A 57,671-nucleotide genomic window follows, 5' to 3' on the forward strand; every position below is an offset into this window, starting at 1 on the left:
GAATTAAGAGGTAAGTAGCTGGACAAAAATATTTACTGTCATTGCGAACAAAGTGAAGCAATCCCAAACCCTTGCGATTGCTTCGTTTCACTTCGTTGCACTCGCAATGACATTGTGTAATTAATTCTGTCCGATTACTTATACAGATTTGATCTTATGAGTTGATCTCAATCGTCATCATTTCTTCTTGATTTCTTCCAAGGGCCCCAGATTGCGAGAGTAATACCAGGACTTTGGATATTAACGAACAAAACTTTACCATCAGGTGAGAAGGTAGCGCCAGCAAATTCACCACTTTGGAGGGCATTACGTGCAAATTTATAGACTTCGCCACTGGGAGTAATACCGATCAAGAAATTGTCTCCATCTCCGTCCTCGCAGAGAATGAGATCGTCAAAAGGTGCCACAACTAAGTTATCGGGCATGTCGAGTTCATCTTTAGATTGAGACTCTACAAACAGTTCAATTGTCTCTTTACCGGGAGTGTAACGCCAAACTTGGCCGCCCCCCACAGGGCCGCCACTCGTAGCGCAAAAGTAAAATTCACTTTTGCCATTCTCCTTAGTGTAGTAAATGCCTTCCCCACGGATAAATTGAGCTGCACCTAATTTGTAACCTTCTACTCTGACAGTATCTCCAGTAGTTGGGTTTGGCTCAGTAATTGTCACCCAATCTACACGAAACTTCTGCCCCACATTAAATTTAATAGGATTATTCAAGGCATTTGAAGTGTTGACCCCAGGTCTATCTATAATCCTCAGAGCTTGAAGAATACCTCCTTCTGCTAACTTGCCAGGCACGTTCGGGATAAAACGGTAGAAGAGGCTATCTCCTCGATCTTCAGTTTGATAGACAATTCCAGTTTTGGGGTCTACAGCAACAGCTTCATGATTAAACCGTCCCATAGCAACTAGAGGCACTGGCTCTACAGGAGAGGTGTCGCTAGATGGAACCTCAAAGTTATAACCGTGTAACTTCGTGACTCCATTAGTTGCAGTTGGTATTGTTGTATCTTCTTCACAACTAATCCATGAATCCCAGGGAGTTGGGCCACCTGCACAGTTACGAATGGTTCCACTTAGAGAAGTGAAGTGTTTGATTAGCTGAGGCTCATCATCAAGATCGACAAGCAGAGTTGTAGTGCCACCTTTAGCAATGGGATCGTAAGGATTCGGCCCTTGTACTCGCGAACCAGTCAAACCAGTACCAAGTTCGTGATTGCGAACTAGGAGTACTGAATTCTTGCGATCGCGACCCTTAAGACCAGGATAATTTTTGGGAACAGGGAAAGCCGCCATGCCATCATGAGCGCCCGGTACTAGAGTGCCATCAGTCATAAGTTCGCCTGTGCGAGAGAAAGCGCGATACTTAAATCCCTCTGGTAAGTCTAGCAAGCCATTAGGATCTGGTAAAAGCGGGCCGTATCCTCTACCAAACACAGATTTACCATTAGCTTTCCTTGCATAAAGCGCTTCTAAAGGAGACACCATGAAAGTGCCAGCAGCACTTGCACCTGCTAATGCAAAGAATTTACGTCGCGATAAACTCATGAGGATGTTTTAGTTACTTGGAATGCTGAGGAAAAAATAGTTCGTTTTGATTAAGTTTTGGTAATGCTTTATTTAACTTAGAGTTAGTGAATTAAAGATAAATTTTTTAAAGTTTTTAAAAGAATGTAGATTTTATAGTGATAGTGCTTTGGTTCAGATAAGCCCATAGACTTTGCCTAGAGCTATATAAAAAAGCCTATAAACTTAGGTTTAGTAGTTTTGTCTTACTTTTTATAGCGATCGCTACTGTTATGCGATCGGTGTTTGAGGCTCCAATTTTATAGACACTTAAAAGGCAGCTTTTCGCAGACATCACTACATCATGAAAATATTTAAAATTCTTGTACGATAAGGATTAAAGTTAGTAGGAATTTTTTATTGCTTTGCCTATAAAGTACAAGCTCCTGCACAAGACTTCGGTTGACAGCTACTGCTGTTTCTGAACTTGGAGCAATTTTAGGACTTTTAATAGCTGGTTCTTTGAGTAGATTCCTAAAGAAAAAGCCAGCATCTACTTAAACAGTAAACCTGAAGAGTCGAAGCTAGCTTAACTTGTACTGTAATTGATCGCTATTTTAGCTCTAATGACCAAGCAATTTGAAGGGCTAGAACTCCCTAAAATTTGTAGGGGACGTATTTGCATTACGTTCCCTCTTATTTGATTAGATTAAATTTTTTCATTAAGTTTTAGTAAACTTGCTAAAAAGATACCGTGAATCTGCGTATGCCAGCAAAAATTTAAGTATGCGTAAGGATATCTTTTTACAAAGATGCAATAAAGAGAGTTTGATTGAAGACAATCAACTCCTAGATCCTAGTAGCAAAAAATAGTTAACAAATACGCAAAGGTATAAACAATCATGAAAACAATTTTGGCAACATTAGTTGCCTCCTCTACACTGACTGCTAGTGTAGCGATGATGGCAACACTTGACGCTATACCTGCTCAAGCATTTAAAATATTTATTGGCCCAGACTATGGCAGTACTGGGGATACAGGCGCTTCAGCGTTGTTAAATTTTGATTTTTCTCAATCTGGCGATCGCGTCCAGCTAGATCTAGGTATCGAGAATACAACTAACGGAACTAAAGGTCTAGGAGCAACAGCAGCTACTTTAATTGGAGTGGCATACGAGGGGCCAGAAATCGATCCTGATGATATAAGCCTAGCTAGTTACGACAAGTTATCCAGCAACTTTGGCAAACTGTGGAACATTGATGGCGAACCCCCTAATCTTGCTATTCCTGTTTTACAGGGTCTTGGTGTCTTTGATATTGCGTTTAGCCTAGAGCGCGAAAACTTTGATGTTGGCAGCGCCGATGGGGGTTTAAAAGCTGGCGAATCCACATCTGTTCGCTTTCTGTTAAACACTGACTACGCTGCTGATGATTTTTCAAATGTACTGGAAGCAGCAATTAGAAGCAATACTGTGGCGATCGCAGGTCGCTTCGAGCAAGTGAATGCTGGCGGGGGAAGTGATAATGTTCTGGGAGGCATTCCAGCAAACAACTCAGTACCTGAACCAACTACTATGGCAGCATCAATTTTAGCTCTCGGCGGACTTGGGTTCTTGAAGAAGAAATTTAAGCAGAAACAAGCTGTCTAGATTTTGATGACTGATGACTGTAGGGGTACAAGGCCTTGTGCCCCTACTTACAACTGATAGCTGTCAGTATTTCCTCTTCTGCCAAGCCGCTTGAAAGCAGTTGCTACAAAGGCGAGAGCCACTGCTTCACCTTCTGCCATCTTCACTTAACGTATAGCAACCCAACTGTAAATAGGTACACCTTGCCCACCTATAAAAATTGTTTTATGATAGGGCGGCTCTAAATATGGTGAACCTTATTGGGGCGGCTCTGGATGTGAAGTTGTGGTCTCCCAATAGCGTCTTTGCCAAAAAGCGGTTTACACAGTCATTACCACACAGTTTTGCAAAAATCGGCACGGATTGTAGGGGTCGTAACACATCATATTGAGAATTTCGTGTACTTTAGTTTTGATTTCACATCCTTTGTTTTAATTTTTATGTTAAATTTAAAATCTTTTTTATAATCAATACAGCAATCTTTGTATCTCCCAAAGGTTCTTATTTATCCTTAATAAGTGGTAATATTTTTTTAAGAATGCCGAGGATTCTTGTCATAGACGATGACCCAGCAATTTCAGAACTAGTTGCCGTCAACTTGGAAATGGCTGGCTACGATGTCAGCCAAGCTGAAGATGGTATCAAAGGTCAGGCTCTGGCACTCCAGCTACAACCAGACTTGATTATGCTTGACCTGATGTTACCGAGAGTTGATGGATTTACAGTTTGCCAACGCCTACGTCGGGATGAGCGCACAGCTGAGATTCCCGTGCTAATGTTGACGGCTTTAAGCCAAACTCAGGATAAGGTAGAAGGCTTCAATGCTGGTGCAGACGACTACCTCACCAAGCCCTTTGAAGTCGAAGAAATGCTAGCGCGGGTGCGCGCATTATTGCGGCGTACTGACCGCATTCCCCAAGCAGCGAAGCACAGTGAAATTCTTAACTATGGGCCGCTGACCCTCGTTCCCGAAAGGTTTGAGGCAATATGGTTCGGTGAGACTGTGAAACTGACTCACTTGGAATTTGAGCTACTTCACTGTTTGCTGCAACGCCACGGCCAGACCGTTTCCCCCAGCGAAATCCTCAGAGAAGTTTGGGGTTACGATCCAGATGATGACATTGAAACAATTCGAGTGCATATCCGCCACTTGAGAACCAAGCTAGAACCAGATCCCCGACACCCTCGCTATATCAAGACAGTGTATGGTGCAGGATACTGCCTAGAATTACCCAGCGTTCCTCCATCAGCTGAGGGGGTTTCAACATCAACAGTTGAGTGAAATCTCGCTAAATTCGTTGACTTGGTGCTAGAGTTCATAAGTCCGTATCGTCATGTGTCATGCTGAGCGAAATGTAGTGTAGCAAAAACATCAGGGTAGATTCTACCCTACTCTACGAAAAGCCGCCTCTGGATATTTATGAGAAGCTACACTCCGCTTGGCTGTTGAACCTGTAAGGATACCCTACTCTACGAGAAGATGCTGTTTGAGTGTCTACAGGAACGCCTAGAGAATGACGTGCATACCGCTACGAATGAATGCAAAACTGTACTAAGAGACGAATTGGCACTCTCGTTCAGAGAGTGCCAATAGAGGTTAATACTGAAGAAATTGTTTTCCAGTACCAACGGTATGTGAAACGATCGCCCCAACTGGTTGTTAACTTTTTTCTCTTGCATCAAAACTGAATGCAGTTCCTCTTGAAGGGTGCTACCAATATTTATTTCTAAAAATACTGGTTTTGAACCAAAAGGTAAGTCTTTTACAATGTATCGATGATTTTGATGTAATTTATCGCTTTTTGCGCCACACTGAGGACAAATTTGTGCAAATCTATAAATATTTAGGGCTTGCTGAAAAAGTCGTGAAAAAACAACAGAAGAATTAAGTAGGTAATCAGGCAGGAGTGAAGATAAGTTTTTGTTGTCTGCAATTAATCAAAACATTACTTTCGTTAATCAAAGAAGCGAAAAAAGATGTTATTTTGAAAAATTGACACAAAAATCGACAAAAAAGCCGTAATAACAGGGTAGAAAGATTCATAACTAAAAAAGTTAGGGCAATAGAAGTTAAAGACGTGTGAGGCAGTTTAGCCATGACTCTACCAAGGCTAAATCGTCTTTTACCTTGTCCGAATTTACCTTCAATAGAGTTACGAATCAGTTCATCATCAGCGGCTTGTTTCTTTTTTTCAGGACAGACATTTTTCGGTGGTCTACCCAGTGGTGAACCACTCATTCTAATTCCTCTTTTTTGACACCAAGTACGATTTTCCCTTGTCCGATAAATTTTATCAACATGAACAGACTCAGGATAATATCCGGTGTAATTTTTATAGGCTTCTACTTGTGATTTTAAGTCCCCTGATTCGTTAAAATTATCCCAACTAATATGCTCTAAAAATACATAGCCATCAAAGCAACTGACTGAAAACTTTGCCCCAAATTCTACCTCTGCTCTGGCTTTACCACGAACTATTGGACGAATATGTGGTTGACTTAAACTCACAATCCGGTCTTCTATACTGCGTTTTTTATTTTCATATAACCACAGTTGTTGACGATCAACTTCTGCCACTACTAGCAACATCTTATATTGCCTGTTACTCAGTTTTAATAGTGATGTGCCATCTAATATTAGTTGCTGAATGTGAGCTAGGTTTCTTTTGATATATTGCAGTTGCTTTTTGATAGCCTTTCTTCTTTCTTTAAAGTTTACTTTTCTTTTTTTGGCTACTGCTAAATAATCTTTTCTTGCTCTCTTTCGATAGGTTCTTGGTTTGTTGATATTTTTGACCAAGAGGGAGTTATAATAATGTATCTATAATTGTCTCTGTTTGCTTTCTGGCTTGATTTAATAATCCTAAATCTGGATAACTTATGTCTGCTGGCGCACAACTAGCATCTAATATTAATTGTCCTCTATTGGTCGATTCACTTTTTGAATCCTCGACCTCTGACTTTTTTGATTTTACTTCTACCTCCTCTTTACTCTCCAACACCTTCTTGACTATTTCTTGATTGATTTTGTTGACTAAGTTCATATCTATTCTTTCTCGAAAATGAACTAGCATTGAAGGGTCAAATGGCGGTTTATTACTGTAGGCTGACATTCCTATAAAGTATTGCAGATAAGGATTTTCCCTGATCTGCTCAACTGTTTCTCTATCACTTGTTCCTAGTTTCTCTTTGATTATTAATGCCCCCAACGCCATTCTAAATGTTTTCGCTGGTGCGCCTATTTCTTCTGTAAATCTGGCTGCGTATTCTGATTCAAATTCTGACCAAGGTATTATTTTCGCCAAGACCACCCAGCGGTTATCTGAGGCTAGTTTCCCCCCAAATGGTAGTTCAAAACTTTCTGGGGGTGTATCTTGTTTCTGCACTTTTCTATACATTTTAACGCATTTTAGTGCAAGGGTTTTTACTGATTTTACCTCTTATCCTTGACCTTTTTAACCTTTTCTCCCCCTCAATGCCTTGATTTATGTGGGTTTTTCGTTTATTCAGCAAGCCCTATTTATACTTTTAAAATCGCTAACTATACTAAATTTCTCTAATAGGTAAAGACTACAGAGGAGAAGAGGAGTAAATTAATCCCAAATTCATAATTTTGAATTTTGAATTATCTACTCACCGTCTCCTCCGGTACAATCACTTCGTCCGATTTTACTCCTGTTAGGGAGCTAAAGCATTACCACGAATTAGACTACCAAGAGTCTTGGCAGTAATCTTCAATTGAGTAATGGGGTTGGCGGGGACAACTGTCTTATACAGATAGCTATCAAATGTTAGCTTCTGGACATCAAGATCGGCGCACATCTCTACAAAGGCCTCGCGGGTAGCATCGGAACGATAGAACACACTCTGCAAAATGTCTAATACCTTGTAGGTGAGTCCGTATTTTTTATCCCAACGCTTCAGGTAAATCTTGAGGTCATCTTCTGTAGGAATGCGGCTACCACCGTTAGACATTTCCACAACAGTTTCGGCACACATTCGCCCAGACTTAGCAGCAAAGTAAATTCCTTCACCAGAAGATTTGGTAACATAGCCAGCAGCATCTCCTATCAAAGCTATGCGACCGACAACTCGGCGAGGACGGGGATGTTCGGGAATGGGGTGTGCTTCTACTTTAATGATTTTACCGCCTGCCAACTTTTGGGAAGCACGGGCGCGGATACCAGCTTGCAACTGTTTGATACTAGCTTTATGGACGTGCATTGTGCCAGTACCTACAGCCACGTGATCGTATTTGGGGAAAACCCAAGCGTAGAAGTCGGTGGAAACGTCATTGCCGACGTACATTTCGGCAAGGTCGTTGTAATACGCCATTTTGTCTTCGGGTAGACGAATTCGCTCTTGGAAAGCGATCGCATAATTATAATCCCCAGCATCCATTTCTTTGGCAATGCGGGAATTAGCCCCATCCGCCCCAATAATTAAATCCACTTTCAGGGTCTTAGTAATACCCTGTGCGCCACCTTCTGTGTGGTCAACGTAATGGATCGTATAAGGGTCGGTGTTGTTTGTCGGTATATCGAGTTTATGAACGGTGGCATTTATTAAAGTTGCGCCTAATTTTGCCGCGCGATCGCGCAAGAAGCCATCTAGCACTTCACGGCGGCACATTCCTATATATTCTTCTTTGTTTACCAGATTGATATCAACCTCACGATTGGAAGGCGAAATCATTTTCATCTTCCGTACCTGGCGGTCAATAATCTCTGGTGGCAAGTCAAACTCACTCACCATACACAGGGGAATCGCTCCCCCGCAGGGCTTAGCATTGTCTAGCTTGCGTTCAAACAGGTAGGTTTCAATCCCAGCTTTTGCCAGTGTTTCAGCGGCAGATGAACCAGCAGGGCCTGACCCAACAACAGCAACCCGTAGTGTCAAAGGTCTTCTCCCAATCTTGACATTTACCGAAAGCATCGTATCACGGTCTTTTGACTGATTTCGCGCTCTACCTTCAGGTTTTGAGTGAAATGCAATATTCCTTAATCTTTCGATACGATTGGGGGCTGGGTATTAGGGATTAGGTATTGAGTACTGGGTAATGGGTATTAGGTATTAAATAGTAGCTATTGGGAAGAATAAAGAATATTACTTAGTCCCCAGTCCCCAATCACCAGTCCCCATTCCCTAACCCCCTACATGGAAATTTCTTTACTCGACTCTATTACCAGACAAGTCAGCATCATTGCAATTAGGGGATATCAAAAACACATCTCTCCTCATAAAGGCTTTGCCTGCGCCCACCGAGTATTGTATGGTGGCGAATCTTGCTCACAGTACATCAAGCGCGCGATCGCACAGGAGGGGTTAATTGCTGCCGTGTCTAAGTCTCGCGTACGATTTCAAGCTTGTAAACAAGCTAACCAAGTCTTAATGTCAGAGGAGGATGATACAGAATCAACAGAGGAAGAGGCATCAAACCAGCAAAGACCCAAAAAAGTACCAGGGAAAGCTACTCAATCTTCATCTATCAGCAATAACAGTGGCGATAATACCTATTGTCCTGATTGTGCCGATTTTAGCTGCAATTGTATCGAGATAGTCAATGTAATTCCTGATTGTGGTTCTTTAGATTGTGGATCTACTGATTGTAATTTTCTAGATTGTGGTAGTGCTGATTGTAACTTCCTTGATTGCGGCAGTTGTGGTAATTAAATCTTTAAATTCAAAACTATTTCGTATATGGTATAAATAAAACACGGTAAACCTAGCAATAAGCCGTATTTAAAATTGCAGAGGTACAGCAGCAGTGGGTATTGTAGTCGATAATGTATCCAAGCAGTTCGGAAGTTTTAAAGCAGTAGATCGCGTGAGCCTGGAAATCAACAGCGGTTCACTGGTTGCATTGCTTGGCCCATCAGGCTCTGGTAAATCTACTCTGCTAAGATTAATAGCAGGTTTGGAGATGCCAGATAGCGGCAGAATCTTGCTCACAGGTAAGGATGCTACATATCAAAGCGTCCAAGAGCGGAATATTGGGTTTGTGTTTCAGCACTATGCCCTATTCAAGCATCTGACTGTGCGGCAGAATATTGCCTTTGGTCTAGAAATTCGCAAAGCACCAGCGAAGAAAATTAAGGGACGGGTTGAACAGTTGCTGGAATTGGTGCAATTAACTGGACTAGGCGATCGCTATCCATCACAACTTTCTGGCGGACAAAGACAACGGGTAGCCTTAGCAAGGTCACTAGCTGTAGAACCGGATGTCTTATTACTAGATGAACCGTTTGGGGCACTTGATGCGAAAGTTCGCAAAGACTTGCGAGCATGGTTACGCCGCCTCCATGATGAAGTTCATGTTACCACAGTTTTTGTCACCCACGACCAAGAAGAAGCAATGGAAGTCTCTGATGAAGTTGTGGTGATGAATAAAGGATGCGTAGAACAGGTGGGGACACCGGCAGAAATTTACGACAATCCGGCCACGGCATTTGTCATGAGCTTTATCGGCCCGGTGAATGTCTTGCCCAATACGGCAAAGATTTTTCAAGGCAGTAGGTTTGAAGCTGCACATCCGCAAGTATTTTTGCGTCCGCAAGATGTGATTGTGGAAAAAGATGCTAATGGCGCTACAGCACCAGCCAGAGTGAGTCGGCTAATACATTTAGGTTGGGAAATTCAACTGGAATTAACTTTAGATGACGGGCAAATAGTGACAGCAAATTTAACACGCGATCGCTTTAATGAGTTACAGTTAGAACCACAACAGCGCGTGTTTGTCAGACCAAAGGATGCGAAATCTTTCCCTCTGTATTATTCAATTTAAATAGCGAGTGAATTGAAGGGTGAAGTCTGAAGTCTAAATGATTAAATGATTTAATTTATAACTAGTGAGGAATTGTAGATACATGCCTCACTTCATCCTTCATTACTTTACACTTGGTAACTTCTTTTGGGAGTTATTTATATCCTGCATAAAGTACTAAAACTCGTCCGTTGGCAGAAACTCTGTTAGGAACATTGGCTCGTATTAGCTGTTTTGTCTGGTTGCCGCGTGTTTCTTCAACCCAGGTTTGAAAACCTTGCCCAGCGAAATTAGCCTCGGCGACACCAGCAAAAGAAGCAGAAGCATTAATGATACGAAAGAGCGGATTTCGTCTCTGTTTTCCGTTAGCATAAACATGTCCGCCAAGAAGTTCGGTGAAGCCGCCATTACTGGTTTCAATTTTTGTGCTGCCTACTTCTTCTGTCTTCAAGCCGAGAATCCAAAGCTTAGCACCCTTATTGACTATGCCGATGACTGAGGGATTTTCAGGATTAATCTGTCGCGCCCAAATACTTTGTTTGGGGTTGAGAAATTTTACTCCCGCCATCACAGCGTCCTCAATGAAAAGATCCCCAGTGCCGCTACTTTCCAGATTCAGGTGTTCGATGTCACGAAAGACCACAGTTCGATTAGCAATGCTCCTCCATTTCAAACTAGATTTAGGATATCTGATGGAGAAGTCTTGGATAATTAAAGTTGGTTGAGTGCCATTATCTGCAACTATTTCCCCAGTGCCATTAATCCATCCTTGAGTTCCCATAAATCTCCGCACTTTGCCTCGAAGTCGAAGAGAACCGTTGATGGTAAACTCTCCATTTCTGGGAACTACTACAGTCGTGGCGCCAGAATCAATTGCCGCTTGAAAAGCAGCAGTATCATCCTTGTTATCATTTGATTTTGCTCCAAACTGCTGGACATTCGCCCATGTTTTAGGGTCATCCCAAGCTAGCTTAGGAACTCGTTTAATCGGAAGTTGCAGCGATTCCGAGGGAGAAGGAAACTCAGAAATGGTTCGGTGAGAAGTATATTCAATAATGTTATTTCCTGAAAGTTTATTGACTGCACCTCGTGCATTACTTGTAAGAATATTTTTATAGCCTTTAGCTAAGACATTTCTGGCATAGATAAAGCCACAAGAAGAAATTGCCGAGACATTTTTGGCATCACCACTACCGCTGATATTGGCATTTACTAATGTCAACGTACTTCCCACGTCAATACCTTGGCAAGTATTGCCATTGATAATTGCTGGTACAGAGTTGACACTAAAGAAACTATCCAGACTGATTACTTGTCCGCGATTGAAGATACCAGCTTTATTTTGCTGGCGAACTGTAATGTTCTGCATCGTGACGCTGTTAATAGCACTGTTAGTACGTACTCCGTAATCAAATCCTACGACCTCAACATCCTCAATCAGCATTGGGCCGACTTCACCATGTGTCAACGCCAAGCCTGTTGTTCCTTTCCCATCAGCAGAGATAATCTTGACACTTCGCGTTGCTCCATAATTGTTAGCAACAAAATTCAGACCTTCCGCCCCCGGATTATTCTTTCCGGTATTAATAGTTAGGTTTCTGATTGAGTTGCCAAAGCGTTGAGCTACTAGACTCGCTTTAAATTCTTTAGAATTTGGATCTAAGTCGGGGTCAAATCCTGTAGAAATGACCGGACGAGGCTTACTTGAATTTTGGAACTTGGCAGATTTATCCTTGAGTTGAATAATCACGCCATTTCGGCTTTGGCCTTGCAGTATAGTCCGTTTGTAGTCACTGGCAGAAACATTACCTGGTGGCCAATGCAAGGAATCAGAGATGTTATAAACACCGTTGGGCAAATAGATAATCCGTCCTCCACTGGGATACCGGGTGAGTGCTTTTTGGATAGCTTGCGTATCATCCTTGCCATCGTTGGGTTTAGCCCCATATGCTGTTGCTGTGACATCAATTATTGCTGCACCTTTTGGGAAAACGATATTTTCAGTAGAAGTTCCAGACGGTGGTGATAGAGGTGTTGAGGAGCTAACACCTGCAATATACTGCTGGGGAACACTAGAAGTTTTTCCACCTGCTAAAGCTTGACATAAAAAAGCTGACACCTCTGCGCGACTGGCTGATTGATTGGGTTTGAGATATTTAACGTCAGGATAATTGACAACAAGACGTTTTTCAGTTGCTGCGGCGATTCCACTCTCAGCATAGGCAGGAATGCTACTAGCATCAGTAAAATTACCATTCAAGATAGCGGTGGCAGACTGAGTGGGAGAATAATTTAATCCCTGAGCCAAAGCTACCAAAACTTGAGCGCGAGGAATATTTTGACGGGGATTGAAAACTTGACCGGGATATCCAGACAAGAATTTTGTTTGAGAGGCTGTTTCAATTGCTGTGTAAGCCCAGTAACTCTTGGGGACATCTACAAACTTAATTGAATTGCGTTCCTTTTGTGCATTAGGGAAGGCCTTGCTAATAATAGCTGCAAACTCAGCTCGCGTCACAGAGGCGTTGGGACGGAAAGTCCCATCGGGGTAACCACTGATAATACCTTGACTAGCGAGTTCTGTAATACACGATCGCGACCAGTTGCCACCAATATCAGTAAATTTAGATTGAGCTACTACCGCACTCTTGGGAAATACAATATTTTCTTGCGAGCCTGAGGTTGTTTCCGCAAGTGCAACCCGGCCTTGATTATTGCTATGGTTAACGCTAGTAGTAGCTAAGGTAGCAACTAAGAGTGCGGGAGTGAGTTGTTTTAAAATTGACTTTTGAGAAGGCAACACCAACTTATCTGCTCACAGCTAAATTGACTACTTGACTAAGTATATACTTTCCTATTTTCCTCTAGCAGAGAAATTACGTATGCATCTCTATTCTTTTATAAGATGACAATATCAGTAAGCACCGAAAAGCTAGCTGGATGAAGACAACGATGGTAAACAGAAAGCAGGTTATACAATGGTTACAGACATTTGCAACTCAGATAGAGCAAAATAAAGAATACTTAACTGAATTAGATGCAGCGATCGGTGATGCTGACCATGGTATCAATATGGATCGTGGTTTTAAAAAGGTTATCAGTCAATTAACTGATGTTGCCGATCGCGATATTGGTAGTATTTTGAAAACAGTTAGTATGACCCTGATTTCTAGTGTTGGCGGTGCTAGCGGGCCTTTGTATGGCACATTTTTTCTGCGAGCTAGTACAGTAGCAATTGGTAAGCACGAGCTAACTGGGCAGGATTTGGGGGAACTACTCCAAGCTGGCTTAGATGGGGTGCTGCAACGTGGTAAAGCGCAACTGGGAGATAAGACAATGGTGGATGTACTATCTCCTGCTGTGGTGGCTTTTAGGCAAGCGTTAGAAGAGGGAAAAGATACCACAGCAGCAATGCAGCAGGCTGTAGCAGCAGCTGAGGAGGGTTTGCAGAACACCACGCCGATGTTAGCGAAGAAAGGACGAGCTTTTTACTTAGGGGAACGGAGTGTAGGACATCAAGATCCAGGTGCAACTTCATCTTATTTGATGTTGAAGTGTTTATTAGAAAGTTTAGAAAACAATAGGAAGTGAGCAGGGGGAGCAGGGGAAGCAGGGGGAGATATAAAAAATAACAGACGCGATTAATCGAATCGCGTCTCTAATCCTAACTCCTGTACAGACGCGATTAATCGCGTCTCTCAGCACTTAACTAAATACTCTGTGTTGTAGAGAAGGCATTTGACGACGAACTTGATCCAAACGCGAAGGGTTAATTTCTGCGATCGCAATTCCCGGCTGTTCACCGGCATCGGCTAAAATTACTCCCCAAGGGTCGATAATCACAGCATGTCCATGGGTTAAACGGCGACTGTAGTTGTTACCTGTTTGGGCAGGAGCAATGACGTAGGCGGTATTTTCAATAGCTCTTGCTTGTAATAATACTTGCCAATGGTCTTTGCCAGTAAAGGCCGTGAAGGCAGCAGGTACAAATATGACATCAACTCCTTTGTCTGATAAATGCCGATAAAGTTCGGGGAAGCGGACATCATAGCAAACAGAAAGCCCTATGTTCCCGAGGTTTTCTGAAAAATAGACGGGGGGTAGTTGTTTACCAGCTACAACAGTGCTGGACTCGCGATAGGTGTTGCCGTCGGGAACATTCACATCAAAAAGATGTACTTTATGGTAGCGGGCGAGTTCTTCACCGCTGGGGTTGATAAGTACTGTAGTGTTATGGACTTTGCCTGTATTATCTACTGGAACTGGAAAGCTACCGCCCAAGATCGTAACTTGGAAGCGTTGAGCCATTTTTTTGAGAAATTGTTCGGTTTCAGTTGCGATCGCTTCTGCTCGATCGAGTTTATCTTTTTCTTCTCCCATAAAAGAAAAGTTTTCTGGCAAACCTACCAATTCAGCACCTCGACGCACAGCAAGATCTATTAATTCTTCTGCCTGTGCCAAGTTTTGATGTAGGTCGGGCACACTGGTCATTTGAATAGCCGCTGCTAAATAAGACTTCATAGATTCAACAAAAAACAGTGGATTTTTGGGGGATAGATTCTCAAATATACCGAAAAGAGGGCTGAGTCAGGAGTCAGTTGTCAGTTGTCAGTTATTATTTCTCCCTGCTCCCCCTGCTCTCTTCTTTCCTCATCCTCCTACGGACTCTAGGAAACTAAGCAAAATTCAGGATAAGTTGTTATCAAACCTTAATAAATTCTGTAAACCCTTTGTCTTGTGGATACCTCCATTCTGGTTCAAACTTTTATTGCTGTATTTGTTCTAGCGGATGCTGTCGGTAATATACCAATAGTTTTGATTTTGACTAAAGGCATGACACCAGAGGAAAGAAACAAAGTTATAGATAAAGCCATTATCGTAGCGATCGCAGTTTTGTTGCTATTTGCTTTTGCTGGACAAGTAATTTTAACTTACTTGGAAATCAGCATGGCATCTTTGCGAGTAGCTGGGGGACTTTTATTGCTACTAATTTCTTTGCAAATGCTTCGAGGGGAATTAGATACGCCAATTCTTGAGGAAGGACGCGATGTGGCAATTACGCCACTAGCTTTGCCATTATTAGCGGGACCAGGTACGCTGACGACGGTGATGTTGTTAATGTCAAAATCGCAAAATCCCCATCTTGCAGTGGTGCTGGGTATTGTAGCGGCAATGTTGGTTACTTGGTTAATTTTGCGTTTGGCTAACCGGATAGAGAGTTGGATTGGTGCTGAAGGTGGCGTGATAATAACTCAGCTTTTGGGCTTTTTGTTGGCAGCGCTGGCGGTAGAAATTGGTAGTGCGGGGATTCGAGAGTTGTTTTTGAAGTAGAAAACGGCTTTAGATTAGCCCCAGCTGTTGCTTTAAGGCTGCTGGCATATTAATAGTTATGTATAACCCTTGTGTATTTTCCCAATTTGTATATTCATCCCAAAAAATATTTTCCAGGTTAGCGTGGCTGAGGTTAGCACCGTTGAGGTCTGCCATACTGAGGTTAGCGCCGCTGAGGTCTGCGCCGCTAAGGTCTAGATGGCTAAGGTATGCACGGCTGAGGTTAGCATCGCTGAGGTTAGCGCCACCGAAACCTGCACGGCTAAGGTTAGCGTCGCTGAGGTTAGCGTCGCTGAGGTTAGCGCGACTGAGATTAGCATCGCTAAGGTTAGTACGGCTCAAGTTAGCATCGCTGAGGTTAGCATCGCTGAGATTAGCATAGCTGAGGTTAGCGCGGCTAAAGTCTGCCTGACTGAGGTTAGCGTGGCTGAGGACTACTCCTCTAAGGTATGCGTCACTCAGGTTAGCGTGGCTGAGGAATTGCCCGACTATACTAGTAAAATTTCTCAGTTGAAGGCCATCACTATAATTAATACTTAGCAGGAGTTGGTCTGCTATAGAAAAAAGCCCCTTGGGCTGACCAGATGGATAGAAGGTAATTTGTTTTTTGAGATCGTCTCGGTTTTGGGCATAGCGGTGCAACTCCAAGAGCAAAATCATCACATTCAAGCCAGCATAAATATCTACCTGACGCTGACTGAGTTCTCGAATTCCGAACTTATGCAACTGTCGCAGCTTTTTCTGGGGCAAAGTCTCTTCAGCAGAGTCAATGAATTTCCCTTGACACCAATGATGGTAAAAATTTTCTAAACGTTTAAATGACTGTTCCCAAGGAAAATCTGGAATTTCAGTTAGCAACCCCATCAGATATTCTACTATTTCTGGCGTGAGTCCACCAAAACCAAGTAAATCATAAATTTGCCAATTCATCTGAGCTTCAGAAGTTATCAGTTGTTTTCTGCCTTCTTCTAAATACTCTTGTGTCCAGACTTTTAGGCGCGATTTTAGGCGTTCGGCAAACAGAAATTCACTAAAACTTTGATGAAAAAACTCAATGTTATCCTCTTTATCACCAGAAGTAATGTAAAAATTAGCCCAAGCTGTTTTTAGAGGTTCCTTACCCAATTTACCTTTAGCTTTTTTAATTAGAGCTTTTGCGGTTTCGTCTTCTTCTAAACGCGCCTCTAACATTGAAATTAAAGCATTATCTCTTGATTGCACAACACACACAGCAGCTTCTATAAGGAGACGCTTGAAATCTTCAGGTTTGTATTTCGTTAACTCAGACTTTAAATTATTACTATTGCTTTCATAGGGCTGTGCCAATAACCATTCCAAAGCTTCTTGGTAAATTATGGTTTTGGCTGTTTGATGAGTTGCTTGCTCTAACCGATCGATTACTAATTTACCATCTCGATACATAGCTGCTAACAAATAAAGTAAGAGCGGTTCTTGAGCTAATTTCTGCACTTGTGATGGACATTCTTCGCTTTGCAAAAATTGCCCTAAGGTTGCGTTCCTGGGATTAATTTGCACCGCTTCCCACTTACTAAACCATTTCTGTTGGAGTTGTCCATCCATTTCCACAATTTCCATACGCTCTAAATTGCTAGGCAATTGATGGATACCTTTTAAAGACATCGACTTACTAGTAATTAACACTCGATGTCCCATTTCGCCGTATTTACATTGTTGTTGAAATTTAGCTACTTGTTTGATAAATGATTCTAGATTGAGGTTAGCTCTAGCCTCGAAATGTAATTCATCAAGCCCATCTAAAATAAACAAAAAACGAATGTTCTTATTTGTTAACCAGTTATTATCAACTTGAATATAACCAAGTTTAATCTCTGTTTCTAAAGTTTTTTCTAAGCGTGATTCAATTGAGTCTATATCCCCTAAACGAATCAGTATTGGTATCCATGTGGGATACAAATGCTTTCGTACCCAATCAGCAAACATTCTACAAAAGACACTTTTACCACTTCCAGACTTCCCTTGGATAAACATCACCTGCTCTAACTGTTCTTGTTTTAAGAGAATTGTTTTAGCCCATGTTTCTAAATCTAGGGGTTCTGTTGTTTTATCTATAGGCTTGGCTTTAAGAGGTACGTAAATATCTTTAAACGAGAAGGGTTCATTAAAAATATGTTCTAAAGGTTTGGTAGCAATATGAGTTTTCAAATATTCATCAATACTTTTAATTTGTTGCTGTTCTTTTTGCCAGTCTAACAAAGAAGGTTTAATTACATTTTTGATAGCATCACCTAATTCTAGCCAAGCTTGAATCATGTAACGGTGAGTATTCCAAGCTACTCGTTTCGTTAAAAGATTGGCATTAGTTTTAGGAATTTTTGCTAACAACAAGCGAACTAACAATACTTGGTTGAAAGCCTTCGCTAATTCTGATTCATGAAAACAGGCGATCGCATTACTAGCAGTTTGATAATCTAATTCAATCTCATTGAGTTTTTGTAGTTGTTTTGTTACTGCCTTCTGAATATTGGCATTATCATCCCAGTTAACAGATGGGTATATAGATAAAATTTCTTTGGCACTTTCCAAATAAGCAGCTTGACTAACTATAAATACACAGTCTTCTAAAGTAGGGTCTTGCTTAGTTATTGCGCGAGAAAACTTTACCAAGGCAATTCCCATAGGCAAAAATGGCAAACCCGCACCTAATACCTGCGTCAACGGCGAACACAATACATCTAATAATGAAGACGAATTTCGTAATAGATACTTTAAGGCTTCGACACTAGCACCTTGTTTTTTAACGGTTTGAGCTGCTGCCAAAACTGCTTTGCCTGCATCAACTGCTATGTTCGGCGGACTCTCCTCTACTGAGAAGGATGTTCTCAACTGCTGCCAGACTTCCAATAAGCGCCTTTTCATTCGCCTAAACTCGTATAATTACTGTTTATTTAGAGCCTAGCGTAAAATTTATGATTCAGGGAGAGAGGGTGAGAGGCAAAGAGAAGTTGCGTGCAGAGAGAAGTTGTTAGGAGGGTTTCCTTCCAAGCAAACTTCGGGGAGGGTTTCGCTCCGCAGGCAACTAGCGTTAGCGATAAAGGAGCGTCATCCGAAGGGGGAGGCGAAGAAAAAACTTTCCATGCCCCCGTGTCCTTACCCCACTTCCCAGTCCCCATCTCAACTCAACCCTAACTGCTGCTTTAACGCTTCTGGCACATTAACTGCCGTCTCTAACCCCTTTACATTTTCCCACTGCTGCTTTTCACCCCAGGTCATCTCTTCTAAGTTGGCATCGCTGAGGTCTGCACCGCTGAGAATGGCGTAACTCAGGTTGGTGTGGCTGAGATCCGCACCATTGAGAATTGCGCCGGTGAGGTTGCTACCACTGAGGTTGGCACTGCTGAGGTTTGAGTAGCTAAGGTCGGTACCGAAGAGTATGGCATCGGTGAGGTCTGCACCGCTGAGAATGGCATCATTGAGAATTACCCCACTCAGGTCAGCATCATTAAGAATTACACCACTCAGGTCTACGCCACTCAAGTCAGCACCTAAGAACATTGCACCATTAAGTTTGGCGTAGTTTAGCTTGGCACCGTTGAGTTTGGCATAGCTGAGGTCTGCGGCCATCAGAATAGCGTCACTCAGGTTAGTACTAAAGAGAATAGTGTCGCTAAGGTTAGTACCGTTGAGGATGGCTTGACAGAGATTAGCACCGCTAAGGTCGGCGCGGCAAAGGTCGGCATAACTCAGGTTGATACTACTGAGATTGGCATCACTCAGGTTGGCACCGAAGAGGATAGCGTGGCTAAGGTTGGCGCGGCTGAGGTCGCTGTCTTTGAGGTTGGCGCTACTGAGGTTGGTATGGCTGAGATCGGCATCTTGAAAATTGGCGCTACAGAGGTCAGCACTGCTGAAGTCTGCACGGTGGAGGTTAGCGCTACTCAAGTTAGCACCACTAAAGTTAGCACTGCTGAGGTCGGCACTACTGAGGTTGGCACCACTAAAGTTAGCGCTGCTGAGGTTGGCATCGCCGAAGTTTACCCCAGTTAGATGAGCGTTGCTAAAGTTGGCACCAGTCAGATTAGCATCTCCAAGGTATGCACCACTGAGATTAGCACCGCTGAAATTGACTCCAGTTAGGTTGGCATCACCAAGGTAAGCACCGCTGAAGTTGCAACCTTTCAGAAATTCCCCGACTATATTACTAAAATTACCGATTTCAATGGCATCACTGTAATTGATAATCCGCAGCAGTTGGGAGGTAAAAAAGTTATCTGTATCTGGTTTAGTAGATGGATAGAAGGTAATTTGTTGCTGAAGCTCGCCTTGCTCTTGGGCGTAGCGGTGTAACTCTAAAAGTAAAATTAGTACGTTAAGTCCTGTATATATATCTACTTGTCTCAGCCCGATCGCAATATTTTGTGCTAACATTGCCATCATCTTTTTTTGAGGCAAGTTGTCACTTGGTGCAGCATCAATAAATTCCCCCCGACACCAGCGAGTATAAAAATCTTCTAGACGCTGGAAAAGTTCTACTGGACGAAATGTTTTTTCTTGTGGGAGCAAGTTCATCACTTGTTCGACAAGTTCTGGTGTTAGCGCACCGTTGCCCAGTACATCGTAAATCTCTTCATGCAGTTGGCGATCGCCAACTCGAAATGAAAATCCGCAGCTACTCACAGAGTGTTGAGATGAACAAGTTACAGCATTTTCCTTTGAAAGCAACTGCGGTGCTGTGGGAGGGGTTCCCGACTCAGGCGGCGACTGTGTTACTACAAAGCTTTTCTCAAATACTAGGGGTTCTTGTTCGCTGTACTGCAAAGCAGAACTTTTACTGCGAAGCAGAACTCGTAGACGCGCTATGCGCGGCTTGCCATAGGCTAGGGTAGAATAAGCGTTTCCGTAGAGACCCGAAGGGCGGCTTTTCGTGGAGTAAGGTAGAGTACCTGAAGAATTTCTTGTAGAGTAGGGTGTGACAGATGGCTGACTTATGTTAGAACTGCAACAATCATCTAGTTTTGTCCATTCTTCTAAGCTTTTTTGCAGTTTTTTGGGCGATAAACCTTCATTAACAAAGTCTATTTTGTCTAAAGAAAAAAATGTTTCTGTTTCTAGAGGCGTTTTCTCTGCTTTGTCTTGTGACCATACATCTCTCAGATAATTTTTCAAAAGCTGCCAAACTTGAGATAATTGTGACATTTTTGTATCCGTTATTACTTAATGGATGTTGTGTGAATTTATGTTTGCTCAGTGAGATTTTAGATACTAAACAAGAAATTACAAAGTATAAACTAATATATGTATCGTGATTTCAAAATCTGTTGCCAAAAGCTAAGCTCCTGGCTTGTAGTGCTTTTTGTCTAAATAAAATTGAGTTTTAGCTTAAAGATTTATTCCTTTTCCAGGAAAATCAGTTATTGTAGATTATTTTAACGAGACTATGTATTTTTCTCCTCCAGCATCTCAATCGATCTGATTGTCAAAATAATACGTACTGTTTGCTACAGACGCAATTATTAGGAAAAATACTACATTAAAACAGCACAATCAAACAGGAAAATGGCAATTAAAACTAAATTGAAAAATTAGTCGCTTGATATCAGGTGGCTACTTCAAGAAGGCAGGAAAAGCACAGAGCAGAGGGAGATTAACTACTAACTCCTGTACAGACGCGTAGACGCTCGTAAGAGCGGCTTCTCGTAAGAGTATAATCGTGTCTCTACTCAGCACTCTCTCAAATTAGAAGACTGTAATACTCACAAACTTGATTTTGTTATCTGTTATTACTGTCTAGTTATCTCTGCTGTGCTGTAATAGGAGGATCTTCAGTTTTGCCGCATTGGATGAGGTAAATATACTTTACTTTGCAAAAGTTAAAAATTAACTAGTAGTTATCAGGGATAGGTTAAATGAATAGAGTAACTTTTTATGTAATTTTGTTGCACAGTTTGTTTTTAGGAATAGCAAATGTTAGTGCTGAATCGCTACCTAGGAATGGGGCGAATATAACTTTGCACGCCAATCAGAAAGCAGATAGAGTTTTGCAGGTTAAGAAGACAAAAGAAGACAGAATTGAGACACCCACGCAGCAGGGATTAAAAGTAGTAGAGAATGCTGCCATCAAAACTGTGTCAGGATCGCAGTCGCATCTCAAACAGTCTCAGTCTCTTGAAAAAATACCTCAAAAAGTGTGGGTAATTAATCAAAATAAACAAGTACAGCAACAACCTTTCACTTGGATAGTTAAAGATTCAAAAAAAGCAGGGCAGCAACCATTCTTAAAAGCTGAAAAAACCCCAGATAAGCCAGAAGAAAAACCGAAGCCAAGTAATAAACCACCAAAAAAGGATAATTTAGAAGACTTTGATGAAGTAATTAAAGATACAGTAAAAACGGGGGGATTATTCACTCTTTATCGTAATAAAGAAAAGAATAAAATTTATTTAGAAATTAAACCAGAGCAACTGAATAAAAATTACTTAGCAACAGCAACGCTGGAATCGGGCATTGGCGAACGGGGTATTTACAGCGGTATGCCCTTGCAAGACTTTTTGTTTTATTTGGAACGGGTGGATAACAATTTGCACTTTGTTGTCCGTAATGTTAACTTTCGCACTCGTGAAGGAGATCCGCAAGCGCGATCGCTCGCTCGGTCATTTAGTGATTCTGTCCTCTACAACATTGGCATCAAAAGCATTCATCCCCAACGTAAAACAATTTTGATCGACTTGGGTGACTTGCTGCTGACAGATTTGGCTGGATTATCTTTGAGTTTAGGTGTTTCCGCAGGCACAGACCAGTCCTATTTTGGTAATGCTAAAGCCTTTCCCCAAAACATAGAAATTGAGTCAGTTTTGAACTTCTCCAGTAGTGGTAGCGGCCGCGAGAGTGAAATACCAAGTTTTGCGGTTTTACCTGACAGTCGCGGCTTCACCTTGCGGGTTCACTACAGCCTCTCCCAACTTCCAGAAAAAAATTACCGTCCGCGTTTTGCTGACGAACGTGTAGGTTATTTCATCACTGCCTACCAAGACTTAACTAAAGATGACAAGGGCGATGCCTTTGTTCGCTACATTAATCGCTGGAATTTAGAAAAACAAGACCCCAAAGCAGCAATTTCTCCACCTAAAAAACCAATTGTCTTCTGGATTGATAATGCCGTACCCTTCGAGTACCGCGATGCCATTAAAGAAGGGGTACTGATGTGGAACAAAGCCTTTCTCAAAGCTGGATTCAAGGATGCAATTGAAGTGCGCCAAATGCCGGATAATGCCACTTGGGATCCAGCAGATATTCGCTACAACACAATTCGTTGGATTAACACAGTAGATGGTTATTTTGCCATGGGGCCATCTCGCGTTAACCCGTTAACTGGAGAAATTCTGGACGCAGATATTCTAGTAGATGCCAGCTTTGTACGAGCGCTCAAGAGTGAGTATCGCAACATCGTACAACCCAACCAATTACCAACCCGCACTTCCTTATCGGCATTGATGCAAAATCGTCTGCTTTGCGCTAATGGTTTAGGAGCCAAAGGCAACAGTATGCCCCAAGAACAAGGGCAAAAACGGTTATTTCCCCGTTTATCTAAAATGGCAGGTGAGTACGATTTGTGCTACGGGATAGAAGCTGCTAATCAGTTTGCTTTTGGTTCTTTAGCGATGGGCCTTTTACAAGATGGCACAACCAGCCAAGAACAGGTAAAAGAGTATATCCATCAATATTTACGTTTAATTATTGCTCACGAAGTCGGACATACCCTTGGTTTACGGCATAACTTTCGTGGTAGTACCTTACTACAACCAGAGGAGATGAACAACACAGATCTTACCCACGCCAAAGGTCTAACTGCTTCAGTGATGGACTACATTCCGCCGAACATTGCACCTCAAGGTACAAAGCAAGGAGATTATTTTCCCAGAATGGTTGGCCTATACGATGAATGGGCTATTCAGTACGGTTACACACCAACACAGGCAGCAACACCTATAGCTGAAAAGCCAATATTGCAGGAGATTGCCAACCAATCTTACAAGCCTGAGTATAGTTATTCCACTGACGAGGATGTGTATGACCTCGACCCAACTGCTGATGCTTGGGACAACAGTAGCAATGTATTACTTTATTCACAATGGCAGTTAGATAATTCGCGTGTAATGTGGGAACGTCTCAATAAACCTTTCCCAATGGCGGATGAAAGTTACAGCGATTTGAGCGGACGCTTCAACACAGTTCTAGGTAACTATTTTCAGCAAATATACTACACTACTAAATACATTGGCGGACAGTCTTTTTACCGAGTTCAGCCTGAGGAAACCTCATCTGCCAAGTCAACCACTGAGAATGCTTATGGTGTACGCCAACAGCGATTACCCTTTGAACCAGTGCCCATTGAAGAACAACGGCAAGCATTAAAGATTCTGCAAAAGTATGTGTTTGCAGAAGATGCTTTGACATTCTCACCAGAACTACTGAATAAATTAGCACCTTCCCGCTGGCGGCATTGGGGTAGTTATCCACGTGTTGGTCGTTTGGATTATCCAATTCATGACTTAATATTGTTTATGCAGAGTTCGGTGTTGCGAGATTTACTCTCAGCCGATCGCCTCTCCCGTCTCACAGATATCGAACTCAAAACTCAAACAGGACAATCACTGTCCATACCAGAACTGTTTGATACTTTGCAGTCAGGAATCTGGACGGAAGTGCTACAACCAAAAGGCGACTCGCTGAAGATTACAAGCCTGCGACGCAACCTACAACGGGAATACCTAGACATCTTGGCTAGTATGGTCTTACGGAAAGAATACGTACCAGAAGATGCTCGAACTATAGCTTGGTATAAAATTAGACAACTTGATGATAAGCTCAAGGAGGTAAACTCCAAAGATGAGTACACCGAAGCGCATTTACTAGAAACACGCGATCGCATCGAAAAAATCTTAAATGCGCCGTTGCAAGGGAATTAGTAGGAGGGCAGGAGAGCAGAGGGGCAGAGGTGCAGAGGGGCAGGGGAAATAAATTCTCCCTTGTCTCCTTATCCCCATTTCTAATGAACGCAATATTGAATCTGGGTTGCCAGACTGGCATCTGTAGCCTTATTTTGGAGAATTGGTCTTATACCAATTTGTAATTAAGAAAATCAGATTTTACTACTGGCAAATTATTCATGCAATCGAAAATCTTACCTCCACCCCTTCAAGCTGGTGACTTACTACGAGTAATTGCCCCTAGTGGGGCTTTGCGAGAATTTGAGATGTTGGGGCAGAGTGTAGAAATTTGGCGATCGCGTGGCTATCAAGTAGAAATCACGTCAAACATAGATGATGGTTGGGGATATTTAGCTGGAAAAGACGAAAACCGCAGCCAACAACTAGCAGCAGCTTGGCAAGATCCCGATTGTCGCGGTATCCTCTGTGCCAGAGGTGGGTTCGGCAGTACCCGCATCTTGGAAAATTGGCATTGGCAGACATCAACGCTTCCAAAATGGCTGATTGGTTTTTCAGACATCACTGCTTTGTTATGGAGTCTTTACACAGTGGGGATTTCTAGCGTTCATGCTCCCGTGCTGACGACTCTAGCAGATGAACCAGATTGGTCATTGCAGCGATTATTCGATTTGGTGGAAGGTCGCCCTCTCGCTCCTCTCAAAGGTTGTGGTTGGGGTGGTGGCATTGCTACTGGCATTTTGCTACCAGGTAATCTGACGGTGGCAACTCATCTTTTAGCTACACCCATACAACCAAATTTAGATGGTGTAATTCTGGCCTTGGAAGATGTCACAGAAGCACCCTACCGCATTGACCGAATGCTGACGCAGTGGCGTTTAAGTGGAAGTTTGTCCAAAATTCGTGGTATTGCCTTGGGAAGCTTTACTCGGTGCGAACCACCAGCAAACATCCCTAGCTTTAGTGTCGAAGAAGTACTGCGCGATCGCTTGGGTGATTTGGGTATCCCTATTGTCTCTGACCTACCTTTTGGTCACAATATCCCTAATGCCGCCTTACCAGTGGGGGTGCAAGTAACATTAGATGCAGATCGGGGAATATTGGATATCTAGCTTGAAAATGGGGCATTGGGGAGGCAAGCAGGGTAAAGGCGCAAGTAAACCAACCAATCAAAATCAATGAAAAGCTTACGCCATATTCATTTTTAATTTTGAATTCCCTGATTGTGTGATTTTTCACATGGGTGTCTAGTATTGAAAAGGTTGAATAGTTCTGAATGATTATTGAAAAAAAGTAACTTATTGAATATTAAAAACCTGCCAAACTCTAGCGACTTGGCAGGTTTTTTCGGTTAATAGAAATAAAAAATATTAGTTAACATGATACGCCGTTATCACTATTTTCTTGTCTGGACTATATACAGACTCAACTCTTGAATATTCGTTATGAATCCACCATACTTTTACTCTATTAGACTGTGCAGGTGCGCTACCTGAGATTGAATACCCTGCCTGAGTCTATTTGAGTCGAGAACCGTACAATTAAAAGCTGTTAGTCCCTGTATTTGATGTCTGTTTAGGGTCATAGCTACCCTGATAAGTCGTAAAAATTCTATATCCTGGTAATACTAGAGCAATTCCAGTGTAACTGTGAATTTTACCGGGATATTTATAGGGAATATCATCTGGTACGCTTCCACCAATGCGAAAACTAAAACCAAGTAGCCATATATATAAACCAGGTAGTCGTAAATCCATGCTATATGCAATAGCTCTCATTGCCTCATTTTCTTTGAAAGAAGCAGAATTTCTGGCTATAGCAAATTTTTTGAAGATATTTTTCAGGTTTGTGGTTTCTAACATAGTCTTAATTTCAATCCCCAATAGGGATTTAATAAGTTTCAAACGTTTCATTCCCTATGAGGGATAAGGTGTTTTGCAACTCTTTTTACTATTTAACATATATAGTTATATTAGTTCAGATTTCAATCCCTATAAGGGATAATGTGTTTTGCATTTACCATCAGCCAAAAATTAGCGATCGCCCTTGACCGGAATCCAAGTGTCTCGCTGTTGCTATTCAATATTTCTGGACTGGCTCATGACCACATTCATCAAGCTGTCTACTAGGCGATCGCGTGATAAAGATATGAGTTCTTTTCCATACAGAATTTCCTGGACAATCACATAGGATACTAGCGAACCAAAAAAAATGTGAGCCATTGCTTCTGGGTCGTTAATTCCTAATTCTGGATGAGATGCGAAATACTGGCTCAGTATTTGCCGACCTCGCTGCACAACGGTTTGGGTATAAAGTTTGGCTAGCTCAGGAAAATTTTGTGACTCACTGATAATCAAACGCAACAACGCCAAATAATCGGGATTATCAGCAACTTTAGTTAAATAAATTTCGGCAACTTGACGCAACAAAATCGCTGGTTCACCGTGCAATTTTTCTACACAAAAAATGCTTTGAAAACAAGCGAGCGTCAACCGTTCTATCAACGCTTTAAATAACCCTTCTTTATCTTGAAAGTGACTGTATATTGTTTGCTTCGACACTCCAGCTTCCGCACTGACGCGATCCATACTAGTTCTAGCGTAACCCTCCTTCAAAAATACCCGTATAGCTCCTTGCAAGATTTGCTCCTGCTTTTGAGCGATCGCAGGTAAAGGATTTTCTATTTGGGAAGTAGGGGTTTTAGGCATGAAAAGTAAATTTTTTGACGTATATCTTGCTTTATCATACTATACAGTCTAGTATGATGACAAATTCCCAATTACGAATTCAGAGTTCTTTTCTACAAAATATTTTTCCCAATCCAGGGTGCTACCATGACTCAGACTGTCCCGCCATCCCCGGAAAATCTTCAAGATACTCCAATACCCAAGCAGCAGCGCCGCAAGAAACCGATTCTTTTACTGATAGGGGGGTTGCTGGTGGTCTGTGGTATTGGCTACGCTCTATGGCGCAGTCAACCGCGAGGGGCAGTGAATATACTCCAAGTCAGTGGACGGATTGAGGGTTACGAAACCGAGATTGGGGTAAAGCGTTCCGGCAGAATTGAGTCAATTGCCGTGCGGGAAGGGGCAGCGGTGAAAAAGGGGCAAGAGTTAATTAAGTTAGACAACACAGACGACCAACTCCTGCAAGACCAATTGCATGGTGCTGAAGCCAGAGTTGCATCGGCTCAATCAGATGAACAGCAGGCAATTTCAGATGTCGAGCGAGTCACAAGAGAAATTCAGGAAATCACCAGCCAAATTAACGAAGCCAAGCTGAATTTGCAGCAATCCCAAGGTGATACCGAAGGAAGAATTGAGCAGGCACAATCAAATGTCGCAGCAGCCAGAGCCACATTAGTGCAAGCACAAGCGCAAGTTAAGCAGGCAGTAGCAGAGGTTAATTTAGCAAAAATCAACCGCGATCGCTATGCCCAATTGGTCAAAGAAGGGGCGATTAATCAACAACAATTCGACCAAGCACAAACTACTCTTGACACAGCAGTAGCCACCCTAGAAGCACGACAAGCAGCAGTTAATGCCGAACGCCAACAGTTAAGTGCTGTGTCAGGGGCGTTAACTCAAGTCAAAACCACAGGTTTCAATCCTGGCATTCGTAACGCCCAGTTAACAGCATTAGTCAGAAAGCAGCAGCAAAGTTATGCTCAACTGAAATCTGCACAGGCAAAAGTCAAATCTGCCCGTGCCAAAGTCAAAGATGCCCAAGCATCAAAGCAGCAAATCCTTACTCAGATTGCAGACTCCAAAAAAGATTTAAATGTAGTTAGTCCCTTAGATGGAGTGGTGACTGCTCGTAGTGTCGAACCGGGTGCAGTAGTTAGCAGTCAGACTAATATTTTGACAATTGTTGACCCCAAAACAGTCTATTTTAGAGGTTTTATTCCTGAAGGCGATATTGGCAAAGTCCGCCTAGGACAAACAACGAAAATCTCGATCGATTCTGCGCCAGACAAACCACTAGAAGGTAAAGTAATTGCCATCGACCCGCAAGCTTCATTTACACCAGAGAATATTTACTTTCAAAAAGATAGAGTCAGACAAGTAGTAGGAATTCGGATCGAAGTTCAAAACCCTGATAGCTGCTTTAACCCCGAAAATCCCTATACTGCATCAGATTTACCCTGCGCCAAGATGGGGATGCCAGCAGATGCCGAAATCAGTTTGAAAGCAGAGGGCAGGAGGCAGGAGGCAGGAGGCAGAAGGGAATGAAACAGCAATTCACAACTTTCCCTCCAAACTTACCGCAATCATCTAGTCTGCTAACTACAGCAATTCAAGTTCATGGCTTGCACAAGCATTATGGAAACTTAGCTGCTGTGCGGGGAATTGATTTCGGCGTTCAGAAAGGTGAAATGTTTGGATTAATCGGCCCCGATGGTGCGGGGAAAACTAGCACCTTTCACATTTTGGGCGGTGTGATGGAAGCAACGGCGGGGGAGGTGCAAATATTTAATCAACCGGCACGAGATGCCCGATTAATCACCGGTTATCTCACTCAACAGTTTTCGTTGTATTTGGATTTGAGTATTGATGAAAACTTGCGTTATGCAGCAGGGCTGCGGCAAGTAGCAGACGATTTGTTAAGGGAACGCCGCAATAAATATTTAAAATTAATGAATTTGGAGCGATTTGGCGATCGCTTGGCAGGACAACTTTCTGGGGGAATGAAACAAAAGCTGGCGCTGTGTTGTGCTTTGGTTTCGCAACCAGAAGTTTTGTTACTAGATGAACCTACCACTGGTGTCGATCCAGTTTCCCGAAGGGAATTTTGGGATGTGCTAGCAGAATTGTCAGCGGAGGGGATGACAATTGTAGTCGCCACACCATACCTAGACGAAGCCGAACGCTGTCACCGCGTGGCTTTAATGTACAGCGGGCAAATTCATGAAATTGGCACACCCGCCGACTTACGAGCTAACTTGGGCTTGCATCGTTTAGAAGTGCGGACAGCAAACCTGGAAGCTACAGAAGAAATACTTTCCCAGACTGACCAGACAAATATAGTAGATGTGCAAATTTTTGGCGATCGCTTGGATGTCCTCGTTCAAGATATAAATACTGGTGAAACCGCAGTCCGGGAATTACTGCAACAACATCAGTTAGCATCTCCCAATATCGAGTATGGCGAACCCACATTAGAAAACGTCTTTGTCACGCGCCTGCGACAACAAGGTTCCGCACCGCAATTTTTCCCATTTCCCCGTTCTCGGAAGAGGGGACATAGGGACATGGGGACACGGGGACGCGAAGAAGGGAGGACAGATATTTTCTCCGCGTCCCCCCGTCTCACCGTCTCTGCGTCTTCACTAGCCATATATGCTCACAGCCTCAGCCGCATCTTTGGTAAATTTCAAGCCGTGAAAGATGTCAACGTCGAAGTACGCTACGGCGAAATCTTTGGGTTGCTAGGTGCTAACGGTGCGGGAAAAACCACCACAATTAAAATGCTGTGCGGGTTGCTAGAAGCCAGCGGCGGGGAAATTTCTTTGGGTGGTGAAACCGGAAATCTGCGTAGTGCAGACTTACGGCGACGCATAGGTTACATGAGTCAAAAATTCACCCTCTACGACGATTTAACCATTCTGCAAAATCTAGAATTTTATAGCGGAGTTTACGGTGTACCCCGCAAACTCCAACGCGAAAAAATTGATTGGGTAATTGCTACTTGTGGTTTAGAAGGACAAGCAAATATGATTACCGGACAGCTACCAGGAGGTTGGAAGCAACGAGTAGCTTTCGGTGCTTCCGTGATGCACGAACCAGATATTTTATTTTTGGATGAACCAACATCAGGGGTAGATCCCTTAGCGCGTCGCCAGTTTTGGAAGCTGATTAATGACTTTGCCCGCAACGGTACAGCTATTTTAGTGACAACGCACTATCTAGAAGAAGCTGAACAATGCAACCGCATGAGTTTTATGGTTGCAGGGGAAACCGTCGCCGAAGGTTCGCCTAGTTCTATCAAAGCCTCACAACCAGGACAATTAATAGAAATTATCGTCAATCAAAATCAAGTTGCTTCCAAGTTACTCAAACAACACTTTGAATCGTGGCGCGTCTCGATTTTTGCTGATAGTTTACACATTGTCCTCGACAATCCCGAACAACAAATAAATCAATTAACTCAACTTTTAAAAGCTAATCAAATTACCATCAATTCTCTGCGTCCCATTCCCTTTTCTTTAGAAGATGCTTTTATTGGCATAGTACAGCGATCGCAAAATTAGGAGGGTAGGAGACGCGATTAATCGCGTCTGTTAAGAAAAATTTTGCTCAATACCCAAGCACCAGTACCCAATCCTTATACCAATTCGTAATTCGTAATTCGTAATTCGTAATTAAGAAAGTCCCATTTAGTCTAGGTTTCTGGGTTTGGATCTGTATCATTATTTTTGGGAAATGGTATTAGCACCTATGAAACGAATTCTTGCTCAATGTGTGAAAGAAATAGCCCAGTTTCGCCGCGATCGCCTGACGCTAGCACTAGCATTTTTGTTACCATTCATTACCCTAGTAATTTTTGGTTTTGCTATTAGATTGGAGAGTAAAGATATTCCTCTAATAGTACAAGATTTTAACCGCACAAACCTAAGTAGTAGCTATATTGAAAGGCTGTATGCCACTAATCAGTTTGTGCCTAAACAATGGTCTGGTGGCAATCCGACACGCGATGCAATAGATAAGGGAATTGCAAAAGCCGCTGTAATTATTCCACCTGAATTTAGCCGGGATATTCAAGCAGGTAGAAGTACAAATGTGCAAGTATTAATCGATGCGACTGATGTTAACAATGCCCGTATAATTAGAAATAGTATTCAAAGAGTCACAAACTTTTTCATGCAGGAGCATGGACTGCTACCCGCTACTAATAGTATTACAGCACGAATGCGTTTATGGTTTAATCCTGGTAGATTGGAATCGCTGTATATTGTGCCAGGAACATATGGCGTTGTACTATGGATTTTTCCTTCATTGCTGTCGGCGATCGCAATGGTACGGGAAAAAGAAAAAGGTACAATTTTACAAGTCTACACTTCTAGTATTAGTGCCACTGAACTATTACTTGGTAAAGGATTAGCATACCTATTAATTGCCATCGCTGAGACATTAGTAGTTATGGGATTAGGCTCAATTATTTTCCAAGTTGGCATAGTTGGCAACCCTATAACATTACTAATTGGCACTTTACTATTTCTGACAGATAGCGTTCTCTTTGGTTTACTGTTAGGAGTCCGTAGCAGTAACCAAAATGCTGCTGTACAAGGCGTTTCCCTCGTAGGTTTTATTACATCCTTATTACTCTCAGGTTTTATTTATCCCCTCAACAATATTCCTTTTCCCTTATCACTAGCACCTAACGTAATTCCAGCGCGCTATTACATTGATATTACCCGTGATGCCTTCGTGCGCGGTACGGGATTTGCCGGGGTTTGGTTTGATTTAGTCATGCTTGCAGTCTTGGGATTATTATTTTTCAACGTATCGCGTCGAGTTTTGAGCAGAATGCAATTACCAAATTAATTCTGTATTCTCTGCATCTCTATGATTTGATAAAAATTAACTTTATGAAACTGATTCAGCGATTATTTGATAGTCCATTTTGGGCATTAGTGCGGAAAGAAATTAATCAAATATTACGTAATAAGCAGTTAATTGTTTTACTAATTGTCCCGCCAACAGTACAACTATTACTTTACGGATTCATTCTTAATCCCGACGTTCATAACTTACGATTAGGTATCATCGACTATGCCAACGTCAGCGCTAGTCGGGAGTTAGTTTCAGCCATGACATCAAATCGAATTTTCACTTTAGAATCTGTACCAAATAGTGAAAAAGTATTGAGTCGTCAGGTAGAAGAAGGCAAGCTAGATGTTGGAGTCATTATTCCTCCCGATTTCCCGCGTCAACTGGCACAAAAATCCGCAGAAATTCAAGTATTTATCGATGCAGTAAATGCCAATACAGCCGGGATTGCAGGAAATTATATGAATCAAATTGTTCAGCAATATAATCTGCAATTAACCCAAGGTCAAGCAAGTCCCCCAATCTCACCTGAAGTTGTGTTTCTTTACAACCCTGGACTAACGAGTAGCTGGTTTTTTGTACCAGGAGTTATGGGTTTAGTTTTAACATTAATTGGCACATTAGTATCAGCAATTACTGTTGTTAGAGAAAAAGATACAGGAACTTTAGAACAATTATTAATGACTCCGGCTGCTAACTGGGAAATATTGTTGTCAAAAATTGTACCCTTAGCATTTTTATTAATGGGAGATGTTTTACTAGCTATAACTTTAGCAACAATAGTATTTCATGTACCATTTCGAGGTAGTTTTCTGCTATTTTTTAGCTTATCAAGTATGTACTTATTTGTGGGGATTAGCTTGGGTATTATGTTAGCGACTGTGAGTAGTTCCCAACAGCAAGTTGTACTCACATCTTTCTTTATTAATTTACCAATGGTGCAAACTTCTGGGGCGATCGCACCTATTGAAGCCATGCCTCCCTTGTTTCAAGCCCTATCCTTACTCAATCCTCTGCGTCATTACATTGCGATCGTTCGAGGTATTTTGCTCAAAGGTGTTGGGTTAGATGTACTGTGGATTAATGTTTTGGCGTTAGTTGCCTTTGCTGTTGTGTTATTAACTATTAGTATTAATAAGTTTCGCAGTCAGTTAAGTTAAAGTTTTACTGGGTACATTTTCCAAAATTTCGCAGGGGTCAAAGCCCCTTCTATAATTTTTACGAGTGAAAACCTAGTTCCCAATCTCTAATCCCCCCGAAGTTCGCTTGGAGGGAGACCCTCCTGGCGACTTCTCTGCGCAGCGCTGTCTCACCAGTCCCTTTTAGTTCCATTTCCGGTAGCAACGAGCTGTAATGTGGTAAGGGTGAAAAATTTCTAAAAAGTTGCTCTGAATTGTTTGGAAGAAGGTGTTTACTACTTGAGGGTCATCTATGTGAAAGGGATGCTCTTGATTAAAACCTTTAAAGAAATGCCAGTTGAGAATTATTTTACCTTCAGGTTTGAGAATTTGATGGAATTGCAGTAGTTGCTGAGCGGGATCTGGCAAATGTTCTAAAACGTCAAAGGAAACGATTGTATCAAAAGTCTCTTTTGGAGGTATTTCCTGACAAAAAATAATTTTGTTGCTTAGCCCTATTTGTTCGGCTCGGTAACGAACAAAATCATGACTAATAGGATTAATATCACAATAGATTACTTGTTCAACTTGAGGGCAAAGAGCAGCAGCAATCGTATGAGTTCCAATCCCACCACCAAAATCTAACACCTGACCTTGAGCACAATCCACAATCAATCGCAGCGTATCTTCAATATAGTCATAACTTCCTAAATGCCAAGCTCCCAACTCAAATAAATAAAGCTCTCCTACTTTGTCCCGATAAAAATCTGCTGCTGTTTCCCAATGAAAATCTTTCTGACCTAAGTTAGTCAGTTTTTGCTGGCCACTTTCTAATTTTAGATCTAGTGTTTTTGAATCTAAATGCAAAAAATCCTGTAGATGTTGCTTTAAGTTAAATGAATCTTTCCAAGAACTGCTTAAGAAAGAAGGAACTGATATCTTGGTCATTAAATTGATTTAATCTATTTTTATCTGTGAAATTACCATATATCAACTATAAATTCAAGATTTTATATAAAAGATTCTAAATATGACTTTCCCTTTCAAGGTGGATAAAAATCCCACAAAAATTGCCTAATTATACCTGAGTTAGGGTTAACAACCTTGTTTTTCATGTTACGACGGGGTTTGGCAAAAAATTGAATGCTGAAGTCTTCTAAAAGTTGAGCAGCAAGTTTGTGAGAAACATAGCCGCGATCGGCAAAAATTTTCCCAAAAAGCTCACTCAATAAATCTGGAACGGGTTGGCGGTCATCAATATTACCAGGGGTAAGAGTCACATTTAAGAGTTGACCCAGTTCATTGACAACAATATGAAGCCTTAAAATACTAAGAAAAATACATTATTTTGATCGCGTAGTATCTCGCACAGAAGGAGCGTCACCCGTTCGCCGTCAGGCGTTCTCGAAGAGTAGGGTAGGTCTTTCCACAGGGTAGCAAGTAGCGTGCGATTGGCGTTCAACAGTCAACAATAAAAATGTCTTTCCTTTACATACATCCCTATACCTATTTTCAAGATAGTAAGAGCGGGAGCATTCGCAACGATGAGGGCAAAACTCATAAACTAACTTGATTCATAATGAATACAGGTGTTATCTTCGCTTTAGCTATGTATTTAACTTGGTTAGACAGCAATAGTTGGCTGATTGAAATCGGCAACCAAAGGATACTACTTGACCCTTGGCTAGTTGGTTCTTTAATTTTTGGCAATGCGGATTGGTTCTTCAAAGGTTCCAGACCTCAAGAACGTCCAATACCGGAGAATATCGATTTAATTTTGCTGTCTCAAGGTTTGGAAGACCATGCTCACCCACCAACACTCAAGCAGCTTGACCATAAAATTAAGGTTGTAGCTTCTCCAAATGCAGCAAAAGTAGTGCAAGGATTGGGTTACACCTCTGTAACATCCCTAGCTCATGGTGAAAGTTTCACTTTAAATAATCGAGTAGAAATTAAGGCTTTTCCTGGGTCGCAAATTGGCCCTACTCTCGTAGAAAATGGTTATTTGTTCAAAGAGTTAGAAACTGGTTTAACACTCTATTATGAGCCTCACGGCTATCATTCTCCACAACTGAAACAGTTTGCACCAATAGACGTAATAATTACGCCAATTATGGATATGGGATTACCGTTGCTGGGGCCGATTCTGAAAGGAACGAACAGTGCATTGGAAGTAGCAAAGTGGTTACAACCACAAGTAATGCTCTCCACAGCGGCTGGAGGAGATGTGATTTTTGAAGGATTGCTAACAAAGTTCTTAAAGACTGGGGGAAGTTTTGAAGAGTTTCGTTCTTTGTTAGAAAAGAATAATCTTTCTACACAATTAATTGAACCATTACCAGGCGATCGCTTTGAACTACGCTTAGAAAAGCGAGCATTAACAATTTAAATTCTCGTAAGCGTCATTTGTCAGTTTTTATTCCCTATCTCACCCCTGCCCCTCTGCCCCTCTGCTCCCCTGCTCCCCTCCTCACAGAAGGTTCTGGTTTTTTGTTTTCACTCGCTGATATAACTCTTCCATCGTTTCAATAAAGGAATTATCTTTTTGCCAAAAAGCGGGGAAATCTCCCTGCTTCTTAATCAGAATTGCCGATACACCGCTTTGAGTTGAAACTTCGATAGTTTGTGGTAATCGCTTTGTACCTAACCAAAATTCCCTAGCAGTTGGCTTTTGGTCAACAGAGCTTTTCTCTAGTTTCGTATAAAATGATGTAGAAACTTCTAAAGTAATTTCTTTAGCATTTAATTCCTCAGAAAGTGCTTTACCTAATGGTGAATTAGCTAGTTTGCTCTGTAGTTCTGCTTTCGATAATCCTCGAAGTTCAAATAACAGAAACGGATTATTATCCAATTGGGAAGCAACTAGATAATAAACTCCAGCAATGTGTTTACAAGGATTGGCATAATCTGGGCAAGAACATTGTGTTTTAAAGTCTTTGTTACTGTGAGGTAATAGGTGTAATCCCAAGTCAGAAAAAGAATCTTCAATGTTTTCTGGCACTTCGTTGAGTAGCAGACGGGAAACAATGCTGGCTTTAGATGAAAGCTTTTGAATAACTTCATTCCAATTTGTTTTAGCAATAGGTTTAATTTCAATTGCTATATTGTAAGTTGGTTCTTTATACACTCCGAAGTAAGGATTAATTGAGCCTTTAACTTTAGCGGTGATTTTATTTTGTTCAATTTCAAAGCTTTTGACTTTACCACCACGCGCATAGGAGCGTCCTCGTTGGAGTCGGCCGTCATCGGTGAAGGCTTCTAATGCTTGAATAAAGCGATCGCCCCACCAAGTTCGACTAAATTTAGCCATAATAATTTACTCCAAAATTGCACTCTTATTTAATGAAATCAATTGTTTAAAAGCTTCATTATCCAATTCTGTGAGCCAAGATTCATCACTATCAACTACAGTAGCAGAGAGTTTTTTCTTATCTTCAATCATTTGGTCAATTCTTTCTTCTAGAGTACCAATAGCCACAAATTTATGCACAAATACATTCTTTTTCTGACCAATCCGAAAAGCGCGATCTGTTGCTTGGTCTTCAACTGCTGGGTTCCACCAGCGGTCAAAGTGGAAGACGTGATTAGCTTTAGTCAAGGTAATACCCACGCCCCCAGCTTTTAGAGAAAGGATAAACACAGATGGTTCTGTATCGGGGTCTTGAAATTCCGCAATCATCTGTTCTCGACGTTGGCGATTTGTACCACCATGTAGATAGTAAGTATTACAATGTAAACTATGCTTGATATGCTTTTCAATGTTTTCGCAAACTTCCGTAAATTGGCTGAATATTAATAGACTTTCACCTTCAGCAACTGCTTCTTCTACCATTTCGGCTAAACGACTAAGTTTGTGCGATCGCTCTGTCGAAAAATCGCTATTATCTTGCAAAAATTGGGCTGGATGATTACAAATCTGCTTCAATTTCATCAAGGTTGACAAAATCATTCCTTTGCGTTGAATGCCTTCAGCCTCTTGCAATTTTTCTTCGACATCTTTCACCACTACTTCGTAAAGTGATGCCTGTTCTTTTGTCAAGTTAGTGTAGAGTTTTTGTTCAACTTTATCTGGTAAATCGTTGATAATGGATTGGTCAGTTTTGACTCGTCGCAAAATTAGAGGTTCAACTAACTTCTTCAGGGTGGTTGATTTTACTCGGTCATTGTCTTTTTGAATTGGAACCTCAAAGGACTTGCGAAACTGTGCTTCTTTACCCAAGTAACCAGGATTGAGAAAATTAAAAATTGACCATAAATCCAGCAAGCGGTTTTCTACAGGAGTTCCTGTTAATGCTAATCGGTGTTTTGCCGAGAGTTTGAGAATAGCTTTAGTTTGGGCAGCTTTGGGATTTTTAATATTTTGGGCTTCATCGACAACAAGGCGTTGCCACTCAACACCATTGAATAACTTCTCATCCTTGCGAGCCAGCGTAAAGGAGGTAATCACCACATCGTATTGTAGACAGGTGGCTTTAAAATCTGCGGGATTTTGCAAGCGATCGCTACCATGATGCACCATAGTTTTTAAATGAGGCGCAAACTTAGCAATTTCCTTCTGCCAATTGCCCACAACAGAAGTAGGTGCAATCAACAGCGTTGGTAAGAGGGATAAGGGGGATGAGGTAGTTAATTTATCTCCCCCTGCCTCCCCTGCTCCCCCTGCTTCATAGAACTCCTTCTCCTGCACGAGTCGGGCAATTACCTGCACAGATTTACCCAAACCCATATCATCTGCCAGACAGCCATTTAATCCCAACCCTTCTAAATATTGCAACCAAGAAACACCACGTTTCTGGTACTCTCGCAAATTGCCTTGCAGATTTAGCTCCTCTGAAATTGGCTCAAGGCGACTTTTGTCTTGAAGCTTTGCCATCATCTCTGCCAAGACTTCATCATGTTCAATTTCCCATTCTTCTCCAACTTCAGCACTGCGTTGCAGAAACTCCAGCAGATTCATCTCTGGTTGCTTATCGCCGTGAGATTGCCAGAATTCGAGTAACTGCTGCATTTTATCCCGATCTAGTTCCATCCACTGACCGCGAAAATGCACTAAGGGAGCCTTAGCATTAATGAGTTGTTCCCATTCCTGTCGGGTGACAACTTGCTCGCCAATTGCCAACTCATATTGATACTGTACCAGCGAGTCTAGACCGAAATAGCTTTTTGATTCGCCCTTAGTAGGAGCTTGTTTGGGACTTGATGCTTTGAGGCGAATTTTAGCACGCCGCCGACCAGCAGGAGTATACCAAGCAGGCACAATCACCTTAAAGCCTGCATCTTCCAACAGCCAAGCACTTTCTTGGAGGAAGTCAAACGCTTCTTCTAAGGTAAGTTGCATTCCTGTAGGTTTATCTGTTTCCAATCCCTGCCACAATTTAGGATACATCCGTGCCGCGTAACCCAGATTCAGCAGCAAATTAGTTTCAAAGTCTTTGCCAAACTGCTTGTGTACGCCAGCTTTAGTTTTTTGATTCATAATCCAGTAATCAGCTAAAGACTGCTTCAGCGAAGGGTCTTGTTTGCTGGCTATCAGAAACTGCATTTGCCAATTTTCTATCTCTTCAGCAGCAGGGGAATACAATTGAAAGCAGAGATAAAAAGTAGAATTAGCTTGGCTACGCGTAATTTTGGTTTTCCAGTCTAGCCATTGCTGATATTCTGCCAAAGCAGTTTTTGTTGTCAGTGGGTTATGGCGATGGGGATAAAGGCAGTAGGAAACGAGAGAATCTGCAATTTGTTTGTCAAAGGCAGCTGTAGAAGGTGTGTGTGTAACTAAATCGTAGATTACAGACTCCGAAAAATGACGCAACAATCTTTCTTTGTCAAAAAACTCAATACTGCCGCTAGATATTGCAGCACCTGAGACACAAATCAGCGGTATGTAGTCAACATATTTTTGAATATTAGCTTCGTATTGTTCAGAAAGAATTTCCCAAGTTCCGTAGATTTCAAATGGCTGCAAAGTCTCTTGCTTGGTTTTTTTCTTAGTTTTCGCAGTTTCTAACTGCCGATATTTCAGTGCGGGAATATATTGATCTTTGAGAATTACTGGTTTAAAGGCTTGAGTGTAGTGATACCAAAATAATAAATCCGAACCAAGTTGCAGTTCTCTGATATTGTATAGTGCTAAAAAATGGATGTCATTCAAGAGTTTAATGATATTCTTGGCAGATACTATTTCATAGCAATCCACTTGCCAATATTGAAACTCCTCATAGTCTTCAGGAATTTCGGCTTCTAGATATTTGATTAACTCTGGTGAGGGTAGGGGTTGATTATTAGCAGTTGGTAGGGCAAAGTATTTTGGAGAAATGCGTTGGCTTAATTGAGCAACTGGTTCTTTGATTCCTAACTCCTGCACTAAAAAAGTAACTAATTCATCCTTTGCCAGATGTCCGGGATGAGTTTGTTGGCGCTTAGAGCGACTTTTTTTAAGTACAGGGGTTTCTACCCACAAATAAAAAGCCCCCGACTGAATAAAGTCAGTTTCTGCGTTTGGTATCCAAGTGCCATGAAGGATTTGCATAGTTGCGATGCCTCCGGACTGTATAGAAATTCTGGCGGTTTAGAATTACTTTACCAAAGTCAGGCATTGCATAAATGATGATGTAATCATCAAATCGTAGAACCTACATTACGCAGGTCAGTTTGAAAATCTTGGTATTTTTCATAAACATCCTCTAACAAGGGTTTCAGGTATTGAACTTGTATTCTATGCTCTGCGATGTCTGACGACAAGCCGCAAAGCGTCTACGCTACATAACATTTCATCAATTTAGGTTAAATCGATAAAATTAGTGAATTCGCTACTTACAAGCGCTATTTAAACTCCATAAGATGAGAATCGAAACAAACTCACTATTTCACCTGGAGTTACCAATGAATAAACAACTTACTACTAACGTTTTAGCTATTATCGTTAGCGTGGTTGGAACATGTTCCGTTATTACACCTGCTTCAGCTGGTTTGACAACTGCAATAAAAGGAATAACAAAAACTGAAGTCCCAAAAATAACAGAAAGTGTAACTCAAACCACTGCTATTGCTGAAGTAGGACAAGGCGTTACAGCTGCTGTCCAAGAGACAACTCATACCACCGTTGGCCAAGTGGCAGGAGTTGCAACTGATTCTACAACAACTGCACAAGTACAAGACCCCAGTCAAGTTCAACTACCGTCCTTGGATGACCTAACAAAGATTGTTCAAACAACTGGTGAGGCTACGGTTGGAATTCAAATCGACCAGCAGAGTACTCAAGTTGATGCAAAAGCCGACCTAGGAGTAGAAATAGCGAATTTCGCCGAAGTTGGTATCTGTTTAGATGCTAATGCAACCCTAGGAATTGTTAATCAAGGTAGTTCGGCTAATTGTTCTGAAGCAGTTAATACTTCACCCGAACCGATTGAAACTCCACCTGTTGTTATACAAATTCCACCCGATACAGATGAAAATAACTCCGTTCCCGAACCTGCAACTCTCGGAGGACTTGCTTTGTTAGGAGTTTACTTTATTTCCCGCCGTCGTCAAGTCTCTTAATACGCGTTACTGTAAAAAGGAAATCGAAAAACTTGCTTTAACAGCTTGCATTCATAAAATGTAAAATGTTAGTTATTTTAAATGCTATGGTTCGGAATAATTTGCCTTGGCAAGGGACTCCCGATTTCCAATCATTCTTGTTGAGATATGATGAGCAGGGTTACGCCGCTCGGTGGCAGAGTGCAATGGTGAGTGATGCTGCTGCCACAAACGCCGCTGTCGCTCGAATGTGGTTCCAGACAGTCCAGTTGGCAAGGTAGCTAGTCCATAACTTTGCGCCTTCAGTGCTGCTCGACTCGACCTTCGCCAGCGCTTCGTTCAGCGGCACGTTGAACGCGATTGTCACGCCTAATGTACCGACGAGATAGAGCAGGCTGCCGACGAGCAAGTAGGCGACACCGGGTTGATGCCACTTTAACAGTGAGAATACTAAAACAAGGATACAAACTGCGCCTGTTCCAAGAAATGCTGTCATAAACAATGGATTAATCGCTGTGATATTGATAGATTGCATGGCGGCAATGCCCTGCATCGGCTGAAGTCGGCCAAGGGCATTCATCACGAAGGCTGAGAAGGCGAAGAAGACCCCAGCCATCAGCCCGCAGCCCAGTGCTGCGAAAAGCTTTAATGCAAAAAGCGAGTCGTCAAAATTTACCATATAAACCTCTTGCAGATTACTGCCCAACGCCTTGTGAGTGCATTGTAGCGAGCGCATTGTCAACCTTGGTTTATTGCGCTTGGTTCCATGTAGATAATTTCCCAAATGTGGCCATCTAAGTCACTAAATCCATGTCCATACATAAAACCGTGGTCTTGTGGCTCATTGTAAGTTGTTCCACCAGCGGCGACTGCCTTGCGAACCATTTCATCGACTTGTTCTCGGCTATCAGAAGACAAACACACAAGCACTTCTGTGTTTTTTGTGGCATCACAAATTTCTTTGGGAGTAAAAGTCTTGAACTTGTCGTGAGTCAATAGCATAACGAATATGTCATCGCTCACGATCATGCAGCTAGCCGTCTCGTCAGTAAATTGACTGTTAAAACTGAAGCCAAGTTTAGTAAAAAACTCGATAGACCGATTGAGGTCTTTTACTGGCAGATTCACGAAAATTTTAGTAGCCATGTTTTCTCCTCTTGACATTATGTGTATGAAATATCGACAAGCGGATGCTAATGTTTCGGTTGATTCATGTCATGCAGACCGCTAGTTAACCGTCTATCCGTGGCAGGCGAGACTCAAGTCTTCGCCAAGAACTCGTCGAGGCAGTCAAAGCTGGAGTTCCACCCGGCGATGACCCCCATCTGTTCATGCTTGCGACGCTCCTCAACAGACTCATGCATAATCTGAAGTGTGAGTTTGGTATTGCCGTTTAAATCCTCGAAAACCGCCGTCATAACTATTCCTCTTGGCAGATCGGCGTTCACGACCTTTTCAAAGCCTTCATCAAATTCATCACTGGTAACAATCCGCTCAAAGGGCACGATTTCACGGAATACACCTTTTACTGGGTACTCCGTGCCGTCTGGGCCAATCATGATGTAGCGCCATTTACCGCCCGGACGCAGATCCAGTTGAGTCACCCGCGTCGTGAAGCCTTTGGGTCCCCACCACTGCGCCACATGTTTCGGATCGGTCCATGCCTTATACACGAGTTCGCGTGGCGCGTTGAAGACGCGGGTAATGACGATCTCGCGTTGGGATTGAGCATCAATGGAATCATTTTTGTTGCCCATCTTGTTTCTCCTGGATTTGTAATTCATGCAGGTAATCATCCAGCCGATCGAGGTTGTCTTCCCAGAATTGGTGATATTGCTCAATCCAATCCGCTGCCTCCTTGAGTGGCTCCGCTTTGATCTGGCATGGTCGCCATTGAGCCTCACGACCCCGTGCGATCAGTCCGGCACGTTCCAGCACCTTGAGGTGCTTGGAGATTGCAGGAAGACTCATCTCGAAGGGCTTAGCTAACTCAGTCACCGATGCCTCACCCTTGGCGAGGTGAGCCAGGATCGCGCGCCGTGTGGGATCGGCAAGGGCGGCAAAGGTAACGCTCAATCGATCGGTAGACATCTTTATTTAACCGTATGGTTAATTATCTACTAGGTTAAATGTACTATTAGAAAATGTCAAGTGCTGACTTAACCTATTTGTTATCTGAACAATTACAACTTCAGTAGACCGAAAAGTTCTGCGATCGCTAAAAAATAGTAGTCTACAATACCGTTTTTTGGAAAATGTAGAAGTGCTGATAGGCTTAGATAAATGATAAGATTAGCTTATAAAAAAGCCCTAAAAATCAACCAAAATCAGCCGGACGGTAAACAAACTTCGCAGGCTACCCCATAGTTGCGGTCTACTGCTTGACGTAGAAACTCAAGCATCTGTTTGAGGGTAAATAGATGAGAGAAAACTTGTCTATAACTTCTTTTTAAAAGGCTGACATAATGCCATACTAGATAAATCCAAATATTAATAATTAAAAATGCCAAAGCTACAAATAGAAGCCGAATAATGGGATTTTTAATAGTAGTTTTTATTCGGCACTGGTTTTTCATGCGGTAGCTACTCTCAATCCCAAAACGGAGGCGATAGTCATCATGTATTGAATGTAATGACAACTTAACTTTATAGACGGCGTAAACAAAAAATTCCCGCCCATGTGCGCGTCTTTTACCATTTTTGTATGTACAAACTATCCACACTGGAAAAGTTACTGAGCCATATTGATCACTATTTAAAGTGTAATTTGTCTTGTAACTGCGCCTGCCTCTAATCAGTTGTTTAGTACCTCCATATTTGCCTCGAATAATGGCTGGCATTTCAAATGGAATATCCAAAGCTTGCAACCAACGAATCACTGGAACACAAAAGAATTCCCTATCTAAATACAAGCGCTCAATTCTCAGGTTTAAAGGCTCAATTAGTGCTAAAAGATAAGTGATAATTGCAACTAAAGTGTTTTTTTGTTGAACAGCTTTAATAGCTAAGGTGACTCGCTTATTCTTCTTGATAACATAGACAGTAGCGTAAGCATAGAAAGAACAAGTACCACTTTTTGCTTGACTTCTATAAATATATGGTGCTTCTAATGGTGATGGCTCCCCATAATATGGAATGCGCGTTAAAGTCGATGGCAATTTTCTGTTCTCCTTGTCGTATACCAGTTGGCAAGCGACTTTGGAGTGCTTTATTTAAAGCATCTTCCAACAAAGGAAGGTCTGAATACTTTTCTAAGTGATAGCGAATATCATTACTAGTCGGAACATTTTTTAAGACTTTAGTAGTATTTTCAATGCTATCCCTTTGGGTTGCAGCTCGAATTAAAATTTCAAAGATATTCCTTTGTTCACACTTACCTTGAGTTGGAATTGGAATGTTTTCAGTTAAACAGTTAACCACTTCATTCAAGGTTTTATTATCAGTTAGAACTGGGGTAGTTGCAGTCATAGCCAAACCAGATATTTCTCTAGTTCAATTTTCCCGCAACTCCTTGACAAGATTCTCTAAAATCCTACCATAACCATGTTCTGGTGCAAGATTCGGTCTTACCTCTTGACTAACTTATTAGTTTTACTTATATTTTAACTCTAACTAAGACATTCAACGCTGGTCTTTAAAAGTACAAATTTTTAGAAAAATCCTACTGAAACAGGTATTCATGACAGAGCGATCGCAGAACTTTTCGGTCTACTGAAAGTGAATATATCTGGAATGCACCTTCTAGATGAAAAGTGGGACGAAGGCAAACAGATACAGCCGCAATTACAAGAAATTTTTGCACAAGTAAAGAATGCTGCCTACAAGATTATTCAACGTAAAGGAGCAACTTCCTATGCTATTGGTTTGGCAGTAGCCCAAATTGCACAGTCAATTTTACGTAATTAAAACCGAGTTTTAACTGTCAGCATCCTCATCAATGATATTCATGGTATTCAAGATGTGTGTTTGAGTTTACCTGCGGTAGTTAACCGTCAGGGCGTTATACCAATTCGTAATTCGTAATTCGTAATTCGTAATTAAGAAAGTCCCATTTAGTCTAGGTTTCTGGGTTTGGATCTGTATCATTATTTTTGGGAAATGGTATTACTAGGGTTTTGAATCTCTCGCTGAATCAAACCGAATTACAGCAGTTACAACACTCTAGCAAAATTCTCCGCCAGACTCTTGAACAACTCAATATTTAACTTAGCGATGGCGTTTGGCTGAAATTCAGCCCACATGTTTCAATGCTCACGACTATAGCCGATACAGTTTATGCCGATCGCTTTTGTATTATCCCATTTCACTAAAATCCTGATACAAATAATATAATGTCCCATTGAATAATTGTGATTGCGTACTCCTTTGGAGAACCCGAAGGGTACGAAGTGAAGCAATCCCAAAACCCCTGTGATTGCTTCGTTCCACTTCGTTGCACTCGCAATGACATATCATAAGTTATTTGCCGGACATGATGAGAACCTAAGTTTTCAGCTATTAACCAAGCAGAGTAAATTTGAAGAGGAATTCAGAAGCCAAAATTACTCTTCGTGGGTAAATAAATTCGGAAATTATTTCAACTGTTTATTGCAAGCGCACAGATACACTACCTGCATGAGCTGGTAAACCTTCTGCTTCTGCTAGTGTCACGGCTGCTTTGCCTAGTGTCTGCAATGCTTGTTTATTACATTCCAAATAGGTAATTCGTTTGAGAAAATCATAAACACTCAAGCCAGAGGCAAAGCGGGCAGAACGGGCAGTTGGCAATACATGGTTGGGGCCTCCTAAATAATCGCCAATCGCTTCTGGGGTATAGCGTCCTAAAAACACACTACCAGCACACTTAATTTGATTGGCAAGCAGTTGGGGGTTATCTACGCACAATTCCACATGTTCTGGAGCTAATTGATTAAGCAGTGGTATACTTTGCGCTAAATCGCTGACCAGAATCACAGCTGCATGGTTTTGCCAACTGGCACGGGCGACTTCTGTGGTGGCTAGGTTGGTGAGAATTTGCTCAACTGCCGCTATCACTTGTTGCGCGAAGATTTCCGAATCAGTAATTAAGATTGACTGGGCACTAGGATCGTGTTCTGCTTGCGATAGTAAATCCCAGGCTATCCAGTCTGGGTTGTTCTGGCTGTCAGCTACTACTAAAATTTCTGAAGGCCCGGCGATGCTATCAATGCCAACAGTACCAAATACTTGACGCTTGGCTTCAGCAACATAAGCATTACCGGGGCCGACAATTTTATCTACAGGGGCAATACTTTCTGTACCATAGGCTAATGCTGCGATCGCTTGCGCCCCACCAATGCCATATATTTCTGTAACTCCAGCAACTTGGGCAGCTGCTAATACGGCGGGATTAATCTCACCGCGAGGCATTGGGACTGTCATGACAATTCTTTCGACACCGGCAATTTTGGCTGGTAAGGCATTCATCAACAAAGAACTCGGATAGCTAGCCCGTCCTCCTGGTACATAAATTCCCACTTGCGACAGCGCTACCCAATTTAATCCCAGTTTCACCCCTACTGTATCGGTATAGCCAATATCTTGCGGTAGTTGTTTTTGATGAAAAGCCGTAATTCTTTCAGCAGCCAGTTCTAGTGCTGCCTTGACATCAGCAGAACATTGTGCCGCCTGTTCGGCGATAAAGGTTTCGCTCAGATGCAGAGATTGGGGATTGTAGCGGTCAAAGCGGCTAGTGTAGTCTTTGACTGCGGCATCACCACGCACTTTGACATCAGCTAGAATGTCGCGTACTGTCCCACTAACATCTACTGTAGCTTCCCGGCGATCGCTAACAAGGGTTTTAAATTTGACAGAAAAATCTTTGTCGGTAGTTTGAAGTAGCTGCATGGACAGTATCTTGAAAGCGGTGAGGTTAATAATTTAGTTTAAAGCCGGAGTGACCCAATTGAGCCAAGAGAAATGTAGAGGGCGATCGCATAAGGGGCCTGCCGAGATCGGCTCACATGAAAATACGTTGTCAATAAATGTTGCAGAGCGTGCTTTAGAGATTTACTAAACTTGCCCGAAAATATCACACCCCTTCCAGTCTCAAAAAATGTATTCGTCCTGATGCTTCCCCAGCAATAATCAATACACCATCGGGTGCAACTGCACAGCACCTCATATCACTCTCCCCTATGAAACTGGCAATTACTTTCCTTGTTTGCAAATTCCAGACTTTAAGTGTGTTGTCACTTGAAGCAGAAATTACATACCTGTCATTAGGGGTAAAAGTAACATTCCATACTATATCGCTATGACCAGTGAGAGTAAAAACCTCTTTTGCTGTTTCTAGATTCCAAACTTTGAGAGTATTGTCTCGCGAACCAGAAATCACATGCTTGCCATCGGAACTGACTGCAACTGCTTCTACTGAATCGCTATGACCAGTAAGGGTGAACAGTTTCTTTCTTGTTTTCAGATTCCAGACTATGAGTATGTTGTCACTTGAACCAGAAATTACATATTTACCATCGGGGGTGACGGCAACTGCATGTACTGAAGCTTTATGACCAGTGAGGGTGAAAAGTTTCTTTCTTATTTTCAGGTTCCAGACTTTGAGTGTGTAGTCATTTGAACCAGAAATTACGTATTTACCATCGGGGGTGACGGCAACTGCTCTAACATAGCCGCTATGACCTGTAAAGGTACAGACCTCCTCTGCTGTTTCCACATTCCAAACTTTAAGAGTGTTGTCAAATGAGCCGGAAATTACATATTTACTATCGGGAGTGACGGTGACTGGATCTACCGAAGAACTATGACCAGTGAGGGTGCACAACTCTTCTACTGTTTCCAGATTCCAGATTTTAAGAGTTTTATCTGATGAACCAGAAATTACATATTTGTTATCGGGGGTGATGACTACTGTATTGACATATTCGTTATGACCAGTGAAGGTACAGACCTCCTCTGCTGCTTTCAGTTTCCAGATTTTAAGAGTTTTATCTGATGAACCAGAAATTACATATTTGCCATCAGGAGTGACTGCTACAGCCTTGACATCTTCACTGTGTCCAGTGAGTGTACAGACCTCCCCTGCTGTTTCTAGATTCCAGATTTTAAGAGTTTTGTCCGATGAACCAGAAATTAAGTACTTGCTATCGGGGGTAATGGCAACACTAGTGATCCAGTCGCTATGACCAGTGAGGGTACACACCTCCTCTGCTGTTTCTAGATTCCAGATTTTTATAGTGTCATCCCATGAACCTGAAATCAAATGTTTCCTATCTGAGGTGATAACGATACTACTTACCCAGGTGCTATGACCAGTGAGGGTACAGACCTCCTCTGCTGTTTCTAGATTCCAGATTTTTATAGTGCCGTCCCATGAGCCAGAAATTAACTGCTTACCATCGAGGGTAACAGTGACCGCTGTTACCCAATGGCTATGACCAGTGAGGGTACACACTTCCTCTGCTGTTTCCAGATTCCAAATTTTGAGAGTATTGTCGGATGAACCAGAGATTAAATGCTTACTATCTAGAGTGACAGCGACTGCATTTACCGAGGAGCTATGACCATAGAGCGTACAAACCTTCTCCCATGTTTCCAGATTCCAAATTTTGAGAGTATTGTCCTGGGATCCAGAAATTAAATGCTTGCCATCGGGAGTTACAGTGACTGCATTTACTATATAGTTGTATTCCTCATCTAAATCATCTAAATCTACATTGTATTCCTCATCTAAATCTACACTGCCATTATGAGCTGTAAGGGTACACACCTCTTCTCCTGTTGACAGATTCCAGATTTTAAGAACACCATCAAATGAACCAGAAATTAAGTGCTTACCATCAGGGGTGACAGCGACAGCTGTTATCACATGGTTATGACCAATGAGGGTGCGTAACAACCTTCCACCGGGAAGACTTAAACTAGGTGTGAGGAGACGCAACCAAGTAGTTTTGTTTTGCTGTGCTTGTTCCAGTAATGTCTGAATTTCAGGTACTTTAAAGCAGTGCATTCGCCCCCATAATTGCTCTACTAGTTGCGTTTTATCCTTTGCTAAAATATGCGCCGACAGTCGCAATGCTCCTTGCACAAGCTGTAAATTCTCATCATGAGGCAATAAATCATAATCTGCTATCAAAGCATTTATATTGATATGTTCTAACTTTGCTTCCAACCAACGGAAGTCAAACAGTAATCGTTGTAATTCCGTTCCTTGCCCCCCTGCAAGTAAGTGAACGGCTAGCTGCTGGAAAATATAGCCGTCGTTTGTGAGTGTATGCCAACCATCGAGGCATTTTTGACTATAGGCATTTAACAGGCGATTGTGTAGCGCACCTAACCCATCATTGTAGCTCTTCTCATCTGTACCACCCCATCTTGTTTGCGGGGTAAGGTTCTGCGATATCACCTGCTTTCTAACATAATCAAACTGCAAGTCATGCAACCTTAAACATCCGGTGTCATCCCACTGTGCTAGAGACTTTTCTACCAACTCATCTATTACATCCAACGTTTTACTCTTACTAAAGCCCTCCACTTCCCAAAAAGTCTGCAAAACTACTTCCGGTATTGGTGTATCTTCAGGGAAGACAGCAAAATCTAAATATCGCTCTTTCACCTCCAGTTCTAACGCCTCGACACTCACCTTAATTGCCTTAAATAAGTCAGGATAAGGATAATCTGGAAATTTTTGCTGGATTGACTCTAAATTTGCATCACGCAGGCTTTCTAACACATACTTCCAACGGCTTTTCGGCTTACCCCGCAACATCGCCCCAACCATTGACAGTGCCAGGGGTAAATATCCACATTCACGCGCTACCTCTTTTGCTTGTGCTGGTAAGGCTTGTACATCTTGTTTTCCCCACTTCGCTAACAGTGCTAGTGCCTGTTGCTCATCTAGAATAGAAAGCTGATGTTCTTCCGCTCCTAAACTAGTAATTATGCCAGCATTACGGGTAGTAATCAGCAATTGAGAACGTTCTTCCAAAACATCAAATGCTGTTGCGTGTTCTAAATCCCAGATATCATCCAAAATAAGCAAACAAGTCTTATTTGCCAACAACTCCCGCAAGCGTGCTTTAGCTTCGGAAAAGTTTGTAAACACTGCTTGTTCATCTCCTAGCACCTTTGCGAGTTTCGCTTGCTCAATTAGGACTTGCGGTGTTTGCCCCAGTGTCAACCACAATACTCCATCGGGGAAAGCTTGTCTTACTTCTTCATCCCAGGCAAGTGCTGTTGCCATGACAGTTTTGCCAATTCCGCCCATACCTTGCACGCCAACACTGCGACTTGTACCAGTGATGGCCACGAATTTATTTGTCTGAGCCAGCACTTTATCTTTTAAAGGTGCTAGTTGTTCTGGACGAGGTAAAAAATTCGGCGGTAATTTTGGCGGATAAAGATAAAAGCCTAAAGATGCAAAATGAGATTTTACATCAGTTGTTTTTTTTTAATAACTCTGTTAAATCATCTCGCCCAATATCACTTAAGGCTGTTTCTAATTCACCTAGCCTACCTCTTTGCTCTAACCACTCCCAAACACCGTGCGCTTCTCTTCCCTGTTTCAAACCAGCACGTTCGTGTAGCTTGATATCAAAATAATCTGCTAAATTTTGCCAGTCTTGTGTCAGCCTTTGACAGATAATAATTTTAGTTTTACCCGAATATTGCATACTAGCTTTTTTAGCAGATTCTGTGGTTACAGATTCTATACTAATTTTTGCGTCAAGTTTAGTTGGATTGGATTTTGGTATTAGTACAGGAACTGACTCTCCAGATACCCCAGCTAACATAATGGCATTACGAGCAATTCTGAAGGCAAATTCTACAGGTGTTCCTTCATCATATTGCGGATTATAAGCTGTAAGAGCATCATAAAAACCAACAGCAAATTCAAGTGCTGCTTTGTCCTCAATTTTATCATTCATGCCAATGACATAATTAATGTGTTGAACAATAGCATTTGCCTGCACTTGTGAATAGCAAGCATTCAACAGCACACACTCAACTTGTTTAGCAAAATTTTCAAACAATCCAGCTAATGCTTCTCCCGTAACAAACTGTAAATGTCCCGTTTCATCCTCAAAGCATAAACCCTTGGTTTCTTGACCATGACCGGAAAAATGGATGATATTGGGTCGAAAATCTAAAATGGCAGAGCGAATGTCACGCGGCCGTACCGCCAAATAATATCGTAATTCAAACTTATCTCGACCTTGCGATCGCAGCAAACCCTCTTGAATATCCCGCACTTCCTCATCTAGGCGCAAGCGATTTGTTGGCTTAGGATTTGCAGCTAAAATTAAAATTCTCTTAACAGCGGGGTTGCTGCTCACGGACGACGACAAATAGTGTTACTTTTTTAGTATAGACATTTAAGATAGTACTTAATAAATTTCTGTAAGTATCTAGGGTTTGCCGAGATACTTGTAAATTAGGATACGTTGTACAGTTATACGATCCATATTTGCAAAATCTCGGCCAAGGGATAAAGTCGAATTTAGAGCTATTCAAAAAGTTTCATCGCCTGTGGGTTCTTGGTAGGCTTGACCTGGCTTACTATGACGATATTCAGCGACCACGGGATAAACAAGACTGCGTATGCGATTGAGGGCACCCACCGGACGATGAACGGCTAGACCGTTCCAGGGGTAAAATTGCAGATTTTCAGAGAAATTGTTTTGTTTTTGAGAATCAATGAATTGATGCTTAACAGTGAGACGACCAACAGTAAAGAAGGGTGATTCGCTTTCTTTCCAGACAATGGTGGGATCGTCTATAGACATGTCTGGACTGGTTTGGAACTGGATACCAAAATCCCAACAGTACTGTGCATCAGATTTGGCCAGGGATTGAATTAATTCTTCGCGGTAGTAATTATCTGGCTGATTTTTGTCTAAACCGAGGGCTTTGGCGCGATCGCTAAAGGGAAATGTCGGAATTCCTGGTCTAGACTGGAAGGGAATTCTATTGTGTGGCGGTTTTGCAGAAACCGGAGTAAATGCATATTTAACCACCGCCGGATATTCAACTGGAACTACACCAGTCTGCGAGGCATCAAAATCTGGGTTGAGACCCAAAGCAGATGCTGAACCACTCCAATATCGTTCGGTAAGCAAACTCTGGGGCGCAGGTGCGGTAATTGTATTCAACGCCAAGAACTGCAAAGGATGTAGGAGTAACCACTTGAGCGCTGCTTGTTCTGACTCCACCACAGCACTAAAAAAGCCGTAGTAATCGCGGATGGTTTTGATAAAAAATATCTCTGCGTTTTGGACAATAATATCCTGGGTTTTCGACTCATGGCTTTGTGTCAGTCGTTCACCTTCCACGCCAATTATTTTCACTGCCATTGAGCGCGTGTCTGAGACATAATCTTTTTCTACTTTGGTGCGCCCGTTAGCAAATCGCAGCCAAACAGGATATTGTTTGGGTTTGGCGAGCAAACCTTGCTTAATGGAAATCGCATTGAGTTGGGCAGCAGTCAATGAGGCGCGTTTGCTTAATTCACTTTTAATTGCGTCCTCATCAATGTCGAAGATTTCGAGCGTTGCTTTCACACTACCGTGAGTTTTGGCATGAGTATCTCGCAATGCCCGCTCGGCATTTTTAAACAGATTATCCATCCGCTCCTTGGCTAGTGCAACCAAGCGATCGTAATATTGGCGTTCATCCTGTTCGGGATATTCTGTAAATAACTTCTTGCTCATAACCACCTTGAGTCATGTCGCTTTGCTTTAATTCGTAATTCGTAATTTAGCAATTTAAATCATGAATTACGAATTATTTGGTCATTCGCTTATTAAACTGATTGCCAATTTTGGTTATAGAATGAAACTCGATAGTTTTTGTCTTGTGAAATATTGCGATGCAGCAAATCTGAGAGGGTCTTAGTCTTATGAATCTCTTCCCAACCTACGGGTGAAAATGCTTCGGGATTGAAAATATGTTCTGCTAATAGAGGATTGGTTAAAGCTTGAGAAAAGGCATCAATTCCTATGAGTCTTCCTACTAAAGGTGGTAAGGCAGAATTAGGTCGCAGGTCTTCTGCGTAGAGTCCTATATAAAACTCGATATTGTCTACATGACCATACAACCGCTTCAGTTCTTTTTGAACGTTATCATTGCTACTAATTTGATTGAAATCATTAACTCGTGGATACTTACACATTTCACGATAGTCGTTATAACTTCTCACTTTTGCTGCACGACCCAGACGAATACTAGCTAACTCTGTTGGCACGAGAAAATCAGATGTATTAAATAAACTTAGTTCCGCTGCTGGTTGCGAACAAGTCTCCTCAAATAATGCTCCCAAACCTTTATTAATAATCATATCATTGTTCCACATCGTATCTGGTACAGGAACTTGCTGACCATCATAATTTATAGTATCGGGCAACATGCTATGCCAACGATAAACCAAGGTAAACTCTACCGACATCCAATTGGTGCGATACCATTTCTCATTACTAAAAGCGAGTGGGTCGGTAAAAAATTTGAAGTTATAGGGAGTAATGTGGTTAATATACTCTTCTAGTACAATTTTTAGCAGTTCGACCATCACGATATTTCTAGCTGTGTGGTAAAGCCTTTCATCATCCCAAGTCAGATAATTCTTAGCCAAGAGGTCGCATAAACGATTATGTTCTCGCAAGGCAAGAACATTTAGCATCACATAGCCAATTTGCACATTAGCCCGTTCTATTTCTAACCCCATCGCAAATAATTTTTGTTTCTTTTCTGGCGGAAAACTGTCTGCTTTGGGAATGAATTCGCCAGAATAAACATGAGGCATCCCTTCAAATTCTTTCTTGGGTTGTCCGTTTTCGTCATAGTAAAACGGTGGATATTCTTCACCATTGATGAACTGGCTTTTGAGCTTGCCCCCTTGATATGCTCTCAGTAAATGAGTAATTTGTTGGTTCAAACCATAGACACTACATAAATCGATTTGATGGTTAGAACTATTCTTGCGTGGTTCGTGGCGATCTGTTCGTAAAAAACTATCAGTAAACCATTGAACAAAGTACGGAAAAAGTAAAGTAGATTTAGGTGAGTATTTAGTCTCTCCTTTTTTCTTATACAGAACTGCTAAATCATCAACAGCAGGAAGATTTTTCTCAAAATTTTCCGCTGGCGTTAAATTAATTCCTAGATAGTTAGTATTAGTTAAAGGTTTCCAATCAAGAGGTGGTAAATGAAGTCCAGAATAGGTGCGATCGGTTAACGATTCCCAAGAGGTATAGGGAGACATTGTACTAAACGGATACGGACGTGTAGGAACTTTGTAAACAGCATTATTAATAAGAGTCTTGTTGACTATTTTGGCTAAACCTGGATTGCTTTGAATAAAGTTCCAAATTGGTTTAAATTTAGTTAAAGCGAATGTTTCAAGTTTATTTCTCAATCCGTCTTTTGATGTGTCTCTTTTTGAAGCCATAATTGTTTTTACCTTTTTTGCTTCAAGCTCTGTATTCAACCAAGCTAATTTTTTAGTTAAATTAATTTAACTAAAAAAATTGCTTCTATTAAGAATAAGATTTTACCTCCCTTCTCTAGGAGGATATCTCTTGAGTCAAAAAAGTTTACCCTCATAGGAAAAGTAGCAAAAGTTCGAGCTACAGTATGGTAAATCTTAATTTTTAAAAGGCAGGAAAAGCTAGAAAAAATAAAGGAAAATCAATTTACTTAAAATAAAAATGTAGTATTAGGCACAAAAATATTGCCCAAATCTCTGGTATATGCGGTATGATAATTATTCTGTTCTTGTATAAATAAGTATTTATATCCATTAGTACTAAGTACAACTGTTTGAGTTTATCCCTAGGTTGTCAAATGATCCAATATAGATATCAAGTTGGCGGTAGCCTAACCATAGATGCTCCTAGCTATGTACAACGACAGGCAGACGCACAACTATATGAAGCGCTAAAAGCTGGTGAGTTTTGTTATGTCCTCAACTCCCGACAAATGGGTAAGTCTTCGCTGCTAGTCAGAACTCGGCATCGTCTACAAAAAGAAGGGTTTATATGTACTAGTGTCGATATGACTAATATTGGCTGTGAAAACATTACTCCACAACAATGGTACAAGGGAGTAGTTGGTGAGTTATGGTTAGGTCTAAAATTATTAGGAAAGCTGAACCTAAAAGCTTGGTGGCAAGAGCAGGAAGATATCCCTTTACCCCAGAGATTGATTAGGTTCATTTCAGAGGTGCTATTGGTTCAACTTCCTGGGAAAAGAATTTTTATTTTTATTGATGAAGTTGATAGTATTAAAAATTTAGATTTTGCTGTTGATGACTTTTTTGCAGTGTTGCGGTTTTGCTATAACCACAGAGCAATCGATCCAGAATATAATCGCATTACATTTGTGATTTTGGGTGTGACAACACCATCAGAGTTAATTAGAGATCCCAATCGCACTCCATTTAATATTGGGAAAGCAATAGAATTGCATGGCTTTAACTTAAATGAAGTTCAGCCTTTAGCCAAGGGATTAATATTTAAAGAAAGTAATAGTCAAGCAATTCTCAAAGAAATTTTAGCATGGACAGCAGGACAACCTTTTCTGACGCAAAAACTTTGTCAGTTGATAGTGAGTTCTAGTCAAGATACAGTAAGTGGAAAACTGACTATTCCTCCTGGTACTGAGGCTTTTTGGGTAGAAAGTATTGTGAATTCCCGCATCATTCAAAAATGGGAATCTCAGGATGAGCCGGAGCATTTGCGGACAATTCGCGATCGCCTCTTGAGTAACGGGCAACTTGCAGGGCGCATACTGGGAATATATCAGCAGATTCTAGCTTTGGAAGATGTACCAACCGATGACTCTCAAGAACAAATGGAACTACTGCTGTCAGGTTTAGTAATCAAACAGCAGGGATATTTAAAGGTAAAAAATCGGATCTACCAAGCAGTCTTTAATTTAGAATGGGTTGTCAGACAAATGGAGAAACTGCGCCCCTACGCGCAACACTTTAGTGCTTGGATAATTTCCCAAGAACAAGATGAATCACAACTTTTGACGGGAACAGCATTGCAGACAGCACTAGCTTGGTCGAAAAATCAAAGACTCAGTGACTCAGATTATCGATTTTTAGCTGCGAGTCAGGAACTAGCAAAACGCAAAATTGAACGCGATTTAGCCGCAGAAAAACAGGCAAGACAAATTGAACGCGAAAAAGCAGAATTTGCTATTTTAGCTGCCAAACAAGCAAATCAAATTTTGGCAGACGCGCGTAAAACTGCTAAACGCAACGCTCAAAAACTGCGTTTGGGCAAACGTTGGATTGGGAGTATTGCCACAGGAGTTACCGGTTTAGCTCTTCTATTGCGTTTTACTGGACTACTACAAGGTATGGAGTGGACGATATTAGATAGCTTTTTTCAAGCACGTCCACCAGCAAAAATTGACCCTAGAATTACGATTATCACGATTGATGAGCCAGATATTCAGCAAATTGGTCAGTATCCTCTCTCCGATCGGATGTTAGCTCGAACTATCCAGACTTTAAAAAGCTACAAACCCAGAGCAATTGGGCTGGATTTGTATCGAGATGTGCCTGTAGAACCTGGTTATCAAGAATTAGTGAAACAGTTTAAAACTACTCCTAATTTGATTGGCATTGAAAAGGTAGCAGGGACTCAAATTGCCCCACCGCCAGTTTTAGCTAAATTAGGTCAGGTAGGTCTTGCCGATCAGGTTTTAGATGGGGATGGCAAACTGCGCCGCGCCTTGCTTTCAGTTCGACTGGCAAACGGTGAAGTAAATCTCAATCTCGGCCTGCGACTGGCGCTACGTTATCTAGAAGCTGCTAATATTACCCCTAAATCCTTGTCCAACAATCCCAATCGCATCCAATTAGGGAAAGCAGTATTTGTTCCTTTTCAAGCTAATGATGGCGGCTATATCGGAACTGATGCAGGGGGTTATCAAATTTTGCTCAACTATCATGGCACTCAAGAGCAATTTCAGACCTTCTCAATCGCAGATTTGTTAGCTAATCAGATACCACCAGAAAAGTTACGCGATCGCATTATCTTGATTGGTTCAATTGCTGAAAGCGTCAACGATATGTTTCAAACACCCTATAGCAACCAAATTGCTGGTCCTGCCAAACAAATGGCTGGTGTAACAATCCATGCAAATATCACCAGCCAGATTTTAAGTGCAGCCTTACAAGGACGACCTACACTACAGGTTTGGTCTGAAGGGGTTGAATGGTTGTGGATTTTTCTCTGGTCTGGAGTGGGAGCAGCTTTAAGTTGGCAGATTAAGTCATCTAAAACAATCATCACTATGATTGCGATCGCTGGGGGAGGATTGATGGGAATTGCCTACTTAGCCTTTTTACAGGGTTGGTGGATTCCTATTGTCCCCTCCGCCATTGGGCTTGTGGTTGCTGCGATGACTCTACCGATTATTACCAATAAGTATTCAGAAAAAATTCAGCTTTGTCAGACAGTAGAGATATTAGTTGTTATTAGCAAAAAACAACCAGCTGTCGGACAAATAGCCATTGAATATCTTAAGCAAGCAGAAACTCAAGAAAATCAGATTTTAATTGAGCAGATCGTGTCTGACTCTCATTAATTTAAGTTGAATCGACTTTTATGATTAAGAACACTTAAGCCGACTGCGGGAACCTGCACCTGAACTATCTTTTGGTTTTCCTTGCCCTGGAGGGTTAAAATCCTTATCGAAAACCACCCATTCAGGTAAAGTAACGCTTTTGATTTGGATTTCAGACTTAGCTGGAGTAGCTAAGCTCAGATTTAGTAAAAACTCTATGGTTGAACAGAGTGTGAATAGTCTTAGAAGAAAACTTGCTTTCATTATTCGTAAGAAAAAATTTGTACAAACTTGCCATGAAGATTCTCTTAACTAAAAAAGAAATAACCGTTGTGTAAAAATATACTTTTACCAGTGTTTGTGTATTTTTAATGATTCTTGAAAAGTCAAGTTGCTCTAACAAAACTTCATTTTTATAGCTTTACTCTTAAATTTACTTAATTAGTTTAATGTAAAGTGGGAAAAGTAGATTAAAAAAGTAAGAAAAGTGGGAAAAGTGGGAAAAATATAATATATTGCTAAATCTAATAAATAGTTAAATATTTATGTAAAAATGTAAAGCATCGACAATCTGGTGGTAAGTAGCGATCGCTTATCGTGTCAGAGACGCTTTGCTAACAGTTATCATTCATCAGAGCAACAACGGAGCCTAAAATGGCGAAAGAAATAGAGCGTAAATTTTTAGTCAAAGGAGATGGTTGGAGAAAACTAGCAGAGGGTAGCGTGTATTGTCAGGGATACATTAGTACACAAAAAGCAGCTACTGTACGTGTCCGCATAGTA

General features: G+C 41.7%; 41 protein-coding genes and 1 pseudogene (1 of these 42 running past the window's edge). 17 read left to right on the forward strand and 25 right to left on the reverse strand.

Going from position 1 to position 57,671, the window contains the following annotated elements; all coding sequences use genetic code 11:
* Positions 1–167: 167 nt before the first annotated feature.
* Positions 168–1,550 carry an alkaline phosphatase PhoX gene (locus RMY31_RS15060; RefSeq protein WP_409877970.1) on the reverse strand — a complete coding sequence of 461 codons (1,383 nt, stop codon included), beginning with the start codon at positions 1,548–1,550 and terminating at the stop codon, positions 168–170.
* Positions 1,551–2,410: 860 nt separating this feature from the next.
* On the opposite strand from RMY31_RS15060, the gene RMY31_RS15065 reads away from it, so the two are divergent.
* Together RMY31_RS15065 and RMY31_RS15070 are read left to right on the forward strand one after the other, a co-directional pair.
* Positions 2,411–3,157 carry a PEP-CTERM sorting domain-containing protein gene (locus RMY31_RS15065; RefSeq protein ID WP_409877971.1) on the forward strand — a complete coding sequence of 249 codons (747 nt, stop codon included), beginning with the start codon at positions 2,411–2,413 and terminating at the stop codon, positions 3,155–3,157.
* Positions 3,158–3,674: 517 nt separating this feature from the next.
* On the forward strand, positions 3,675–4,418 hold the full coding sequence (locus tag RMY31_RS15070) for a response regulator transcription factor (RefSeq protein ID WP_409877972.1): 744 nt from the start codon (positions 3,675–3,677) through the stop codon (positions 4,416–4,418).
* A gap of 437 nt (positions 4,419–4,855) precedes the next feature.
* On the opposite strand, the pseudogene RMY31_RS15075 reads toward RMY31_RS15070, so the two are convergent.
* From RMY31_RS15075 to chlP, 3 genes and pseudogenes are all read right to left on the reverse strand, one after another.
* Positions 4,856–4,957: pseudogene (locus RMY31_RS15075) on the reverse strand (transposase family protein); the annotation flags it as partial.
* Between the two features lie 76 nt (positions 4,958–5,033).
* A protein-coding gene (locus RMY31_RS15080; RefSeq protein ID WP_409877973.1) for an IS5 family transposase occupies positions 5,034–6,534 on the reverse strand; the annotation gives its coding sequence in 2 pieces (ribosomal slippage) (positions 5,034–5,948 and positions 5,950–6,534; 1,500 coding nt in all).
* A 280-nt stretch (positions 6,535–6,814) separates the two neighbouring features.
* Positions 6,815–8,035 (reverse strand): geranylgeranyl reductase, encoded by a 1,221-nt coding sequence (gene chlP, locus RMY31_RS15085; RefSeq protein ID WP_322662231.1) that lies wholly within the window; start codon positions 8,033–8,035, stop codon positions 6,815–6,817.
* A 258-nt stretch (positions 8,036–8,293) separates the two neighbouring features.
* Here chlP and yidD point away from each other — a divergent pair, with 258 nt between their 5' ends.
* A complete protein-coding gene (gene yidD, locus RMY31_RS15090) occupies positions 8,294–8,809 on the forward strand; it encodes a membrane protein insertion efficiency factor YidD (protein WP_322662135.1) in 516 nt (171 codons plus the stop codon).
* A gap of 94 nt (positions 8,810–8,903) precedes the next feature.
* Positions 8,904–9,920 carry a sulfate/molybdate ABC transporter ATP-binding protein gene (locus RMY31_RS15095; RefSeq protein WP_322662138.1) on the forward strand — a complete coding sequence of 339 codons (1,017 nt, stop codon included), beginning with the start codon at positions 8,904–8,906 and terminating at the stop codon, positions 9,918–9,920.
* Positions 9,921–10,053: 133 nt separating this feature from the next.
* Here the strand turns inward: RMY31_RS15095 and RMY31_RS15100 are convergent, their stop codons facing one another.
* Complete coding sequence (locus tag RMY31_RS15100; RefSeq protein WP_322662140.1) at positions 10,054–12,702, reverse strand: S-layer homology domain-containing protein; 2,649 nt, start codon at positions 12,700–12,702, stop codon at positions 10,054–10,056.
* Between the two features lie 149 nt (positions 12,703–12,851).
* Between RMY31_RS15100 and dhaL the strand changes: the two genes are divergently transcribed.
* The gene (gene dhaL, locus RMY31_RS15105; RefSeq protein ID WP_322662142.1) at positions 12,852–13,490 is read left to right on the forward strand and encodes a dihydroxyacetone kinase subunit DhaL; all 639 of its coding nucleotides are present in this window, start codon (positions 12,852–12,854) and stop codon (positions 13,488–13,490) included.
* Between the two features lie 114 nt (positions 13,491–13,604).
* Here the strand turns inward: dhaL and RMY31_RS15110 are convergent, their stop codons facing one another.
* Positions 13,605–14,420, reverse strand: a complete 816-nt coding sequence (locus RMY31_RS15110; protein ID WP_322662144.1) for a carbon-nitrogen hydrolase family protein — start codon at positions 14,418–14,420, stop codon at positions 13,605–13,607.
* Between the two features lie 216 nt (positions 14,421–14,636).
* Here RMY31_RS15110 and RMY31_RS15115 point away from each other — a divergent pair, with 216 nt between their 5' ends.
* The gene (locus RMY31_RS15115) at positions 14,637–15,230 is read left to right on the forward strand and encodes a MarC family protein (protein ID WP_322662146.1); all 594 of its coding nucleotides are present in this window, start codon (positions 14,637–14,639) and stop codon (positions 15,228–15,230) included.
* 9 nt (positions 15,231–15,239) lie between these two features.
* Here the strand turns inward: RMY31_RS15115 and RMY31_RS15120 are convergent, their stop codons facing one another.
* A complete protein-coding gene (locus RMY31_RS15120) occupies positions 15,240–18,128 on the reverse strand; it encodes a pentapeptide repeat-containing protein (RefSeq protein ID WP_322662148.1) in 2,889 nt (962 codons plus the stop codon).
* A gap of 255 nt (positions 18,129–18,383) precedes the next feature.
* Positions 18,384–20,405, reverse strand: coding sequence for a pentapeptide repeat-containing protein (locus RMY31_RS15125; protein WP_322662151.1), 2,022 nt, complete (start codon positions 20,403–20,405; stop codon positions 18,384–18,386).
* 710 nt (positions 20,406–21,115) lie between these two features.
* Here RMY31_RS15125 and RMY31_RS15130 point away from each other — a divergent pair.
* Both RMY31_RS15130 and RMY31_RS15135 read left to right on the forward strand, forming a co-directional pair.
* A complete protein-coding gene (locus tag RMY31_RS15130; protein ID WP_322662153.1) occupies positions 21,116–24,175 on the forward strand; it encodes a zinc-dependent metalloprotease in 3,060 nt (1,019 codons plus the stop codon).
* 200 nt (positions 24,176–24,375) lie between these two features.
* A complete protein-coding gene (locus RMY31_RS15135) occupies positions 24,376–25,266 on the forward strand; it encodes an LD-carboxypeptidase (RefSeq protein WP_322662155.1) in 891 nt (296 codons plus the stop codon).
* Positions 25,267–25,695: 429 nt separating this feature from the next.
* Here RMY31_RS15135 and RMY31_RS15140 read toward each other — a convergent pair whose 3' ends face one another.
* Together RMY31_RS15140 and RMY31_RS15145 are read right to left on the reverse strand one after the other, a co-directional pair.
* Positions 25,696–26,016: a hypothetical protein gene (locus RMY31_RS15140; RefSeq protein WP_322662157.1), complete on the reverse strand. Its 321-nt coding sequence runs from the start codon at positions 26,014–26,016 to the stop codon at positions 25,696–25,698.
* 213 nt (positions 26,017–26,229) lie between these two features.
* Positions 26,230–26,862, reverse strand: coding sequence for a TetR/AcrR family transcriptional regulator (locus RMY31_RS15145; protein ID WP_322662159.1), 633 nt, complete (start codon positions 26,860–26,862; stop codon positions 26,230–26,232).
* 126 nt (positions 26,863–26,988) lie between these two features.
* On the opposite strand from RMY31_RS15145, the gene RMY31_RS15150 reads away from it, so the two are divergent.
* The 4 genes from RMY31_RS15150 (at position 26,989) to RMY31_RS15165 (ending at position 32,864) form a co-directional block, all read left to right on the forward strand.
* Positions 26,989–28,386 carry an HlyD family secretion protein gene (locus RMY31_RS15150; RefSeq protein WP_322662162.1) on the forward strand — a complete coding sequence of 466 codons (1,398 nt, stop codon included), beginning with the start codon at positions 26,989–26,991 and terminating at the stop codon, positions 28,384–28,386.
* Positions 28,383–30,404, forward strand: coding sequence for an ATP-binding cassette domain-containing protein (locus RMY31_RS15155; protein ID WP_322662164.1), 2,022 nt, complete (start codon positions 28,383–28,385; stop codon positions 30,402–30,404). Before RMY31_RS15150 ends, RMY31_RS15155 begins: the two co-directional genes overlap by 4 nt.
* Positions 30,405–30,591: 187 nt before the next feature.
* Positions 30,592–31,698: an ABC transporter permease gene (locus tag RMY31_RS15160; protein ID WP_322662166.1), complete on the forward strand. Its 1,107-nt coding sequence runs from the start codon at positions 30,592–30,594 to the stop codon at positions 31,696–31,698.
* Between the two features lie 44 nt (positions 31,699–31,742).
* The gene (locus RMY31_RS15165) at positions 31,743–32,864 is read left to right on the forward strand and encodes an ABC transporter permease (protein ID WP_322662168.1); all 1,122 of its coding nucleotides are present in this window, start codon (positions 31,743–31,745) and stop codon (positions 32,862–32,864) included.
* A 162-nt stretch (positions 32,865–33,026) separates the two neighbouring features.
* Here RMY31_RS15165 and RMY31_RS15170 read toward each other — a convergent pair whose 3' ends face one another.
* A complete protein-coding gene (locus tag RMY31_RS15170) occupies positions 33,027–33,770 on the reverse strand; it encodes a class I SAM-dependent methyltransferase (protein WP_322662170.1) in 744 nt (247 codons plus the stop codon).
* A 95-nt stretch (positions 33,771–33,865) separates the two neighbouring features.
* The gene (locus RMY31_RS15175; protein WP_322662233.1) at positions 33,866–34,162 is read right to left on the reverse strand and encodes a transposase; all 297 of its coding nucleotides are present in this window, start codon (positions 34,160–34,162) and stop codon (positions 33,866–33,868) included.
* Between the two features lie 269 nt (positions 34,163–34,431).
* Between RMY31_RS15175 and RMY31_RS15180 the strand changes: the two genes are divergently transcribed.
* Complete coding sequence (locus RMY31_RS15180) at positions 34,432–35,211, forward strand: MBL fold metallo-hydrolase (RefSeq protein ID WP_322662236.1); 780 nt, start codon at positions 34,432–34,434, stop codon at positions 35,209–35,211.
* 81 nt (positions 35,212–35,292) lie between these two features.
* On the opposite strand, the gene RMY31_RS15185 is transcribed toward RMY31_RS15180, so the two are convergent.
* On the reverse strand, positions 35,293–36,132 hold the full coding sequence (locus RMY31_RS15185) for an SWIM zinc finger family protein (protein WP_322662172.1): 840 nt from the start codon (positions 36,130–36,132) through the stop codon (positions 35,293–35,295).
* A 6-nt stretch (positions 36,133–36,138) separates the two neighbouring features.
* Complete coding sequence (locus RMY31_RS15190; protein ID WP_322662175.1) at positions 36,139–39,348, reverse strand: DEAD/DEAH box helicase; 3,210 nt, start codon at positions 39,346–39,348, stop codon at positions 36,139–36,141.
* Positions 39,349–39,701: 353 nt separating this feature from the next.
* Between RMY31_RS15190 and RMY31_RS15195 the strand changes: the two genes are divergently transcribed.
* A complete protein-coding gene (locus tag RMY31_RS15195) occupies positions 39,702–40,358 on the forward strand; it encodes a PEP-CTERM sorting domain-containing protein (RefSeq protein WP_322662177.1) in 657 nt (218 codons plus the stop codon).
* 160 nt (positions 40,359–40,518) lie between these two features.
* Here the strand turns inward: RMY31_RS15195 and RMY31_RS15200 are convergent, their stop codons facing one another.
* The 6 genes from RMY31_RS15200 to RMY31_RS15225 all read right to left on the reverse strand — a co-directional run bounded on the left by RMY31_RS15200 (position 40,519) and on the right by RMY31_RS15225 (position 43,805).
* A complete protein-coding gene (locus RMY31_RS15200; protein ID WP_322662179.1) occupies positions 40,519–41,016 on the reverse strand; it encodes a DUF1772 domain-containing protein in 498 nt (165 codons plus the stop codon).
* Positions 41,017–41,075: 59 nt separating this feature from the next.
* Positions 41,076–41,483 (reverse strand): VOC family protein, encoded by a 408-nt coding sequence (locus RMY31_RS15205; protein WP_322662181.1) that lies wholly within the window; start codon positions 41,481–41,483, stop codon positions 41,076–41,078.
* Between the two features lie 113 nt (positions 41,484–41,596).
* The gene (locus RMY31_RS15210) at positions 41,597–42,094 is read right to left on the reverse strand and encodes an SRPBCC domain-containing protein (protein WP_322662183.1); all 498 of its coding nucleotides are present in this window, start codon (positions 42,092–42,094) and stop codon (positions 41,597–41,599) included.
* Positions 42,078–42,428 (reverse strand): metalloregulator ArsR/SmtB family transcription factor, encoded by a 351-nt coding sequence (locus RMY31_RS15215; RefSeq protein WP_322662186.1) that lies wholly within the window; start codon positions 42,426–42,428, stop codon positions 42,078–42,080. Before RMY31_RS15215 ends, RMY31_RS15210 begins: the two co-directional genes overlap by 17 nt.
* Positions 42,429–42,664: 236 nt before the next feature.
* Positions 42,665–43,495, reverse strand: a complete 831-nt coding sequence (locus RMY31_RS15220; protein ID WP_322662188.1) for a transposase — start codon at positions 43,493–43,495, stop codon at positions 42,665–42,667.
* Positions 43,425–43,805, reverse strand: a complete 381-nt coding sequence (locus RMY31_RS15225) for a hypothetical protein (RefSeq protein WP_322662190.1) — start codon at positions 43,803–43,805, stop codon at positions 43,425–43,427. Before RMY31_RS15225 ends, RMY31_RS15220 begins: the two co-directional genes overlap by 71 nt.
* A gap of 249 nt (positions 43,806–44,054) precedes the next feature.
* Between RMY31_RS15225 and RMY31_RS15230 the strand changes: the two genes are divergently transcribed.
* Positions 44,055–44,243, forward strand: coding sequence for a hypothetical protein (locus RMY31_RS15230; protein ID WP_409877975.1), 189 nt, complete (start codon positions 44,055–44,057; stop codon positions 44,241–44,243).
* A 678-nt stretch (positions 44,244–44,921) separates the two neighbouring features.
* On the opposite strand, the gene hisD is transcribed toward RMY31_RS15230, so the two are convergent.
* The 5 genes from hisD to RMY31_RS15255 all read right to left on the reverse strand — a co-directional run bounded on the left by hisD (position 44,922) and on the right by RMY31_RS15255 (position 53,754).
* The gene (gene hisD / locus RMY31_RS15235; RefSeq protein ID WP_322662198.1) at positions 44,922–46,202 is read right to left on the reverse strand and encodes a histidinol dehydrogenase; all 1,281 of its coding nucleotides are present in this window, start codon (positions 46,200–46,202) and stop codon (positions 44,922–44,924) included.
* Positions 46,203–46,386: 184 nt separating this feature from the next.
* On the reverse strand, positions 46,387–49,644 hold the full coding sequence (locus RMY31_RS15240) for an NB-ARC domain-containing protein (RefSeq protein WP_322662200.1): 3,258 nt from the start codon (positions 49,642–49,644) through the stop codon (positions 46,387–46,389).
* Between the two features lie 103 nt (positions 49,645–49,747).
* Complete coding sequence (locus RMY31_RS15245; protein WP_322662202.1) at positions 49,748–50,647, reverse strand: CHAT domain-containing protein; 900 nt, start codon at positions 50,645–50,647, stop codon at positions 49,748–49,750.
* Between the two features lie 174 nt (positions 50,648–50,821).
* Positions 50,822–52,021: a catalase gene (locus RMY31_RS15250; RefSeq protein ID WP_322662204.1), complete on the reverse strand. Its 1,200-nt coding sequence runs from the start codon at positions 52,019–52,021 to the stop codon at positions 50,822–50,824.
* Positions 52,022–52,113: 92 nt separating this feature from the next.
* The gene (locus tag RMY31_RS15255) at positions 52,114–53,754 is read right to left on the reverse strand and encodes a peroxidase family protein (RefSeq protein WP_322662206.1); all 1,641 of its coding nucleotides are present in this window, start codon (positions 53,752–53,754) and stop codon (positions 52,114–52,116) included.
* A gap of 395 nt (positions 53,755–54,149) precedes the next feature.
* Between RMY31_RS15255 and RMY31_RS15260 the strand changes: the two genes are divergently transcribed.
* Complete coding sequence (locus tag RMY31_RS15260) at positions 54,150–56,909, forward strand: CHASE2 domain-containing protein (RefSeq protein ID WP_322662209.1); 2,760 nt, start codon at positions 54,150–54,152, stop codon at positions 56,907–56,909.
* 633 nt (positions 56,910–57,542) lie between these two features.
* Positions 57,543–57,671, forward strand: the start of a protein-coding gene (locus RMY31_RS15265; RefSeq protein WP_322662210.1) for a CYTH domain-containing protein. It continues 354 nt past the right edge of the window; only the first 129 of its 483 coding nucleotides appear in the window; it begins with the start codon at positions 57,543–57,545; its stop codon lies beyond the right edge, outside the window.

The sequence above is a fragment of the Dendronalium sp. ChiSLP03b genome (assembly GCF_034531165.2).
In the GTDB taxonomy this organism is placed as follows: domain Bacteria; phylum Cyanobacteriota; class Cyanobacteriia; order Cyanobacteriales; family Nostocaceae; genus Dendronalium; species Dendronalium minutum.

Coding starts and splice junctions, on each gene's coding strand:
- RMY31_RS15060 (WP_409877970.1), bottom strand. CDS start 1,550: ATGAGTTTATCGCGACGTAAATTCTTTGCATTAGCAGGTGCAAGTGCT.
- RMY31_RS15065 (WP_409877971.1), top strand. CDS start 2,411: ATGAAAACAATTTTGGCAACATTAGTTGCCTCCTCTACACTGACTGCT.
- RMY31_RS15070 (WP_409877972.1), top strand. CDS start 3,675: ATGCCGAGGATTCTTGTCATAGACGATGACCCAGCAATTTCAGAACTA.
- yidD (WP_322662135.1), top strand. CDS start 8,294: ATGGAAATTTCTTTACTCGACTCTATTACCAGACAAGTCAGCATCATT.
- dhaL (WP_322662142.1), top strand. CDS start 12,852: ATGGTAAACAGAAAGCAGGTTATACAATGGTTACAGACATTTGCAACT.
- RMY31_RS15110 (WP_322662144.1), bottom strand. CDS start 14,420: ATGAAGTCTTATTTAGCAGCGGCTATTCAAATGACCAGTGTGCCCGAC.
- RMY31_RS15120 (WP_322662148.1), bottom strand. CDS start 18,128: ATGAAAAGGCGCTTATTGGAAGTCTGGCAGCAGTTGAGAACATCCTTC.
- RMY31_RS15125 (WP_322662151.1), bottom strand. CDS start 20,405: ATGTCACAATTATCTCAAGTTTGGCAGCTTTTGAAAAATTATCTGAGA.
- RMY31_RS15130 (WP_322662153.1), top strand. CDS start 21,116: ATGAATAGAGTAACTTTTTATGTAATTTTGTTGCACAGTTTGTTTTTA.
- RMY31_RS15135 (WP_322662155.1), top strand. CDS start 24,376: ATGCAATCGAAAATCTTACCTCCACCCCTTCAAGCTGGTGACTTACTA.
- RMY31_RS15140 (WP_322662157.1), bottom strand. CDS start 26,016: ATGTTAGAAACCACAAACCTGAAAAATATCTTCAAAAAATTTGCTATA.
- RMY31_RS15145 (WP_322662159.1), bottom strand. CDS start 26,862: ATGCCTAAAACCCCTACTTCCCAAATAGAAAATCCTTTACCTGCGATC.
- RMY31_RS15150 (WP_322662162.1), top strand. CDS start 26,989: ATGACTCAGACTGTCCCGCCATCCCCGGAAAATCTTCAAGATACTCCA.
- RMY31_RS15155 (WP_322662164.1), top strand. CDS start 28,383: ATGAAACAGCAATTCACAACTTTCCCTCCAAACTTACCGCAATCATCT.
- RMY31_RS15160 (WP_322662166.1), top strand. CDS start 30,592: ATGAAACGAATTCTTGCTCAATGTGTGAAAGAAATAGCCCAGTTTCGC.
- RMY31_RS15165 (WP_322662168.1), top strand. CDS start 31,743: ATGAAACTGATTCAGCGATTATTTGATAGTCCATTTTGGGCATTAGTG.
- RMY31_RS15170 (WP_322662170.1), bottom strand. CDS start 33,770: ATGACCAAGATATCAGTTCCTTCTTTCTTAAGCAGTTCTTGGAAAGAT.
- RMY31_RS15180 (WP_322662236.1), top strand. CDS start 34,432: ATGTATTTAACTTGGTTAGACAGCAATAGTTGGCTGATTGAAATCGGC.
- RMY31_RS15185 (WP_322662172.1), bottom strand. CDS start 36,132: ATGGCTAAATTTAGTCGAACTTGGTGGGGCGATCGCTTTATTCAAGCA.
- RMY31_RS15190 (WP_322662175.1), bottom strand. CDS start 39,348: ATGCAAATCCTTCATGGCACTTGGATACCAAACGCAGAAACTGACTTT.
- RMY31_RS15195 (WP_322662177.1), top strand. CDS start 39,702: ATGAATAAACAACTTACTACTAACGTTTTAGCTATTATCGTTAGCGTG.
- RMY31_RS15200 (WP_322662179.1), bottom strand. CDS start 41,016: ATGGTAAATTTTGACGACTCGCTTTTTGCATTAAAGCTTTTCGCAGCA.
- RMY31_RS15205 (WP_322662181.1), bottom strand. CDS start 41,483: ATGGCTACTAAAATTTTCGTGAATCTGCCAGTAAAAGACCTCAATCGG.
- RMY31_RS15210 (WP_322662183.1), bottom strand. CDS start 42,094: ATGGGCAACAAAAATGATTCCATTGATGCTCAATCCCAACGCGAGATC.
- RMY31_RS15215 (WP_322662186.1), bottom strand. CDS start 42,428: ATGTCTACCGATCGATTGAGCGTTACCTTTGCCGCCCTTGCCGATCCC.
- RMY31_RS15225 (WP_322662190.1), bottom strand. CDS start 43,805: ATGACTGCAACTACCCCAGTTCTAACTGATAATAAAACCTTGAATGAA.
- hisD (WP_322662198.1), bottom strand. CDS start 46,202: ATGCAGCTACTTCAAACTACCGACAAAGATTTTTCTGTCAAATTTAAA.
- RMY31_RS15250 (WP_322662204.1), bottom strand. CDS start 52,021: ATGAGCAAGAAGTTATTTACAGAATATCCCGAACAGGATGAACGCCAA.
- RMY31_RS15255 (WP_322662206.1), bottom strand. CDS start 53,754: ATGGCTTCAAAAAGAGACACATCAAAAGACGGATTGAGAAATAAACTT.
- RMY31_RS15260 (WP_322662209.1), top strand. CDS start 54,150: ATGATCCAATATAGATATCAAGTTGGCGGTAGCCTAACCATAGATGCT.